General features: G+C 67.7%; 51 protein-coding genes and 1 pseudogene (2 of these 52 running past the window's edge). 32 read left to right on the top strand and 20 right to left on the bottom strand.

The window, feature by feature from the left end:
- Positions 1-1,210, bottom strand: the 5' portion of a protein-coding gene (locus tag QM720_RS04555) for an MFS transporter (RefSeq protein ID WP_415124972.1). It extends 92 nt beyond the left edge of the window; the window shows 1,210 of its 1,302 coding nt (coding positions 1-1,210); it begins with the start codon at positions 1,208-1,210; its stop codon lies off the left edge, out of view.
- 57 nt (positions 1,211-1,267) lie between these two features.
- Between QM720_RS04555 and QM720_RS04550 the strand changes: the two genes are divergently transcribed.
- A complete protein-coding gene (locus tag QM720_RS04550) occupies positions 1,268-1,750 on the top strand; it encodes a helix-turn-helix domain-containing protein (protein WP_415124971.1) in 483 nt (160 codons plus the stop codon).
- A gap of 452 nt (positions 1,751-2,202) precedes the next feature.
- Here the strand turns inward: QM720_RS04550 and QM720_RS04545 are convergent, their stop codons facing one another.
- Entirely contained in the window at positions 2,203-2,607 is a 405-nt protein-coding gene (locus QM720_RS04545) for a PhzA/PhzB family protein (RefSeq protein ID WP_415124970.1), read from the bottom strand.
- Between the two features lie 329 nt (positions 2,608-2,936).
- Between QM720_RS04545 and QM720_RS04540 the strand changes: the two genes are divergently transcribed.
- The 8 genes from QM720_RS04540 to QM720_RS04505 all read left to right on the top strand — a co-directional run bounded on the left by QM720_RS04540 (position 2,937) and on the right by QM720_RS04505 (position 11,173).
- Complete coding sequence (locus QM720_RS04540; RefSeq protein ID WP_415124969.1) at positions 2,937-3,344, top strand: PhzA/PhzB family protein; 408 nt, start codon at positions 2,937-2,939, stop codon at positions 3,342-3,344.
- A 65-nt stretch (positions 3,345-3,409) separates the two neighbouring features.
- Entirely contained in the window at positions 3,410-4,732 is a 1,323-nt protein-coding gene (locus QM720_RS04535; protein WP_415124968.1) for an ABC transporter substrate-binding protein, read from the top strand.
- A gap of 273 nt (positions 4,733-5,005) precedes the next feature.
- Positions 5,006-5,869, top strand: coding sequence for a carbohydrate ABC transporter permease (locus QM720_RS04530; protein ID WP_415124967.1), 864 nt, complete (start codon positions 5,006-5,008; stop codon positions 5,867-5,869).
- Complete coding sequence (locus QM720_RS04525; RefSeq protein ID WP_415124966.1) at positions 5,866-6,708, top strand: carbohydrate ABC transporter permease; 843 nt, start codon at positions 5,866-5,868, stop codon at positions 6,706-6,708. The genes QM720_RS04530 and QM720_RS04525 overlap by 4 nt, the downstream gene beginning before the upstream one ends.
- Positions 6,709-6,739: 31 nt before the next feature.
- Complete coding sequence (locus tag QM720_RS04520; RefSeq protein ID WP_415124965.1) at positions 6,740-7,945, top strand: ABC transporter ATP-binding protein; 1,206 nt, start codon at positions 6,740-6,742, stop codon at positions 7,943-7,945.
- Between the two features lie 5 nt (positions 7,946-7,950).
- Complete coding sequence (locus QM720_RS04515) at positions 7,951-9,162, top strand: M24 family metallopeptidase (RefSeq protein ID WP_415127803.1); 1,212 nt, start codon at positions 7,951-7,953, stop codon at positions 9,160-9,162.
- A 38-nt stretch (positions 9,163-9,200) separates the two neighbouring features.
- Complete coding sequence (locus QM720_RS04510) at positions 9,201-9,806, top strand: nitroreductase family protein (protein WP_415124964.1); 606 nt, start codon at positions 9,201-9,203, stop codon at positions 9,804-9,806.
- A gap of 41 nt (positions 9,807-9,847) precedes the next feature.
- On the top strand, positions 9,848-11,173 hold the full coding sequence (locus tag QM720_RS04505) for an ABC transporter substrate-binding protein (protein WP_415124963.1): 1,326 nt from the start codon (positions 9,848-9,850) through the stop codon (positions 11,171-11,173).
- A gap of 129 nt (positions 11,174-11,302) precedes the next feature.
- Here the strand turns inward: QM720_RS04505 and QM720_RS04500 are convergent, their stop codons facing one another.
- The 3 genes from QM720_RS04500 to QM720_RS04490 are packed head-to-tail and all read right to left on the bottom strand — an operon-like array spanning position 11,303 to position 14,101.
- Positions 11,303-12,442: a helix-turn-helix domain-containing protein gene (locus tag QM720_RS04500; protein ID WP_415124962.1), complete on the bottom strand. Its 1,140-nt coding sequence runs from the start codon at positions 12,440-12,442 to the stop codon at positions 11,303-11,305.
- Position 12,443: 1 nt separating this feature from the next.
- Positions 12,444-12,986, bottom strand: a complete 543-nt coding sequence (locus QM720_RS04495) for a flavin reductase family protein (protein WP_415124961.1) — start codon at positions 12,984-12,986, stop codon at positions 12,444-12,446.
- Positions 12,983-14,101 (bottom strand): acyl-CoA dehydrogenase family protein, encoded by a 1,119-nt coding sequence (locus QM720_RS04490; protein WP_415124960.1) that lies wholly within the window; start codon positions 14,099-14,101, stop codon positions 12,983-12,985. The genes QM720_RS04495 and QM720_RS04490 overlap by 4 nt, the downstream gene beginning before the upstream one ends.
- Before the next feature lie 521 nt (positions 14,102-14,622).
- Between QM720_RS04490 and QM720_RS04485 the strand changes: the two genes are divergently transcribed.
- The 5 genes from QM720_RS04485 (at position 14,623) to QM720_RS04465 (ending at position 20,947) form a co-directional block, all read left to right on the top strand.
- Positions 14,623-16,206: an ABC transporter substrate-binding protein gene (locus tag QM720_RS04485; RefSeq protein WP_415124959.1), complete on the top strand. Its 1,584-nt coding sequence runs from the start codon at positions 14,623-14,625 to the stop codon at positions 16,204-16,206.
- An 89-nt stretch (positions 16,207-16,295) separates the two neighbouring features.
- Positions 16,296-17,237 (top strand): ABC transporter permease, encoded by a 942-nt coding sequence (locus QM720_RS04480; RefSeq protein ID WP_415124958.1) that lies wholly within the window; start codon positions 16,296-16,298, stop codon positions 17,235-17,237.
- A gap of 225 nt (positions 17,238-17,462) precedes the next feature.
- On the top strand, positions 17,463-18,119 hold the full coding sequence (locus QM720_RS04475; RefSeq protein ID WP_415124957.1) for an ABC transporter permease: 657 nt from the start codon (positions 17,463-17,465) through the stop codon (positions 18,117-18,119).
- Between the two features lie 50 nt (positions 18,120-18,169).
- Entirely contained in the window at positions 18,170-19,714 is a 1,545-nt protein-coding gene (locus tag QM720_RS04470) for an ABC transporter ATP-binding protein (protein ID WP_415124956.1), read from the top strand.
- A 36-nt stretch (positions 19,715-19,750) separates the two neighbouring features.
- On the top strand, positions 19,751-20,947 hold the full coding sequence (locus QM720_RS04465; protein WP_415124955.1) for an acyl-CoA dehydrogenase family protein: 1,197 nt from the start codon (positions 19,751-19,753) through the stop codon (positions 20,945-20,947).
- A gap of 24 nt (positions 20,948-20,971) precedes the next feature.
- Here QM720_RS04465 and QM720_RS04460 read toward each other — a convergent pair whose 3' ends face one another.
- Positions 20,972-21,625 (bottom strand): GntR family transcriptional regulator, encoded by a 654-nt coding sequence (locus QM720_RS04460; RefSeq protein ID WP_415124954.1) that lies wholly within the window; start codon positions 21,623-21,625, stop codon positions 20,972-20,974.
- A gap of 60 nt (positions 21,626-21,685) precedes the next feature.
- The gene (locus QM720_RS04455; protein WP_415124953.1) at positions 21,686-22,939 is read right to left on the bottom strand and encodes an MFS transporter; all 1,254 of its coding nucleotides are present in this window, start codon (positions 22,937-22,939) and stop codon (positions 21,686-21,688) included.
- 120 nt (positions 22,940-23,059) lie between these two features.
- Between QM720_RS04455 and QM720_RS04450 the strand changes: the two genes are divergently transcribed.
- The 3 genes from QM720_RS04450 to QM720_RS04440 are packed head-to-tail and all read left to right on the top strand — an operon-like array spanning position 23,060 to position 24,803.
- A complete protein-coding gene (locus QM720_RS04450) occupies positions 23,060-23,560 on the top strand; it encodes a hypothetical protein (protein ID WP_415124952.1) in 501 nt (166 codons plus the stop codon).
- Between the two features lie 9 nt (positions 23,561-23,569).
- Complete coding sequence (locus QM720_RS04445) at positions 23,570-23,842, top strand: NAD(P)-binding domain-containing protein (protein ID WP_415124951.1); 273 nt, start codon at positions 23,570-23,572, stop codon at positions 23,840-23,842.
- 37 nt (positions 23,843-23,879) lie between these two features.
- Positions 23,880-24,803, top strand: a complete 924-nt coding sequence (locus QM720_RS04440; protein WP_415124950.1) for a DMT family transporter — start codon at positions 23,880-23,882, stop codon at positions 24,801-24,803.
- A 10-nt stretch (positions 24,804-24,813) separates the two neighbouring features.
- Here the strand turns inward: QM720_RS04440 and QM720_RS04435 are convergent, their stop codons facing one another.
- Positions 24,814-25,272, bottom strand: a complete 459-nt coding sequence (locus QM720_RS04435) for a VOC family protein (RefSeq protein WP_415124949.1) — start codon at positions 25,270-25,272, stop codon at positions 24,814-24,816.
- 391 nt (positions 25,273-25,663) lie between these two features.
- Between QM720_RS04435 and QM720_RS04430 the strand changes: the two genes are divergently transcribed.
- Genes QM720_RS04430 through QM720_RS04415 form a run of 4 tightly spaced genes read left to right on the top strand, consistent with a single transcriptional unit; the run spans position 25,664 to position 29,490 of the window.
- Positions 25,664-26,644 carry an ABC transporter substrate-binding protein gene (locus QM720_RS04430; RefSeq protein WP_415124948.1) on the top strand — a complete coding sequence of 327 codons (981 nt, stop codon included), beginning with the start codon at positions 25,664-25,666 and terminating at the stop codon, positions 26,642-26,644.
- A gap of 43 nt (positions 26,645-26,687) precedes the next feature.
- Entirely contained in the window at positions 26,688-27,551 is an 864-nt protein-coding gene (locus QM720_RS04425; protein ID WP_415124947.1) for an ABC transporter permease, read from the top strand.
- A 17-nt stretch (positions 27,552-27,568) separates the two neighbouring features.
- Complete coding sequence (locus QM720_RS04420; protein WP_415124946.1) at positions 27,569-28,408, top strand: ABC transporter permease; 840 nt, start codon at positions 27,569-27,571, stop codon at positions 28,406-28,408.
- Positions 28,408-29,490, top strand: a complete 1,083-nt coding sequence (locus QM720_RS04415) for an ABC transporter ATP-binding protein (protein WP_415124945.1) — start codon at positions 28,408-28,410, stop codon at positions 29,488-29,490. The genes QM720_RS04420 and QM720_RS04415 overlap by 1 nt, the downstream gene beginning before the upstream one ends.
- Positions 29,491-29,500: 10 nt before the next feature.
- On the opposite strand, the gene QM720_RS04410 is transcribed toward QM720_RS04415, so the two are convergent.
- Genes QM720_RS04410 through QM720_RS04400 form a run of 3 tightly spaced genes read right to left on the bottom strand, consistent with a single transcriptional unit; the run spans position 29,501 to position 31,974 of the window.
- Positions 29,501-30,412 (bottom strand): LysR substrate-binding domain-containing protein, encoded by a 912-nt coding sequence (locus QM720_RS04410; protein WP_415124944.1) that lies wholly within the window; start codon positions 30,410-30,412, stop codon positions 29,501-29,503.
- A 4-nt stretch (positions 30,413-30,416) separates the two neighbouring features.
- Positions 30,417-31,430, bottom strand: coding sequence for an AMP-binding protein (locus QM720_RS04405; protein WP_415124943.1), 1,014 nt, complete (start codon positions 31,428-31,430; stop codon positions 30,417-30,419).
- The gene (locus QM720_RS04400; protein WP_415124942.1) at positions 31,369-31,974 is read right to left on the bottom strand and encodes an AMP-binding protein; all 606 of its coding nucleotides are present in this window, start codon (positions 31,972-31,974) and stop codon (positions 31,369-31,371) included. Before QM720_RS04400 ends, QM720_RS04405 begins: the two co-directional genes overlap by 62 nt.
- A 315-nt stretch (positions 31,975-32,289) precedes the next feature.
- Here QM720_RS04400 and QM720_RS04395 point away from each other — a divergent pair, with 315 nt between their 5' ends.
- Genes QM720_RS04395 through QM720_RS04370 form a run of 6 tightly spaced genes read left to right on the top strand, consistent with a single transcriptional unit; the run spans position 32,290 to position 37,811 of the window.
- On the top strand, positions 32,290-33,057 hold the full coding sequence (locus tag QM720_RS04395) for an enoyl-CoA hydratase/isomerase family protein (RefSeq protein ID WP_415124941.1): 768 nt from the start codon (positions 32,290-32,292) through the stop codon (positions 33,055-33,057).
- Positions 33,058-33,080: 23 nt separating this feature from the next.
- On the top strand, positions 33,081-33,551 hold the full coding sequence (locus QM720_RS04390) for a gamma-glutamylcyclotransferase family protein (protein ID WP_415124940.1): 471 nt from the start codon (positions 33,081-33,083) through the stop codon (positions 33,549-33,551).
- A 22-nt stretch (positions 33,552-33,573) separates the two neighbouring features.
- On the top strand, positions 33,574-35,106 hold the full coding sequence (locus QM720_RS04385; protein WP_415124939.1) for an aldehyde dehydrogenase family protein: 1,533 nt from the start codon (positions 33,574-33,576) through the stop codon (positions 35,104-35,106).
- Positions 35,099-36,202: a hypothetical protein gene (locus QM720_RS04380; RefSeq protein ID WP_415124938.1), complete on the top strand. Its 1,104-nt coding sequence runs from the start codon at positions 35,099-35,101 to the stop codon at positions 36,200-36,202. The genes QM720_RS04385 and QM720_RS04380 overlap by 8 nt, the downstream gene beginning before the upstream one ends.
- A gap of 17 nt (positions 36,203-36,219) precedes the next feature.
- Complete coding sequence (locus tag QM720_RS04375; RefSeq protein WP_415124937.1) at positions 36,220-37,317, top strand: hypothetical protein; 1,098 nt, start codon at positions 36,220-36,222, stop codon at positions 37,315-37,317.
- Between the two features lie 38 nt (positions 37,318-37,355).
- Positions 37,356-37,811 (top strand): PhzA/PhzB family protein, encoded by a 456-nt coding sequence (locus QM720_RS04370; protein ID WP_415124936.1) that lies wholly within the window; start codon positions 37,356-37,358, stop codon positions 37,809-37,811.
- 115 nt (positions 37,812-37,926) lie between these two features.
- Here the strand turns inward: QM720_RS04370 and QM720_RS04365 are convergent, their stop codons facing one another.
- Both QM720_RS04365 and QM720_RS04360 read right to left on the bottom strand, forming a co-directional pair.
- Entirely contained in the window at positions 37,927-40,245 is a 2,319-nt protein-coding gene (locus QM720_RS04365; RefSeq protein WP_415124935.1) for an excinuclease ABC subunit UvrA, read from the bottom strand.
- A 44-nt stretch (positions 40,246-40,289) separates the two neighbouring features.
- On the bottom strand, positions 40,290-41,201 hold the full coding sequence (locus QM720_RS04360; protein ID WP_415124934.1) for a LysR family transcriptional regulator: 912 nt from the start codon (positions 41,199-41,201) through the stop codon (positions 40,290-40,292).
- A 136-nt stretch (positions 41,202-41,337) separates the two neighbouring features.
- On the opposite strand from QM720_RS04360, the gene QM720_RS04355 reads away from it, so the two are divergent.
- Together QM720_RS04355 and proC are read left to right on the top strand one after the other, a co-directional pair.
- Complete coding sequence (locus QM720_RS04355; RefSeq protein ID WP_415124933.1) at positions 41,338-44,790, top strand: proline dehydrogenase family protein; 3,453 nt, start codon at positions 41,338-41,340, stop codon at positions 44,788-44,790.
- A gap of 1 nt (position 44,791) precedes the next feature.
- Entirely contained in the window at positions 44,792-45,625 is an 834-nt protein-coding gene (proC, locus tag QM720_RS04350) for a pyrroline-5-carboxylate reductase (RefSeq protein WP_415124932.1), read from the top strand.
- A 66-nt stretch (positions 45,626-45,691) separates the two neighbouring features.
- On the opposite strand, the gene QM720_RS04345 is transcribed toward proC, so the two are convergent.
- The 5 genes and pseudogenes from QM720_RS04345 to QM720_RS04325 form a co-directional block, all read right to left on the bottom strand.
- Positions 45,692-46,264 (bottom strand): nitroreductase family protein, encoded by a 573-nt coding sequence (locus QM720_RS04345; RefSeq protein ID WP_415124931.1) that lies wholly within the window; start codon positions 46,262-46,264, stop codon positions 45,692-45,694.
- A gap of 223 nt (positions 46,265-46,487) precedes the next feature.
- Positions 46,488-47,564 (bottom strand): annotated as a pseudogene (locus QM720_RS04340) (ABC transporter permease); the annotation flags it as partial.
- Complete coding sequence (locus QM720_RS04335) at positions 47,561-48,445, bottom strand: ABC transporter ATP-binding protein (RefSeq protein ID WP_415124930.1); 885 nt, start codon at positions 48,443-48,445, stop codon at positions 47,561-47,563. The gene QM720_RS04335 and the pseudogene QM720_RS04340, both read right to left, overlap by 4 nt.
- Positions 48,446-49,071: 626 nt before the next feature.
- Positions 49,072-49,839 carry a response regulator gene (locus tag QM720_RS04330; RefSeq protein WP_415124929.1) on the bottom strand — a complete coding sequence of 256 codons (768 nt, stop codon included), beginning with the start codon at positions 49,837-49,839 and terminating at the stop codon, positions 49,072-49,074.
- Entirely contained in the window at positions 49,836-51,083 is a 1,248-nt protein-coding gene (locus tag QM720_RS04325; protein WP_415124928.1) for a sensor histidine kinase, read from the bottom strand. The genes QM720_RS04330 and QM720_RS04325 overlap by 4 nt, the downstream gene beginning before the upstream one ends.
- A gap of 153 nt (positions 51,084-51,236) precedes the next feature.
- Here QM720_RS04325 and QM720_RS04320 point away from each other — a divergent pair, with 153 nt between their 5' ends.
- Both QM720_RS04320 and QM720_RS04315 read left to right on the top strand, forming a co-directional pair.
- Positions 51,237-52,619, top strand: coding sequence for a hypothetical protein (locus QM720_RS04320; protein WP_415124927.1), 1,383 nt, complete (start codon positions 51,237-51,239; stop codon positions 52,617-52,619).
- Positions 52,620-52,775: 156 nt separating this feature from the next.
- Entirely contained in the window at positions 52,776-54,464 is a 1,689-nt protein-coding gene (locus QM720_RS04315) for a glycoside hydrolase family 3 protein (RefSeq protein ID WP_415124926.1), read from the top strand.
- Positions 54,465-54,501: 37 nt separating this feature from the next.
- On the opposite strand, the gene QM720_RS04310 is transcribed toward QM720_RS04315, so the two are convergent.
- Positions 54,502-55,341, bottom strand: coding sequence for an exodeoxyribonuclease III (locus QM720_RS04310; protein WP_415124925.1), 840 nt, complete (start codon positions 55,339-55,341; stop codon positions 54,502-54,504).
- Positions 55,342-55,374: 33 nt separating this feature from the next.
- Positions 55,375-56,565, bottom strand: coding sequence for a D-alanyl-D-alanine carboxypeptidase family protein (locus tag QM720_RS04305; protein ID WP_415124924.1), 1,191 nt, complete (start codon positions 56,563-56,565; stop codon positions 55,375-55,377).
- Between QM720_RS04305 and pyrE the strand changes: the two genes are divergently transcribed.
- On the top strand, positions 56,564-56,921 hold the 5' portion of the coding sequence (gene pyrE, locus QM720_RS04300; protein ID WP_415124923.1) for an orotate phosphoribosyltransferase. It continues 218 nt past the right edge of the window; the window shows 358 of its 576 coding nt (coding positions 1-358); its start codon is at positions 56,564-56,566; its stop codon lies beyond the right edge, outside the window. The genes QM720_RS04305 and pyrE overlap by 2 nt on opposite strands.

The raw sequence follows: 56,921 nt of genomic DNA, 5'->3' as shown, positions 1-56,921 counted from the left end.
CGGCCGCGCCGATCCACATCGTCGGGACGACGCCGAGCCATTGACCGAGCGCGCCGGCGAGCAGGGCGGCGATGGGCATGACGCCCCACACGACGAAGCGGATGGAGGCGTTCATCCGGCCGAGCAGGCGCGGCGGGGTGATCCGCTGGCGGAAGGTCACCTGCGTGATGTTGTAGACGAGCACCGTGAAGCTGCCGATGAACCCCTGCGCGACCAGCAGCGGGAAGGCGACCTCGGGCACGATGGCGGCGACCGGGATGAACAGCGCCGCCACGCTGAACGAGATGGCGCTCACCGGGATCGCGCGCGCCTCACCAATGCGTGCGACGATGCGCGGCGTCATCACGGCGCCGACCAGGCCGCCGATCGCGCCGAGCGAAAGGACGATGCCCAGAGCCTCGACCGTGAAGCCCAGGTGCCGCAGCAGGAACAGCGGCAGCATCGTGAAGACGACGGTGCTGAAGAAGTTCGAGACCCCGGTCGTCCCGACGATGCGCCGCAGCAGCGGGTTGCCGAACACCCAGCGCAGCCCCTCGCCGATCTCCGTCATGATGGGCTCGTGGTCTTCGGGCGCCCGCCGCACCTCGTGGTCGCGGGTCGTCGACAGCGCCGCGAACGACGCGAGATACGTTGCGACGTTGATGACGATCGCGACCGGTGCCGAGAGCACGCCGATCAGCCAGCCGCCGATGGCAGGGCCGGCCAGGTGCGCGATCTGCGCGGTCGATTCGAGCTTGCCGTTGGCTTCGGCGATCTGGTCGGTCTTCACGAGCGACGGGATGAGGCTCTGGTACGACACGTCGAAGAACACCGCGGCGATGCCGACGACGAACGCCACGAGGATGAGCTGCCAGATCTGCAGCCACCCCAGCCACCACAGCATGGGGACGGTCATGAGAGCGAGCGCTCGCACGAGGTCGGCCCAGATCATCACGTGGCGCTTCCGCATGCGGTCGATCCACGCGCCGGCGGGCAGGCCCACGATGAGGAACGCCGCGACGCCTGCCGCGTTCAGCACGCCGACTTCGAGCTCGGTCGCGTGCAGCAGGACAACGGCGATCACCGGCACGGCGAGGTTCGTGATCTGCTCGCCGAACTGGCTGAGCGCCTGGCCGCTCCACATCGTGAGGAAGTTGCCGTCGCGCCACAGCGATGCGCGCGAGGATGCCGGGGGATCTGCGACGGCATCCGGATCGACTGATTGAGTCATGCAATCAGTATGCGGATACTGATTGAGTTCGTCAACCGGTCGCGTTAGGCTGAAGACATGGATGCGGACGGGGCGCGGGCGGCGAAGGCGCTGAGCTCGCCGCTGCGCCTGCGGGTGCTGCGCCTGTGCCGCTTCGAGGCGCGCACGAACAAGGAGCTGGCGGAGCTGCTCGAGGTCAACCCCGGGACGATGCTCCACCACGTGCGGATGCTCGTGGAGACCGGGTTCCTTCAGGCGCAGCCCGAGCGCTCCGGCGCACAGGGCGCCCGCGAAGTGCCGTACCTCGCGACCGGCCTCTCCTGGAATGCGCCGATGGATGACAGCATCCCGGTCATGCTCGAGACGATCCGGCAGCAGGCGGCGATCGCCGACCCCGAACGGGTGTGGATCTCGTGGCTCGGCCTGCGGCTCAACGACGAGCACCTGCGCGAGCTGCACGAGCGGATGTACGCGCTCATCGCGGAGTACAAGGACCGCGCCCCCGACCCCGACGGCCAGCCCTACTCGCTCGTCGGCATCATTCACCCCGACTTGGGGTAGACCTGTCTGGTTGCGCTCGCACCACAAGACGCGTGCGTCGAGGGCGGCAGTGTCGCTCCGAGCGTCGGTCTCGACCCGCGCGATGCGGGATGCCGGCGCCTGCGGTCGCGCGGTAGGCGGGCGCATCGACGTCAAGTTCGCCATCCCCAGCGCCTAGCGCAGCGCGGCGTCGACCTGGATGTCGGGGCGCGCTTGCTGCATGGGTTCTCCGGAGCGAGACCCAGGACAGGCTCGTGATGACGCTGCCGGCAGGCGGAGTGCTCGACGGCGAAGGAACCGTGTCTCCGGCAGATGGGGGTGCATTCCGCTAGAGGGCAACCGAGTCAAGATGCCCGAACTTGTGACTGGAGAACGCCTGTCGATTGGCCGGAACCGGCCGACTGGGCCGCTCCGGAAGAGCGCTGAGCCCGACAACACCACAGCCAAGCCGAGGGGCGATGCCGCACCATGGGCTATTGCGGCGTCTGATAGATCGTCTTCCACTCGCGCAACCGGACGATCTTGCCGCCATCGAGTTCGATGCGAAACACGTAGTCGCTGTGGGTCAGTTGCGGGTCTGCGCCGCCAAAGCTCCGGTGCCCCTCGCCAGACGCCTCTACCCAGAACACGCGAGGATCGTCGGTCGGCCACACGCGTGCATCCTTGTGGTGCCAGTCGGGACACAGCGCCGCATTGCGCTCGTCCCCCGCACGCAGAGCCTCGGGACTGCTCCACCGCAAACCGAAGTTGACCAGCTCCTTGACGCCGTCGTCGGCGTAGAGGGCGCGTCGCTCGTCGGTGATCCCTAGCTCGAAGAACCGGGCTACGGTCTGTCGGTTGCGTTCGCGTTCATCGTGGCCGTCGGGGGCATCATTCACGGCAGGACTCCAAACTATCTATGTATACCGCGCAGTGTACGACAAGGTTCGCTCTCCGGCAAGCGCGGTCGGAGCGCAGGCGGGAGCAAGGGGCGGCACCCCGCGCCGCGGCGGGGAGTAATAGGGGGGTCCGATACCTACTATCTCCCCCGACGCTTTTGCCTCCAGCACCTGTAATGAATACTTGGCAGAACACAGAGCAGTATGCAGAGTCGCATCGGGTTCCATGACGGCGGAACCAGAGGAGCGTTGTCCGACTTTCTCCGCGTTGCGGATGGGGCCGGCACCGTCTGCGGCTCGCATGGCGAGCGAGAGGGGCGGCATCGGACATGAGCTCCGTAGACAGCGAGGCAGATCGCGAACGGGAACGGAACCGCGCCACTGTCAGGCGCTTCTTCGAGTTGCCGATCTGCGATGAGCGGCGTGCGCTCTACGCGGAAGACGGCGTCAAAGAGATGGCCACCCACGGTATGCGGTGGACAGGGCAGGAGGCTCTGCGCCGAGGTGACGAGTACAACTTGCAGTTCGACTCCGGCTGGCACCACAAGGAACCGACCATTTGGGCGACGGAAGACCCCAAGGTCTTCTGGGTCGAGGTCGATGGGGAGGGTGCGCGTTCGTTCGGAGGGTGCGACCCACTTCCGGTCGGAGGGCCTTACGTGTTCAGGATCACGTTGGACAACGGAAAGATCAAGCTTCTGCGCGAGTGGTCGGTCAAGCCGACGCCTCCGCAGTGAGTGCCGCCGGCATGCACCAGTGGCGGTAACGGCAATCCCGCCGTGCATCAAGAGAAGCAAGCAACATGAAGGAGAACGCGATGAAACGTGGCAACAGACGAATGAGGTCCGGGATCGCCGCCCTTACGATGCTGGTCATCGGTGGCGTGACGCTCGCAGGCTGCTCGGGAGACGACGATCCCAAAGCGAGTGACGGGCAGATCACTCTCAAGGTCGCGGTAGAGATGACTCAGCAGGGTGGCAACCCGCCGTACGATGCAGTGCTCGACGACTTCGAGGCGGCGAATCCTGACATCAAGATCGAGCGGATCTATCCGCCGCAGGACTCGTATGCGCAGACGCTGCTGACGCAGCTGCAGGCTGGAACGGCGCCCGATGTCATCTACATGCCCTCCGGTGGTGGTTCGGCGCTGTCGATCGGCACGGTATCGAAGGCGGGCTTCATCGTCGACCTGTCGGATCGGGACTGGGCGACGAAGGTGCTGCCCGAGTCGCAGCGCGAGCTGTTCAGCCTCCAAGGTGAGGGGATCTACGGCATCCCGCTGGCATATGACGGAATCGCTACGGCCTACCGAGCCGACCTGTTCGACAAGTACGGCATCACGGTCCCGACCACCAAGCAAGAGCTGCTGGATGCATGCAAGGAGAGCCTCGACAAGGCCGGGGTCCCGTTTGCCGCACTTCCGGGAACCGAGCCGGACTCGACGGCGCAGTTCACACTGTCGGTCGCTACGCAGTATGTGTTGAACGATGACCCGGACTGGAACGCGAAGCGCATCGCCGGTGAGGTCACGTTCGCAGACACGCCGGGATGGGTGAAGTCGCTGGAATACATGGCCGACATGCTCAAGGGCGGATGCTTCCCGTCCACGGTGGCATCGGATAGCTATGACACGTCGCCGGCCCAGGTCGCGAACGGCGAGACGCTCTCGTTCCTCGCCTCGACGGTGGGCTCGATTCCGAGCCTGCTGAGCCACAACGACGAGGGCACGTTCAACCTCTTCGTGACGCCGATGGAGGATGCCGACGACACGATCTTCATGATGAATGCCGGCAGCGCGCTGACGATCAACAAGAAGACCGAGCACATGGACGCTGCGCTGAAGCTCCTGGAGTACTTCACGACTGCTGACGAGGCCGAGAGGTTCGCCGCGGTCGGTCACGTCATCCCCCTCGGCGCCATTGGCACCGGAGAGGGACTCGGCGATGACATCACGGGTCTCACCGACTTCGTGAAGAACCCGGAGCGTACGCGCATCCCGATCCACAAGGCATGGCCCACGGCTGATAGCTATGCCGTGCTCCGTGAGAAGATCCAGGGCCTCCTGACGGGGCAGTTCACGCCGCACGACATTCTGGTGGCTATGGACGACGCCTGGGGAGAGTGATCGCTGAGGGGCGGCCTGTAGAGATCCGGGGGTGCTCGAACCTCGTGTTCGAGCACCCCCCGGCGACAGGGGGGCCGCCCCGCTGCGCACGATGAGAGCACCATCCGACATGAAGGAGAGCGCATTGAAGCGTCAGATCCCGAGAGCCGTGGGGCGACCATGGTAGAGCAGACGGTCGTGCCTCCCGCGGACGCAGGCAAAGTCAGTGGCCATCGCCGAAAGGAGCGTCGGGGCTCTCGCGCCGATCGTGCGCAGCCCGCGACCCGCAACTTCATGAAGGCTCCGATCGTGTGGGCGTTGCCCGCAGTGATCGTCGTGCTGGTGTTGCGATACGTCTCGACGTTGACCGGACTCAGCTACTCGTTCACCGACCTCCAGGGGGTGGGTGAAGAGTCCTCCTTCGTCGGACTCGACAACTTCGTCGAGGTCTTCAAGAACCCGAGCCTGCGTCCGGCGCTGATGAACACCCTGACGATAGCGATCAGCTACGTCATCATCGTCAACGTGCTGGCACTCCTGCTTGCGGTCGGTCTCCACCGAGCCGCCCGCACGGGAGGGATTTCGCGATCGCTGGTCTTCTTGCCCGTGGTCATGAGCTCGGTAGTGATCGCCTACGCATGGCAGTTCATCCTCGCTCCCAACGGCGCGATCAACCAGGTCCTCACTGCAGTCGGGCTGGGGGATTTCGCCAAGGCCTGGCTCGCCGATCCGACGTGGGCGCTGTGGTGCATCCTGCTTGTCATGGTCTGGCAGACCGTGGGTCTCCCGATGGTCATCTACATGGCGGGCTTGCAGAGCATCTCCAAGGACATTGACGAGGCCGCAACGATCGACGGCGCGCGGTTCTGGCGTCATCTCCGGACGGTCACTCTGCCGCTGCTCGCGCCGTCAATCACTGTGGCGTCCACCCTCAGCCTGATCAGTGGACTTGAGGTGTTCGACCTCGTCATGGCCCTGACGCGTGGAGGCCCCGCGGGAGCTACCCAGACTCTCGCGACAGTCATGTACGACACGACGTGGGTGCGCGGCCACTACGGTCTCGGCGCGGCGATCGCCGTGACGTTGATGCTGTTGGTGATCGTGGCGTCCGTCATCCAGGTCTCGATTACGCGACGTCTCGAGAGGAAGATGCGATGAAACTGCGGCGTCGCGGTGTGATGGGCAGCTTCTTGCGCGAGGCGAGCCTGTTGATTTTCGCAGCCCTGTGGGCGGCGCCTTTCTATCTCCTGATCTCGGGCTCATTGCGAACCACGGAGGAGATCTACAAGGCTCCCTTCGGGCTTCCGACGAGCCTCAACGTCTCCTCGTTCGGCACTGCGTGGAGCTTCATCCAGATGCCGACGCTGCCTCGTGCGCTGCTCAACACGGCGATCATGACCGTCGGCACGGTGATAGTCCTGATCTTGCTGTCCGCGATCTGTGCATACGTGATCGCACGCCGTTCCGGCTGGTTCGCCATCGGCGTCTATGGCATGTTTCTTTTGGCGATGGCCCTTCCGGGGCAAGTGGGATTCATCTCGGTCTATATGTGGCTGAACCAGCTCGGGCTGCTCGGCACGTATGCGGGCGTGATCGTCGCGAATGTCGCCGGTTACTTGCCGATGGCGGTGTTCTTGTACACCGGGTTCTTCCGGGCACTCTCTCCCGACTACGAAGAGGCGTCGTACATGGACGGAGCAAGTCGGACGCGGACATTCTTCCGCGTCGTCTTCCCTCAGCTCCGTGCGGTCACCGGCACGCTGACGATCCTGGTGGGCATCTTCACCTGGAACGAGTTCTTCACGCCGCTGATCATCCTGTCGGGAACGGAGAACGTACCCGTGACCGTCACCCTCTATCAGTTCATGGGGAACATCTACTCGGACTGGTCGGTGGTCTTCGCCGTGATCCTCATCGCGATGGCGCCGGCAATGGCTCTGTTCGCCATCGGTCAGAAGTACCTGATCAAGGGCTTCACGGGCGGGATCAAGGGATGAGCATGCAGTCCAAGCGCAGAAAGGTAAGGCTATGGCGACCATAGAGTTCAACGACGTCACGAAGAGCTTTGATCGGCGGGCCGCTGCAGTCGACGGCTTCAATCTGTCCGTCAACGACGGTGAGTTCATGGTGCTTGTCGGTCCCTCAGGGTGCGGCAAGACGACCGCGTTGCGGATGGCTGCCGGATTGGAAGAGCCCACTTCTGGGACGATCTCGATGGACGGCACTGTTGTGAACGGGATGCGGCCCACGGAACGTGATGTCGCGATGGTGTTCCAGAGCTACGCGCTCTATCCGCACATGACGGTGTTTGAGAACATGGCGTATCCGCTGCGATGCATGCGGGTTCCTCGCGCCAGCGTGCGCGAACAGGTGGAGCAAGCCGCAAAGATCCTCCAGCTCACCGACTACCTAAAGCGCAAGCCCGCACAACTGTCTGGAGGGCAGCGTCAGCGCGTCGCGATGGGGCGTGCGATCGTGCGTCAGCCGCGGTTGTTCCTGATGGACGAGCCGTTGTCCAACCTCGACGCGAAACTCCGGCTGGAGATGCGCGCGGACCTGGCTCGTATGCAGCGTGAGATCGGCGTCACGACGATCTACGTCACCCATGATCAGTCGGAGGCGATGGGACTGAGCGACCGGATCGCCGTCGTCAACGGTGGCCACGTCGAGCAGTGTGGCACAGCGGATGAGGTGTATGAGCGCCCGTCCACGATGTTCGTCGCGACCTTCCTGGGTGCTCCACCGATGAACCTGCTGCCGGCGAAGCTGGAGGAGCGCGGCGACGGTCGAATCGTCTGCCGCGTCGGAGACCAGGAGCTTTCGTTGTCCCCGGGGCGCGCCCCCGCGGCCCTGCGCGATTACATCGGTCGCACCGTCGCATTTGGCTTCCGACCCGAGGCAGTTCACTTCGGCACTGGCATCGAGGCGGAATCGCTCGCGTTGCGCGCCGTGGCGACTCACACCGAGACACTGCCGCCCGAGCAACTCGTCTATCTCGACGTGGCTGGTGCCAGCGTGTCGTCTGACACGCCGGGCGTGAGTCCGGAGATGGCGAAGCTCCTACGACGCGTGATCGCGCGAGTGCCGATCGACGTTCCCGTGTCCGTGGGTGAGTCGGTAACGGCCTCGATTCCGATGACCTCGGCACATTTCTTCGATCTGCAGACCGGCGACGTGATCAGCAACGGTGCGCGCGTCCCGACGTCTACGATCTTCCTTCCCGCGGGGAGGTGACCGATATGGGCTTCCGAACCTATGATCCGTCACGTTGGCCCAACAACGCGATGGTGGAACACCCCAAGTCCGGTGACGGCGCGATGACCGGTATGAGCAGGTTCTCGCCGGGCGAGTTGGCGAGGCGGCACGAGGCCGTGCGAGAGCTGCTTCGGGACCGCGAATGCGAGTTGTTGATCGCACAGGGAGCCTTCCCGCCGACGACTGCGGGTTCGACCGTATCCCTGTACTGGCTGTCGGGGTACAACGGATTCCGCAATCCGACGACGCTGATCCTCCCCACGGAGGGTGAGCTCCAGATCTACGCCGGGGTGAAGCTGACGTCGCGACCGGGCCATCATTCACCGTTCGTCGACGGTGAGGACATGGCGCCGGTGCTGCGTGCCGCCAAGCGGATTGCGTATTACGGCACAGGGCTGATGACATGGCAATTCCACGAGTACCTGCGGCAGGTCGCGCCGGCGGCGGAGATCATCGATTTCAGCAACGAACTGGATCATCTCATCGCGTGCAAGAGCGATGAGGAGTTGGAGCTCATGGGCGACACGTGCGAGATCCAGGATCGGGTCTGGCGAGCCGCTCCGACCTATCTCCTACCGGGTCGCACGTTCCAGGAGATTCGTGCGGACGTGCTGCGGCTCCTGATCAATCTCGGCATGGACCCGACGCTGATGCCGAAGATTCTGATCGGATTCCTCCCGAATCGTTCCTTCGACGATCGATCCTCCCCACATGGGATGGATCTGCCGCGAGACACCCGCGTGACCGAGTCGGACTTCGTCTCGTTGATCTTGGAGACGCCGGGCAGTGGGGGCTACTACACCGAACGGCAGCGGTACTTCTTCTTCGATGAGCCCGCAGACGAGGTTCGAGAGTACTGGTCGCTGGCAGTGCAGCTGCACGAGTTCCTCTGCGGCGCAGCCCGACCCGGGTCGTCGGTTGTCGAGGTGCAGCGCGAGTTCGACGAGTACAAGGTGTCCCTCGGGCTGGACCACGTGGGGATGGCAGCCTTCCGCGGCATCGGCATGCTCACGGTCGACCGGCCGCAGGCCCGGATGCCGTGGGAAGACATCGTCCTGCGGCCCGGTCACACCCTCGTGACGCAGATCGGCGCCCGTCGAGATGGGCTCGGGATGAATTTGATGGAGACCGTTGTGGTGCGGGACTCGGGTGCGGAGATGCTCGGCCACTACCCCCTCGAACTCGGCGTGCTCTGACCGTTCCCACGCAGTTGTCTCAAGAGAGAGGATCCCCGATGTTTCCCAGCGATGTCGCAACGACGACCCCGGATTACAGTGCGCAGCTCGACGCTCCCATTCTCGATGTGCTGAAGGAGCGATGGAGCCCGAGCATCTTCGATCCGGAGGCGGTGATCGATGAGGCGGATCTCGCGAGCGCTCTGGAGGCAGCCCGCTGGGCGCCTTCGGCGGACAACCATCAGCCGACTCGGTTCATCGTGGCCCGTCGGGGCACGAAGACCCATGAGATCGTCTTCGACGCTCTCATGTCGGGCAACCAGCGTTGGGCACGCGCCGCATCGATGCTGATCGTCATCCTGACCGAGCTGCGCGGAGAGGATGGCAAACCACGCAAATGGGCGTACTACGACGCCGGCCAGGCTGCTGCGCATTTCACCATTCAGGCACATGCGCGTGACCTTGCTGCGCATCAGATGGGTGGGTTCGATCCCGACGCGATCCGTCAGGCCTTCGGGATCGATGAGCGCTTCTGTCCGGTCGCCGTCATCGCCCTCGGGCGTCATGGGGACATCGAGAAAGCTCCCGATGAACTGCGAAGTCGTCCCAAGGCGTGGCCGCGCAAGCGTCGTGCCGCCGCGGATTCCGTGCTCGTCAACGACTGAGTCCATCATCCTTTCGTCCCTCGGTACATTCAGGAGGATCCATGCAGGGCTTTACCCGGCATCACATGTCACAGTGCTCCACGCGGGGTGTCGGCACCGCCGCCGTCGCTATCGCGCTCGTCGCGGTGCTGGCGGGTTGCACGAACCCCGCCAGCGACGCCGAAACCGGTGATGGTGACGTGGTGACTCTCACCATCGCGATGGAAGCCGAGCAGGCTGGGGGCAACCCCGCCTTCGACGCGGTATTGGACAACTTCGACGCGACGCACGACGACATCGTGATCAAGCGGGTGTATCCGCCGCTGGATCAGTACGAGACACTCCTCAACACTCAGGTTCAAGGAGGAAATGCACCGGATCTTTTCGCGGCGGTCGCCGGTAGCGGCAGCAACCTGTCGGTGCTGAGGCTCGGTAAAGCGGGGAAGCTGATGGATCTCAGCGATCAAACGTGGGCAGACCAGGTCCTTCCTGCTGCGTACCGCCCGCTGTACGAGGTCGACGGCGCACTGTACGGTCTTCCGTTGGCGTACAACGCGGCGGTGCCCATCTACCGCACCGACCTGTTCGATCAGGCGGGTATCACCCCGCCGACGACCAAACAGGAGCTGCTCGACGACTGCAGGGACAGTCTGGATCGGCTGGGTAAGCCGTTCATGGCAATGCCTGGTGCCGAGCAGTACGGGATCGGCTACTTCGCGGCCATCGTCGCGACGACGGTAGTGCTCGGCGAGAATCCGCAGTGGAACCAGCAGCACGAGTCGGGTGAGGTGACCTTCTCCGGCTCGTCCGAGTGGCAGGAGGCGCTGCAGTACATCGTCGATATGAACGATGCCGGCTGCTTCCCGGAAACCGCGGTTGCGGACACGTTCGAAACGGCGCCCGCTCAGGCTGCGAACGGTGACACGCTGTCCTTCGGTCCGGGAGAGGCGTCTGCCGTCCCGAACCTCCAGGCGATCAACCCCGATGCGAGTTTCGATGTCTTCGCGCTGCCGGGGCTCACCGAAGCGACCACGGTTATGCCCATGTCACCGATCCGTGCGGTCGTGGCCAGCGCCACCACGAAACACAAGGAGGCGGTGCTCGAAGTGCTCGACTTCTTCGCGACTACGGATCAGCAGGTCGCCTTCGCGTCCGGTGGCAACTACATCCCCGTGAGTGCTGTCGGTACGGGTGAGACCGGCAATGCGACGCTCACGGGAATCAGCGACTTCCTCGCCCATCCGGAACGAACATCGCCGAACATCAACCTGATGTGGCCCAGTGCGGACAGCTACACCGTCATGCAACAGCAGGTACAGGGTCTGCTCTCTGGTCAGAAGAGCGTGAACGACATCCTGCAGGCCATGGATGCGGCGTGGCCCCAGTAGAGAGCACGGTCGCTGCCCGGCCGTGCACCTGGGGCCGATGAGACGGCGCTGGGGCCTTCTGGAGCGGATCCTGCTCCGCCTTCCAGGGGCCCCAGCGCTCTGTACTCCGCAGGCCTTACATCGGAGTCCTCAGGGGACCAGCAGACTCCACTGCAGTGCGAGGTCGTAGTCAGCCAAGTCCTTCACGCGGAAGAAGTTCCGTCCGGTGGCCGTCGACGCCCGCTCAATGCGGCTGCGCACTTCCTCGGGCGTGCAGCCCAGCGCTTGCGCGGTGTCGGCGATGTTCGCGTCATGGTCGATGAACAGCCGGAGAGTCTTGACCAGATCACGAGCCTGGGCATCCGCAACCGAGTCGAGAGGCGCGAGCTGTTCCGCGACGTACGCGCGTGCGACGTCGAGGCGGACGCGGTTGAACAGTTCGGCATTCGGGGCGAGGTCGCGGAAGCGGACGAGAGGGTTCCGATGGCTGACGAGCGAAGCCGCTCGCTTCGCCTGTTGCGCAGCCCGCGCTAGTGAGCCCAGGTCGCTCGTCGGCAGGCTCAGACCGATGCCGTTCATGTTGGGGTATGTGAGCGAGGCGGCCTGCACGGCCGCACCGGTCAACGTGCTGCCTCTGAGCAGAACCAGCAGACAGTCTTGATCGGCGGCCGCGCAGATCTTCGGCCACTCGGGTGATGTAAGTCTTCCGCTGCGCGCGCTCGCACGGTAGGCGGCTTCGGGCGTCGGAAACTGCAGCGCTGCGACTGACAGAATGGAGTCCGGTCCGACATCGTAGAGCGAGCTGATGTCCTTGAGCGCTGGCGGCGTGAAGATGTCATGCGCGAGCGCAAGCAGGGTGAGCGGCTTGGCGATCTCGTCCGGAGCGGCTCCTCCGCTGACCAGTCGGCTGTAGAGCGACAGCGCGTGCACGCAGGACGACACGAAGAGATAGAGGGCTTCCGAGTCCCAGCCGTCTTCGGGCTGATACCAGAGCGCTCCAGCTCCGCCCCCGCCGGAGGGGGCGACAATCCGACGGCTGAGCACGCCGTCGCTCTCGGCGCCTCGAGCGATCGCGGTGCGGACCATTGCCAGCGGTACACGTCGACCGGCATAGGCGAATTCCTCGCCATGCTCGTTCACTAGGATGACGGGGCCGCCGAGTGTGCTCGCAGCGAGGGAGACAACCGCCTGCGCAATGGCCGCGGTGTCCCCAGCCACGATGCGCCACAGCTCCGCTTGGGCTTCGTGAAGGGTTGTCACGCTCGGAGCTGGAAGATCGGCATCGGTCATGTCAGGCCCTTTCTCGGAGGGGGAAGATCCGGTGGCGGTAGTACGTCAGCGGCGCCTCGTCCCACGTATCGGAACCCGCGGCGACGACCGCGCCGATGAAGACTGCATGGGTGCCGAAATCATGACGGTCCAGGGTGACGCAATCCATCCAAGAGCAGACCCCGTCGAATACAGGTGCTCCGGTCTTGCGCGCTGACCAGTGGACGCTGGCGAACTTCTCGTCCTGTGACTCGCCGGGCATGGAGAACGCGCGTGCAACGCGCTCCTGTGACGCGGCGAGGACGTTGACGGCGAATATGCCGGAGCGATCTACGGCATCACAAGTCCTCGAGTCCCGATTCACGCAGATCAGCACACTAGGAGATTCCAGGCTCACCTGCGTGAAGGAGCTCAACGTCGCTCCCGTCAGACTCCGACCCTCATCCACGGTCGTCACGACAGTCACGCCCGTGGGAAGCCGTGCGATCGCTTCCCGCATCTGGTCGGAGACGATCGGAGACCGGGCCGCGGCGAGACCTCGCTGCTGGTTGTCCTCCGGCTTCATCGAGCCCCTTGCGGAAGCTCGCCGGTCAGCGCCCACGCGCCAAGTGCGCGCTGCTTCAGGTCCATCACATCCTGCGAAGCCAATGTACGGGCGTTGCGCCAGAAGCGGTCGAGGTCGTAGCTATTCGAGGTACCTTGTCCGCCGCAGAGGTTGTGCATCGTCGAGGTGACGCGCGTGAGGGCGTCGATGAGCGCGAGCTTCGCGGCGTGGATGGACAGGACGGATTCGGCCTTGCTCGGCGTGCCGGTCCGGTGGTGGGCCACTGAGAGCCGGATCGATTCACGCACAGCCATCTGCGCCGCGCGGAGCCGATATTCGTACTCTCCGAACTGGAACTGGATGATGGGATCCTCCAGCGCGCCGGGATAGCTCGTGCGGTTCTTGACGAACTCCGCTAGCGCGTCGAGAGCGCCAGCGCCGATTCCCGCCATCACCAGCACGAGGTGCGCTGATCCGATCGGGGACGCCGTGGTCTCCTGCGTCGTGCGAGGCCAGTGGTAGCCATCGGGAACGAAGACGCCCTCGTACGTGACGGCGCCGCTGCCCGTGGCGCGCTGACCCATGTTGTCCCAGTCGCCATGGATGTGCACGCCTTCGGAGCGCAGGTCGATCAAGACCTCGTAGGCGCCCCCCTCCAGATAGCTGGGGAAGCCGTCGAGGCAACCGGGCGCGAACGCATAGTCCGCGCCGTCTACGCCCGTCGCAAAGTACTTCGTACCGTTCACCACCACGCCTCCGTCGACGGGGGTGACCTTCATCTCATAGCTGTGGCGCACCTTGTAGCGTTCGGCGCCGGTGCCGCAGAAGCGGATCGGGCGATCCTCCTTCGCGATGCGCGCGAACAGCTCGCCACGAGCCTGCTCCGAAAGCGGAGAGTTCGGGCCGAACGCCACCAGTCCGAGGTGTCGGCTGAACTCCCATACCTGGGCCGTGGAGCTCTCGCCGGCGCCGAGGTTGATGAGGATCTCGATGAGTGCTTCGGCGTCGTCGAGCTCGTCGTCTGCGGCGACTCCGCCCAGCGCGCGCGGAACAGTGATGTCGTAGAAGCCCATCTCCTCGAGCAAGCGCATCGCTTGCTCGGGATACGCCCCGAGGCGATCGATCTCGGCGGACATCGCCTGCAACTGTTTGCGTGCCTCTCAAGACAGCTCCACGTAGTCGTGAACAGTGTTGAACTCAGGGTGTTTGCGCTGGTACATGGTCAGCTCCTTCTCGGTCGGACAGGCCAGATCTTCAGAGTCCGCGGCAGCGCGAACCCCTGTCTCCACTGAAGCAACGCCCGCCCGAGTGGAGAATGCCACGGCTCACCTGATGCGGCATTGCGATGTCGACTCCCACGTCGGTCGAGCGGTGGCTTGGGCGGAGCGCGGGTGGCGATCCCTAACGACGTGTGAGCACGGATGAGACGCCTGCCGCTATGTATACTGTACTGCACACCGACGATCATAGGCGTACCTCGCGGGTGCCGTCCAGGGGCCAGATCTAGGTTCGGGCGATCGTGTGCGAACGCGCAGACCCTTGCTGGACGGCGACAGTTACGGTATACCGATATGCATCTACGCTCGCATACAGCTTGACGTGATGCCGGCGTCGGCGCGGGGCGTCGACGCTACCGAACTTGCAAAGGAGCAATGCCATGGACGGACACCTGGACCCGCAGAAGCTGCCTCACCTGATGGAGCGGCGCAAGTTTCTCAGCCTTTCGATGCTTGCCGCGGGCTCCGCCGCAGGTGCCGCGCTTTTGGCAAGCTGTGCCCCGGGCGCGACCCCGACTCCCACCACCTCGGGAGCGGCGTCCACGCCGCGACGCGGGGGCACGCTCACCGTCGCAGACCTGGGCAGCAGCAACGACACCCTCGATCCGAAGAACTTCGGACTGATCAACAGCCGTGTCACCCAGCTCTATGAGCCCTTGATCGGTTACGGACCTTCAGAGGTCGCGAACCTGGAGATGATTCTGGCCGAGTCCTTCGAGATGGACTCCGCGACCCAGTACACGATCCGCCTCAAGGAGGGGATCACCTTCCACAACGGCAAGACGTTGACAAGTGCTGACATCGCCGCCTCGATCCGCCGATCGGCGGGGACGGGCGCGACCTACGAGGCGATCTTCCCGACGCTGATCGATCTCGATGCCCTGGAGCAACTGGACGATCGGACGCTGCGGGTGACGCTCCTGCGTCCCCACACGATGCTTCGGGATCTCTTCCCGCAGGTCTTTATCGTTCCGGAGGACTTCGATCCCACGAAGGCCGTGGGCACTGGTCCGTACAAGCTCGGAAGCTTCACCCCCGGGGCACGATCCACTCTTGACCGTTATGACGGGTACTGGCGCGAGGGGATGCCGTATTTCGATTCGATCGTGACCCTCAGCCTGTCGGACCCTGCGGCTCAGGCGAATGCGCTTTTGTCGGGCCAGGCGGATGTCAACCTCATCATGGCGTACAACAAGGTGGCTGCGGTCGAGTCCGCACAAGGGCTCAGCGTCGACGTCTTCAAGTACTCCAGTTTCCAGAACATCAACATCAACACGACGATTGCTCCGTTCGATGACCCGCTCGTCAGGCAGGCGATGAAGCATCTCATCAATCGCGAGCAGATTGTTCAGCAGGTGTACGGCGGGTACGGTTGGGTCGGCAACGATGTGCCTGCGCCGCTGGATCCGAACTTCGACACGTCGTTGAAGGCACCCGAGTACGATCCCGACAAGGCCAAGTCGCTCCTCAAGCAGGCGGGGGTCGAGGGATTCAGCAGCACGGTGTTCACCGCTGCCACTGCAGCGGGGATCGTCGAACTCGCAGAGGCTTTCGCGCAACAGGCTCGTGATGCCGGGATCAAGATCGAATCCGAGCAACTCGACGAGCAGACCTACTTCGGACCGGAGTATCGTCACCGCCCCATGTCGACAAGCTTCTGGCCTGGCGCGAACCTGACGAACATGTTCGAGACCTGCTTTACGACGGGCGCCCCGTTCAATTCGACCAACTTCTCCGACTCGGAGTTCGACGGTCTGTGGAGCCAGGCCTGTCAGCAGACTGACGATGCGAAGCGGAAGGAACTTCTGTTCGCGATGCAGGCGATCCTGAACGAACGCGGCACCTTCCTCATCCCCGCCTTCCTCCAGGGTGTCAACGGCTACAAGGACACTGTCAAGGGCATGCAACCGTATCCCAACGCGGTAGCCATGGCGATGGACTACGCGACCATCTGGCGAGCATGACAGCGGACAGTGCCGTGGATATCGGCGCCCCCCGAAGACACGGCGCGCGTGCCCGGGGGCCGGGCTCCTCTCTCGCCGGCATGGTTGGAATGAAGCTGGTCGTCGGTCTCGTCATGTTGTTCGCGGTCACGGTCGTCGTGTTCTTCGCGACGCAGGGTCTGCCTGGAGACACGGCGCGCGCCATCCTCGGCCAGACGGCGACGGATGCGTCGATACAGGCGCTTCGCGAGCAACTCGGGCTGGATCGCCCGCTCATCGTGCAATATGGCACTTGGTTGACCGGGGTCCTCCGGGGTGACTTCGGAGTCTCCCTGGTCAATCAGCTGCCGGTATGGGACGCCACGATCGCGCCTCGGCTGGGCAACTCGTTGGCTCTCATGTTCGTGTCCAGCATCGTCACCTTCCCGCTCGCGATCCTCGTGGGTATCCGCGCTGCGGCAAAGCCCGGTGGGATTCTTGATCGGCTCGTCTCGAGCATGGCGATTGTGTTCGCTGCCGTTCCTGCCGTCGTCCTCGGCCTCACGTTGCTCATCCTCTTCTCGACGACGGTATGGAAGGTGTTTCCGGGTGTGTCTTCGATCGACCCCGGTACGCCGGTTGTGATGCAGCTCGGCCTTTTCGTGCTGCCGGCGTGCTCGCTGGCGGTCACGTTCATCCCGAACATCACCTACAACATTCGCGCCCGCATGCTAGAGGAACTCTCCGCGGCCTACGTCCTGCAGGCGCGCGTCAACGGGGTTCCTGAGGGGAGGGTGTTGTGGAGGCACGCGCTGCGCAATGCGGTGGGTCCGGCTCTGCAGGTGATCGCAGTGGCGCTGGTATCGATGACAGGCGGTGCGGTCGTCGTCGAGACGATCTATGGCTTTCCCGGCCTCGGCTCGGCGCTCAATGTGGCGATCACCTACCGTGACCTCCCCGTGATCCAGGGGATCGTTCTCCTGCTGGTTGCCGGGGCGATCGTGATCTTCACGCTCGTCGACATCCTGGGGCTCATGCTCACCCCGCGGTTGCGTGAGGGGGGATCTCGGTGACTGTCGATGAGATGATCGGTGGAGATCAGGCGCTCCATACCGTGGCGATCGCGATCGCCAGGAGCAGGCGGAGGAGACTGCCTGCTCGATTCTGGACGGGGCTGGCGCTGTGCGCGCCAGTGATCCTGCTGGCCTGCTTTGGCACGCTCCTCGCCCCGTACGGCAGTTCCACGTTCCTCGGCACTCCCTTCAGCTTCGTGCCAGGGCCTCTTTGGCACTGATTACATGGGCCAGGACGTTTGGAGTCGGTTCGTCAGCGGTGGTGGAGAGCTGATGCTGGTGAGCGCGGTCGGCACCGTGATCGGGGTCGCCGCGGGCACGCTACTCGGGATCGTGGCAGGCATCGCTCGGAATCTTGTGTCGCGCACCGTTGGATACCTCATCGACTTCCTGCTCGTGTTCCCCGCGCTGGTGCTCATGCTGCTGCTGCTTGCAAGGGCCGGCGACGCGCCGATCGTCATCATCGGACTCATTGCGCTGTCCTCGCTCGCGGCAGTGGCGCGTGTGATGTGGTCGGCGACGCGCGAGATCGCGTCTCGAGACTTCATTCTGGCAACACGCGCATACAGGTATGGATGGTGGCGGGTCATCGTCGGAGAGGTTCTGCCCAATCTCTCGTCTCTTGTGCTCGTTGCGTTGCCATACCAGTTCGCGATGGCAACGGGAGGGGTGGCGACCCTCAACTTCCTGGGTTACGGCGCATCCTCCAACGCACCCGGTTGGGGCGTCATGATCTTGCAGAACAAGGACGGACTCGGCGTACAGCCGTGGGGGGTCATTCTCCCCGCGCTGACCATTGCGCTGGTCTGCGTGGGCGTAAATCTCATGGCCGACGGCATGCGACGTGTGCTGGCGCGGACGTCTGAGGGAGGCGGGCAATGAGAGGAGACGCGCTGGGAACGTCGACGGATGTGGTGTGCGACGTGCGTGCGGTGACCGTCGCCACGCAGAACGGCGTCGAGATCGTCCGGAAGGTGTCATTCCAGCTGCGCCGCGGCCGCATTGTCGGGCTCGTCGGCGAGTCCGGGTCCGGCAAGACGACACTGGCCGGACTCACTCTCGGCTACACCGCTCCGGGGCTGGAGGCGCACGGTGATTGGGTCCATGTCGCCGACCACGACATGCTGACTGCGGACGCGAAACTGGTGCGAAAGCTCCGGGGGAGAACCATCGCATATGTGCCGCAGGATCCGTCGACTGCGCTCAACCCGACGCGTCGGCTGAACGCTCAGATCTCCGAGATGCTTGCGCTTCACCGCGCTGACATGTCCAAAGCGGAACGTGAATCACACATCGCAAGTCTCATGAGGGAGGTCGATCTCCCTGAGGACTCGGACTTCAGGCGTCGTTACCCGCATCAGCTCTCTGGCGGGCAGCTGCAGCGCTTTGCGATCGCGATGGCGTATTCGTGCGACCCGGAGGTGATCGTTCTCGACGAGCCGACCACAGGGTTGGATGTGATCGTCCAACAGGGGATCATCGAGCTCATCCGGCGAGTGTGCACTGAGCGGAACACCGCTGCACTTTACATCTCGCACGACCTCGAAGTCGTGGCGGTTCTTACCGATGACATCATGGTGATGGTCGGCGGTGAGATCATCGAGGCGGGTCCGACTTCGCAGGTGACCACATCGCCGCGGGACCCGATAGTGCGTCAGCTGTTGGATGCCGTACCGAGCCGTTTGGCACGAACTGCGCCCCGCGCTCGTGAGAATCCGTCGTCGAGCACGAGTGCGCAGTTGGCGACGGATGCCGTGTGTGCCCTCTATGGGCAGCGGATGGTGACGGAGGACGTCTCGTTGGATCTTCAGGGCGGAAGGTGTCTCGCCCTGGTCGGAGAGTCAGGAAGCGGGAAGACGACGACAGGTCGCATCATCGCGGGACTACACCGTGACTACCGCGGTGAAGTTCTGCTGGGAAGCGATGTCATGGCGCGGGATGTGCGAGACCGCAGCCGCATCCAGCGTCAGCAGGTCCAATACATCTTCCAGAACCCATACGGTTCGCTCAACCCCCGTCGTCGTGTCCTCGACATCGTTCGCAAGCCCTCGGAGAGCTTCCATGGGCGTGAGAAGGCTGCCGAGAGCGCTGTGGGTGCGCTGCGAGCGGTGCGAGTGGGCGAGGAATTGTGGCAAAGGTACCCTCACGAGCTCAGCGGTGGGCAAAGGCAGCGCGTCGCGATCGCACGGGCGCTCGCCGTCGACCCGTCATTTCTGGTCTGTGATGAGATAACGGCATCGCTTGACGTCTCTGTGCAAGCATCGATCGTCGCGCTCCTGCGGTCGTTGATGGAAGAGCGCGATCTCGGTGTGCTCTTCATCACCCATCAACTCGCGTTGGCTCGGTTCATCGCTCATGACGTGGCGGTGCTCAAAGATGGCCGAATCGTTGAGCGTCAGGCCGCTGACGATCTTTTTGCGTGTCCGACCTCCGATTATGCGAAAGCGCTGATCGGAGCGATCCCGGCCACGCTCTGAAGCCCATCTGCCCGCCTACGCCAGAGAGAGTCCGCGATGTATCAGCGCAAACACCCTGAGTTCTCCACCGCCGCCGACTACGTCGAACTGTCGTACGAGGCGAGACGACGACTGCAGGAGATGGCGGCCGACATCGATCGCGCTGGAGAGTATCCCGAAGCAGCGATGAGCCTGTTGGAGCAGATGGGCTTCTATGATCTCTCGGTCCCACGTTCCCTGGGCGGGGTCGCAGCGGACGACGCTCACGAAGACGCCGTCGCAATCGCCCGGATCCTCACCAACATTGCGGCCGGCGAGAGTTCGACCGCGCAGATCTGGGAGTTCAGCCGCCTGATGGCGCTCGAGGCGCTCGGGCCGACGTCGCACCTGAGTGAGGCGGCGAAGAACGAGATTCAGGGACGTATGGCTGAGCGACCCATCCGATTCTGTGGAACAGCAGCTGAGCGCTACAAGAAGAGGTTCAGCTATCAGATGGCTATCAAACCGGTCGAAGGCGGAGTGCTCGTCAACGGCACGAAGTATTTCGCCACCGGCGTCGACGGGGCTGACTATGCGATGGCGCCGGGATGCCTGGAGGGCTTCCCGAGCTTCGAAGAGGGTGGCGCTCACGAGGTTCTCATCGACCTCCGTTCCGAAGGCGTCCACATCCATCACGACTGGGACAACATGGGTCAGCGGGCCACGGGCAGCGGCGCCGTGACATACGAGGACGTGTTCGTGCCGGACGGCTTCCACTGGTCGCGCACGGTCGCGCAGTCGACGGCGTCGCCGATCGGCCAGGCGGGTCTCACCTGCGTGTTGCTCGGGATCGGGCTCGGTGCCGTCGATGCGCTTACGCACTTCGTCCAGCATCGTGAGAGCTATCCGGATGCCCCAAGAGATCCAGTGATCCAGTTCCAGCTAGGGGAGTATCTCTATCGGATGAAGGCCGCGGAACTGGCGGTTGAGCGCTCCGTGGAACTTGCTGTGGGACACGATGTGAGCGGTTCGCCGAACCTCATCGAAGCGATCGTCGCCGCGCACTCAGCCAAGCTCTCTTTGGTGGACGCGCTCATGCGCGTCACGAGTACCATGCACAATCTCTGCGGGGGCCAGTCGACGGCTCACCTCTACGACCTCGATCGCTTCTGGCGCAACGCACGTACCTTGGCATCGCAAGACGTTCTGGACCTGAAACAGAAGGGTATCGCTGCGTGGGAGTTGCTCGGGGAGCCTCCGCAGGGGGCGCGCTGAGCCAGGATGAGGCTGTCGCGACGGTCAGCGCCGAGCGAGGCCGAGTGAACGGGAGATGATCGTCATCGTGGCTTCCACGTGCCGCTTGGCGACTGCAGCTGCGGTCACTGGGTCATGGCGTTCGAGGGCGTCCAACAGTTCGCGATGATCGGTGTCGACCTGTCGGTCGTCTGCTTCGGTGAACACGATCGGCGTGCTGAACGACCAATAGTTGATCTCCGTATTGCGAGTAAATGACGCGAGTACCGCGTTGCCGCCGGTGGCCGTGATGATCCGGTGGAAGCGATTGTTGAGATCGTTGATCTCCCAGCGCGGCCGGGACTTGTAGTCCATCTGATCGAGGATCGTGCGCAACTCCGACAGTGTCTGATCGCTGATGCGCTCCGCTGCGAGGCCAGCGGTGACCGATTCGAGCGCGGCGCGTGCCTCAAGGTATTCCAGGACTTCCGCCGGATTGTGGTCGCGCACGTGCCATCCCTTGTTCTGCGCGACCAAGCCTTCCTGACGCAGTCGTAGAAGCGCCTCGCGCACGGGCGTGCGACTCACGCCGAGGTCTGTGGCGAGATCGACCTCGACCAATCGGTCCTTGGGCTGCAGGTCGCCGCTCAGGATCGCATCTCGAAGCCGCGTGTGGACGATATCGGCGGCGTTCTCCGCGCCCGGGACGGTTCTGGCCACGAGAGTCCTTTCACTCTTTCAAGAAGTGTAGCGATACCGGACTTCGCTACCGCGGAATCATCACATCCGACTTCGACGACGGCGGTGGAGGATGCCGAGGACCGCGGCCGCACAGAGCGGCAGTGCGCCGCTGACCAACAAGGTGGTGCGCGGGCCGACCGTCGCGCATGCCCAGCCGAGCAGAGGCCCGCCCAGCGCCTGCCCCCCGACGGAGATCATGAGGTAGATGGACATGATTCGTCCGCGCACGGCGCTGTTGCTCGACCACTGCAGGAGGGAGTTGGCGGCGGTCCACAGGAGGATCAACCAGATGCCGGTGGCCGCGATCCCGAGCAGGAATACCCACTCTCGGGGCGCGACGCCGCAGGCCATACGAAAAGTGCACACCGCGCACACTGCGAAGACAACCGTGCGCAGGCCGCGATGCACTCGCCGCAGGGAGATCAGCGCTCCGACGAAAGAGCCGGCGGCCAGGGCGGTGTTGGCGAGACCGTATCCGTCAGCGCCCGAATGGAATTCCACGGTCGTCATCGCGACCAGGAGGACCGGCCAGTTGAGCCCGACGAGGCAAACGAACACCAAGAGCAGCAGCGTGTCGCGGATCTCGGGCTTGCTGAGCGCATATCGAAGACCGGCCATGATCTGACCTCGAGCGCGTGCAGAACGCTCCTGAGCCTCGAATCGGGCTCGAGCGAACAGCGCCACCAAGGCGGCGAAGGCGACCGCTTGGAGCGACAGCGAGAACACGAATGCCCCGGCCCCGTCTGATGCTGCAAGCAGGGCGCCGCTCACAGCAGGACCGATCATGCCACCGACCTGGAAGGAGATGGAGTTCATGCTGATGGCATTTGCGAGGTCGTTTGGCGAGACGACTCGGCTCACCAGCACTTGGCGCGCGGGTTGGTCGACGACCGCAGCCAACCCCTGGACTCCTGCGCAGACGAAGATCAGCAAAGGCGTCATGGTCGAGCTGAGCGCCGTCGCGGCGAGCACGGCTCCAACTCCCAAGCTCGTCGTCTGGCTGATGAGCAGGAGGGTGCGCAGGGAGTGACGGTCGACGAGAACGCCACCCCAGAGCCCGAACAACAGGACGGGTCCGAACTGTAGCGCGACGAGGGAGCCGACCAGCGCCAAGTCGCCGGTCATCTCGAGCAATATCCAGTCCACGGCGATGCGCTGACTCCACACCGCGATGGTTCCCACGAACTGGCCGATGAGCAGCAGCCGGTAGGGCGCGTGGCGCAACGAGGAGAACATGGCTCTGCCGCGTGGACCGGAGCCGGGAATGGGGATGCCGGAGGTGTCCGTCGTCATGTTGGCGCCTCGGCGGACTAGGAGACAGGCTCTGCAGAACGTGAGATATACATATTGCTGTACGTGATTGTATACTGACTCGTATTCATAGATGCATCGCATCACTGATCAAGGAGAACTATGTACTACTTCGGCTACTGCACCTATCTGCTCGATGAGGAGCGCGTCAAGTACCTGCCCGAGGCGAAGACCATCACCAGGGCCAAGGCGCCGAACCACGAGATCCAGTTCCGCTCGGCGAGCGGCCGTGAGGATCGTGGCTGGTGTCACCTCGCTGACCGTGGCTCTGCGCTGGGCAAGACCGCGCAGGGCATGGTCTACGAGGTCAACGACGATCGCGTCAACGACGACTTCGACGACTTCGACATCGTCTATCTGACGGTCCACGGCGACGACGGCAAGGCGTACGACTGCTTCACCTACGTGCTGACGCAGCCGGGCAAGCGGATGCGGCCGCCGCGGTTCTACTGGGAGCGTGTTCCGAACGGGTTCCGTCAGCAGAAGTTCGACGAGGAGTACGTGCAGTCCATCGAGAAGACGTTCGATGAGGCGGCGGAGTGCCCCGACTTCGAGCGTCCGATGCCGTCGGCCACTCCCGGCCGCTCCGCCGCCAGCCGCTGAGGTGAGGCGATGCCGCTTCCCGCAGTGACGATCCTCGGTGTCGGTGCGATGGGAGGGTCGATCCTCCAAGGGCTCCTCGAGTCCGGCATCGACATCCGCGGGGGCCTCCGCATCTCCGACCAGTGGTCGGAGCGCGTGGCGGAGCTCAGCCGGTATTCGAACGTCGTCGGATTCGACGGCGCGGCGGATGCCGATGCGAACCGCCGAGCGGTGCAGGATGCGGGAGTCGTCATCGTTGCGGCCAGGCCCCACCAGATCCGTGACGTCCTCGCCGAGAGCTGAGCATCGCATCCGGGGGAGCTCTGTCACGACCGGTTACGTGAGTCGGCCGGGGGAGCTCGTCACCCCCGGCCGACTCGTCCTCTACGCTCTGATGATCCTGATCTGGGGATCGAGCTTCTTCTTCACGGCTCTGGCGCTGCGGTCGTTCCCGCCGCTGCTGATCGTGCAACTGCGCATGACCATGGCCACGGTCGTGCTCGGGCTCCTCGTCGCGCTGACGGGACGACGGATGCCGAAGAGCCGAGCGCTGTGGGGTCATTTCGTGGTCCTGGGTCTGCTGAGCATCGCGTTTCCCTACGCGGTGCTCACGTGGGCTCAGGTGTGGGTGCCGTCGTCGACCGCGATCGTGCTGTCGAGCACGACGCCGATCTTCGTGTTCCTGATCGCCACAGTGGTGCTGCGCAGCGAGAGGTTCCGGCTGACGCGGCTCGTCGGCATCGGCGTGGCGTTCGCGGGAGTCGTGGTCCTCACCGGCGGCGGGGAGGGCAGTCGCGTCGGCGGCTGGTTCTGGCCGGCGGTGATCGTGTTCAGCTCCGCCGTGTTCGCCGTCGCGAACATCTACACGCGCACGTTCGTCTCGGCGATCGATCCGATGGTGACCGCGTTCCTGCAGCTCGGGTTCGGAGCGCTCTGGCTCGCGCCGGTCACGACGCTCAGCGGCAGCTGGCGATTCGAGGATGCCAGTGCGCTGTCGTGGATCGCGGTGCTCGAACTGGGGCTGCTCGGCTCCGCGCTCGCCTATGTCCTGTTCTTCTTCTTCATCCGGGTGTGGGGATCGACGGCGACGAGCATGAACACCTACCTGCAGCCCGCGGTCGGGGTGCTGCTGGGCGTGTTGGTGCTGCACGAGCGGCCGACCGCGGCAGGCTGGCTCGCGCTCGCGTTGATCGCCGTGGGCACTGTCGTCTTCGGAGCGGCCGGCCTGCGGGGACCGGAGTCCGGCCCGCGCGCGCCGTCCTGAGAGCGCTCGCTCAGCTCTTGCGGATCTCGAGCGTCGTGCCCGCGCCCGCCGTCGTGTCGAAGTAGCAGAAGCCGGTGCCGTTCTTGCGGACCCCGCGCGAGACGACGCCGAGACCGAGATCCCGACCCTTCTGCACGGCCGCGGGCAGGTCGTCGACGTCGAATCCGAGGTGGAACAGGCCTTCACCGCGTTCGTCGAGGAAGCGGCGCTGCGGGGTGTCGTGCTCGCTCGGCTCGCACAGCTGCAGCTGGAAGTTCTCGAGGTCGCAGCACTTGTATCTCATCGCCTTGGTGCCCTCCGGGCTGGGCACCTCGAGCTCCACGTACGGGCTGGACTTCGGGTAGTCGAACCAGGGGCCGATGCCGATGCTCTCGTAGTACTCGACCGCCTTCTCCAGATCCCGCACGATGACGCACACGTGGTGGAGGCGGCGGAACGGGCTCTCGGCAGGGCTCACGACATTCTGCATGCAAGTCAGTATACGCATCTGCTCACTATTCCGCGGGTGTCCGGGAAGAGATCATGACCTAACTTATTTGCTATTAGACGCCCCTCTGGCCGTATGCCGAGAATGGAGCAATTCGGCGCCCCGATGCTCTGGGCCGGCGTTCTTCAGGCCTGCGGTGTCGATACCCGAACGCGCGATGTAGCACCCGCATGACAACAATGCTCCGGAAGGGACAATCATCATGAGTTCACGCACAGCTAGAGGATGGAAGGTCGGTGGAGTCGCGAGTTCTCTCGTGTTGCTCACCGCAGTACTGGGCGCCTGTTCGCCCGCCACGGAGGACTCCTCCGCCAGTGGGGGACGCACAACCTGCTATCCCGGGACGGAGGACGAGCCGCTCGAAGACACTGTTGTGGTCAACACCACAGGTGGCACGATCGCCGATGCGCTCGAGGAAGCGTTCTGGGACGACTTCGAGGAGGAGTGCGGAGTCAAGGTCGAGCGATTCGACATGACCTCGCGCACCTTCGCGCAGCTCACGCAGTTCGCCGAGGCGGAGAGCGCCCCGTTCGACCTCGGCAACACATACAGCCCCGAGGAGTTCACGCTCGGCGTGCAGGCCGGGATCTTCCACGAGCTCCCGGACGACTTCTGGGACGCGTACGAGGGGCAGATGGTCGAGGGCTCCTACAGCGACTATGGCGCCTGGGGCTACGCGGTCGTGTACCTGATGCTCACCAATACGGACGAGTTCCCGGACGGATTGTCCAGCTGGGCCGACTTCTTCGATGCGGACGACTACCCCGGCCCGCGAGGCATCCAGGACGTCGCGCGCACATCCGTGGTGATGGCGCTGTTGGGATCGGGGTACACGCCGGATACCCTCTACCCGATGAGTTGGGACAAGGTCGACGAGGCATTCGCGACGTTGGAGAAGCTCAAGCCGGCGATCCGCACGTTCACGACGCAGTCCGACCAGCCGGTTCAAGGGGTGGGCAGCGGGGACTTCGTTGCCGCGTGGGCGAGCACGGGCCGCGGGCTTGGCGGCATCAAGGACGGACTGCCGATCGCGATCAACTGGACGGCGGGCGGCGACTCGCTCAGCTACGACTGGTACATCCTCAAGAACGCCGAGCACCCGCGCGCGGCCGAGGCGCTCTTGCACTACATGCAGGATGCGCAGCGCCAAGCGAAGTTCTTCGAGCTGTTCGGCTACAGCGCGGGCAACAAGGACATCGTCAAGTACCTCGACGATGAGCAAGCGGCGCAAATCGAGCAGATCATGACGATGTTCACCGCGACGTCGGAGCAGCGCCAATGGTGGGTAGACAACGCGGATGAGTTGCAGAAGCGCTGGGACGCCTGGAAGGCCACCGGCGGCTTCGGCGGCTGATCGGCCACCCGATGGAGCGTGAGACGAAGCTATGAACAGTCGAATGAGCAGGCTGAGCCTGTCGCTGCCGGCGGTCGTCCTGGTCGGAATGTTCTTCGCCGTCCCTCTCGTGATGGCGGTCGTCCAGTCGCTTCAGGTGGACGGGCGATGGACGATCCAGAACTACCTCGATCTGTTCCAGCTGCCGTTCTCACGCTCCATCGGTACCACCCTCGTCGTGTCGGTCTGGACGACGGTGATCACGATCCTCGTGTCGATTCCGGCGTGCAACTTCGTCGCCAAGCGCGGGGGATGGTTCGCGAACGTGTTCTTCCTGGGCATGGCGCTCGCCTTCACGCTCTCAGTTCTGACACGGACTCTCGCGTGGCAGATCCTGCTGGCACGCAACGGTTTTGTGAACACGTTGCTCATGGATGCCGGCCTCATCGACGAACCGCTCGACCTGCTGTACACGCGGTCCGCGGTGCTGGTCTCGATGGTGCAGGTATTCATCCCGATCGCGGCCATGGTGCTCTACTCCGGTATGAAGAGCATCGACCGGAACCTGGTGATGGCCGCGCGTAGCCTCGGCGCGAGCGCCGTGCAGGCCTTCCGGCACGCGTACTGGCCGCAATTCAAGGGCAGCCTCGTGTTCGCAGTTCTCATCGTGTTCTCCGGATCTATCGGCACGTTCGTCGTCCCCGCCGTCCTGGGCGGACCGGACGACGCGATGTTCGGTCAGTTGATGAACGGCGTGCTGACCAGCGACGCGATGAACGGGGCGTCCCGCGCCTCCGCCGCGGGCGTGCTGATGATCGCCTTCCTCTCGGTCGTGCTGCTGGTGGGCCTGCGGATCATGGGCCGCTCCGGCGCGGCCGCGGCTCCTGCACTCGTCGGCGGGATCGCTCAGCGCGGAGAAGTGCGATGAGGCGCGCGCTGCGCGGAGTGAAGTCCGTCGCCATCTACCTCTACGCCGCGCTGTTCATCGCGTTCCTGCTCTTCCCGCTCGTGGTGGTCATCCCCGCGAGCTTCTCGGAGAGCCGCATCCTGAGCTTCCCGCCGAAGGGGTTCACCTTTGACTGGTATGCGCAGCTGTTCGCCAACTCCGGCTGGAGCGAGGCCTTCGCGCTGTCGCTGCGGGTCGCCACGGTGGCGTCGCTGGTGACGGTCGTCTGCGCCGCGCTGCTGGGCCTCCTGCAGTACCGGTTCGCCGCGGTCGGCTCCCTGCTGTGGTTCACCTCGATGCTGCCGCTGTTCGTGCCGAGCATCATCGTCGCGACCGGTCTGTTCACGATCCTGCTCAAGCTCGACATGCTGGGCGACCCGAACATCCTGGCGCTCGCCGACGCGGCTGCCGCGCTGCCGGTGGCGGTTGCGCTGATGGTGAACGCGTTCGGCCGCCTCGGGCCGAACCTGTGGTTCGCGGCGAGCTCGCTGGGCGCGAAGCCGGCCCGTATCGTGAGCAAGGTACTGCTGCCGGAGATGATCATCCCGATCCTGTCGGCGGTCGTCCTCGCCTTCGCCTCGGCGTTCGACGAGGTCACCTTCGCCGTCTTCGTCGGTGTCGGCGGCTCGCAGGTGCTCCCCGCCCGGATGTACTCCTACCTCCTCTATCAATCAGACCCGATCCTTCCCGCCGTCGGCAGTCTGCTGTTTACCGTCGCGCTCGTGTGCGCCCTGCTGGTTCCGCTCCTGGGGCTGGCGCAGCGCGCAGCGCTGCGAGCCCAGCGGGCGCACACCGCAGCGCTCCTGGCCGACATCGACTCCGTCCGAAAGGCCCGATGATGACCTCGTCTACTCCCGCCATCTCCTTGGAGGACGTGACCGTCCGGTACGGGTCGCAGACGGCCGTCGCCAACGTCTCCCTCGCGGTCGAGCAGGGCGAGTTCGTGACGCTGCTGGGCCCCAGCGGCTCGGGCAAGACGACGCTGCTCAACCTCGTCGCCGGCGCGTTCGCCCCGTACAAGGGGACCGTGCGCATCAACGGGAAGGACGTGTCCCACGCTCCCACCCACACCCGCAATATCGGGATGGTCTTCCAGAGCTACACGCTGTTCCCGAGCAAGACGGTGGCGAAGAACGTCGCCTTCCCCCTGGAGATCCGCCGTGAGCCGAAGGAGAAGAAGGAGCGCCGCGTGCTCGACGCGCTGCGCACCGTGCGGCTACTCGACCACGCCGACAAGCTGCCGGCGCAGATCTCGGGAGGACAGGCGCAGCGAGTCGCCCTCGCGCGAGCCATCGTATTCGACCCCGATATTCTGCTGTTCGACGAGCCGCTCGGCGCCCTCGACCGCGCGCTGCGGAAGGACCTGCAGCGCGAGATCCGCCGCATCCAGCAGTCGATCGACGTTCCGGCCCTCTACGTGACGCACGATCAGGAGGAGGCGATGACGATGTCCGATCGCATCGTGCTGTTCCGCGACGGTGGCATCGTGCAGCAGGGGACGCCCCGAGAGGTGTACGAGCAGCCCGCGTCGGTGTGGGCGGCGACCTTCCTCGGAGCGGCCAACGTGTGGCCGATCACGCGGGCGAACCCCGCGTCCGGCGGAGAGGTGACGATCGAGACCGATGGGTTCACCGTGACGCTCCCGGCATCCGCGGGAGATCCCGTCGTCGGCGCCACCAGCGTCGTCAGCCGTCCTGAGGACTGCGTCCTGACGTCTGCCGAGGTAGACGGTGTCCGCTGTCACCCCGGCAGCGTCACCGCCATCGAGTACCTCGGCACCGGGCAGAACGTGACCGTCCGGCTCGTCGGCGGGCCGCAACTGGTCGCGCTGACCAGCGGCCGCGGGCAGCGGTACGAGGTCGGCGAGCCCGTGTTCTGCCACTGGCGCCCGGGCGCGCACTCGATCGTCCCGGCCGACTGATCGGGACGGATCAGGATGCCGGTTCGGTGTACTCGTAACCGCCGGCGGCGAGCCCTCGGAGCGCAGCGGTCACGAACGCGTCTGTGACGTCGGTGCGCCGCCGCGGCATCCACATCACCGAGGAGTGCCACGCGAGCGGATCCCCGTCCAGCGGCTTGAACACCACGCTGTCGGCCGGTGCCTCGATCGACCCGGAGTTGAAGTGCACGCCGAGGTCGGTCTCCACCAGCCCCCAGGCGAACGAGCGGCTGCGGACGTGGTGGACGGTCGCGGGGAGGAACCCCGCATCGCGGCAGGCGATCAGAATCTGGTCGTAGACGGCGGGCGCCATGCTGCGGTGGAAGATCACCAAAGGGCTGTCCTTCAGCTCGGACAGGTGGATGCTGTTGCGCTCGGCGAGCGGGTTCTTCCGCGAGATCCACACCCCCATCGGGCACACCACGACGTCGCTGGACTCCAGCCCCACCCCGTCGACCGGCCGGCGCACCACGGCGATGTCGATCTCTCCGCTGCGCAGCCGCGAGAGGGAGTCGTTCGTCGTGAGCTCGCTGATGCGCAGCAGCACGTCCGGCATCTCGTCCGTCAAAGTCTCGATGATGGTGCGCAACGTCGGCAGCTCGGTGTCCGGCGGCATCCCGACCCGCAACTCTCCGAGCGGACCGCGGCGGATGCGCTGCATGGCGAGGGTGGCGGAGTCGACCTCGCGCAGCACGTTACGGGCGTGCTCGAGGAGGATCGCACCGGCCTCGGTGAGCCGCACGCCCTGGGTGGTGCGCTCGAGCAGCTGCAACCCGAGCTCGCTCTCCAGGTCTTTCACCCGCTGCGAGACCGGCGGCTGCGTCACGTGCAGACGCTGCGCGGCCCGGCCAAAATGGCGCTCTTCTGCCACCGCGACGAAGTAGCGAAGGTGATGCAGCTCCATGGGTTCAGATTATCCCCGGGGTCGGTTGCCGATCGCGGTCCCAGACGCCCTCGACCGAACGGCTGAGCAGGTGCTTGCGGATGCGCTGGCTGGAGGTGTGCTCGAAGCTCCCGACGACCTCGACGTAGCGCGGGATCTGGTACTTGGCCAGCCGCGGCCGGAGCCAGTCCACGAGCGCGCCGGGATCGATCCCGGCACCGGCGACGGGTGTGACGAAGAGCTTGATCTCCTGCTCGCCGACCTCGGCGTCCACGCCGACCACGGCGGCCTCCTCGACGAGCGGGTGCTCTGCGACGACGTGCTCCACCTCCCAGGCCGAAACGTTCTCGCCCCGGCAGCGGAGGCTCTCGGTGAGCCGGCCATGGAAGCGCAGCACTCCGCGCTCGTCGAGCGACCCGACGTCGCCGGTGCGCATGAGGCCGCCCTGCAGCGCACGGCGCGTGGCATCCTCGTCCCGGTAGTAGCCGCGGAAGATCGCGCCCGGCAGGAGCGAGCCGATCGTGATCTCGCCGCGCTCGCCGGCCGGCACCGGCTCGTCGTCCTCGTTCCTGATCGAGATGTCAAACCAGGGGAGGGCGCGTCCGACGACCCCGCCCTCGGTGCCGTCGGCGACGGAGGCGATGCTGGAGGTCTCGGTCATCCCATAGCACTCGTAGATCTCGACGCCGAAGCGCCGGCGCACGGCCTCGAACGCGCCCGCCGGGCATCCGCCGCCCCAGGCCACGCGCACGCCGTGCGACCGATCGAGGTCGGATGCCGGCTGCGACAGCAGCATCTGCAGGATGCCGCCCAGGTAGTGGACGTGCGTGGCGCCAGCATCGGCCGCCTGACGCCAGAAGCGGCTCGCGCTGAAACGGCTGACCAGTGCGAGCCGCACGTCGAGCAGGATCGGGAGGGCCAGCAGCTGGGCTCCGCCGATGTGATGCAGCGCCTCCCAGACGAACAGGACCGCGCCTTCATCGGCGCGGGAGACGCGGATCGCGGCCTCGGCGGCGATCCTCAGCATCCGGTGGGTCACGATCACCGCCTTGGGCGGGCCCGTCGTGCCCGACGTGTACATGAACGCGAGGGACCTCGTCCTGGTGTGGCGGCGTCTCGTCGAACCCCGCGCCCTCGCCGCGCTCGGCGGGCAGGAACACGTCGGCGTGCAGAGTCGAGGCCGGGACCACCCGCACTCCGGCTGGGAGCACGGTCTCGTCGACGAACCCGCGCAGCTCGTCGTCGACCACCACGACGCGCGGATCGCTGTGCTCCAGCAGATACGCCAGCCCGGCGCCGCGCTGCTGCGGGTTGACCGGCACCCAGACGGCCCCGGCCCTCGCGAGGCCGAAGACCATGGCGACCATCTGCGCGGAGTTGCGCATCATGACCGCGACGCGGTCGCCCCGCGACACGCCCTGCACCCGCAGCCAGTGGGCGAAGGCGTCCGCGCCCGCGCCGATGCGTGCGAACGTGTACGGCACGCCGTCGAGGGACAGGAACACCCGATCTGGCTGGGTGCGGCACAGCTCCACGAAGGGCGCAACGTATCCGGCATCTACGCCCGGAATGGCGTCTGTCATGGGAACAAAACCTTTCTGGAAGATCTCCCGGGCGCGCGACATCGCCGCGCGACGCGGGGGCGAGGAAGCAGCTCGCGGGATCGTCCGAAGGTGCGGCCGGATCCGCCGCGATGTCCGAGATCCCGCAGTCGTGGTGTTGCTCCTGGAGCAGGTTCTCCAGGCCTGTCGCAAGGAATCTAACAGCTTCCCGTTCGCGTCGACCTCCCTGGCCGACATCAAGTTGGTATGACCGTGATCAAGTCTTGATGTTGGACATTCCGACGCTGCGCTTGCTGAGATCTCAAGTACACGCAGTCGTGCGTCGAAAGGGATCCCATGTCCGATATCGAGTTCGAGCGGGACGGCGAGATCGCCATCATCACGCTGAACCGCCCTGAGAAGCTCAACGCCTGGACCGGCTCGATGCGAGAGCTGCTGATCGAGCGCATCGAGGCGCTGCGAGGCGACGAGTCCGTCCGCGCAGTGATCTTCACGGGTGCCGGGCGGGCGTTCTGCGCGGGGCAGGATCTCGGGGAGTCGGCGCTCATCGACCCCGAGGACCACGAGGCCGCCGAGGCGTGGATCGACGGCTTCGAGCGTCTCTACCGGGCCGTGCTCGGGATCGAGCAGATCACCATCGCCGCCGTCAACGGCGTCGCCGCCGGGTCCGGCTTCCAGTTCGCGCTGCTGGCCGATCTCCGCGTGGGGGATGCCGAGGTGCGCATGGGTCAGCCCGAGGTGCGCTCGGGCATCCCGAGCATCACCGGCGCGTGGGTGATGTCCGGCATCCTCGGACGGGCGAAGACGGCGGAGTTCGTCCTCACCGGTGACCTCGTCGACGGCGTCGAGGCGCACCGGCTCAACCTGCTGAGCCGCCTCGTGGCGCCCGGCACCGTGCGGGAGGCGTCGCGTGCGCTCGCGTGCCGGCTCGCGCAGCTCCCACCCGGCGCGGTGCGACTGACCAAGGACCACCTCCGCAGCCTCGACGAGGAGGGGATGGCCGCCGCCTTCGCCGCGGCCAAGGCGATCCACAGGGTCGCCTACGCGTCCGGCGAGCCGCAGCAGCAGATGCGGAAGTTCCTGGCCGAGCGCTCTGCGCGCTGACGATCTGACGGAAGGCACCTCACATGCACTACTTCGCGTACGGAACCCTGCTGCTGGAGGAGGAGCTGCGCCGCAGCCTTCCCGAGGCACGGCGGGTCACCCATGCCAGCGCGGTCAACCACGAGACCCAGTTCCGGTCGGTGCGCGGCCGCGCCGACCGCGGCTGGAGCCACCTCGCCGACGTCGACACGTTCGGCATGGTCGCCCGTGGCGAGGTGCTCGAGGTCGACGACCGGCGCCTGAGCGAGCGGGCCCCCGACTACGACCTGCTCTTCCTGACGGTGCGTGGCGACGACGGTGTCCACTACGACTGCTTCACCTACGCGATGAGTGCCCCCGGCATCCGGCAGCGGCCTCCTCGCTACTACTGGGATCTCGTGATCGACGGCTTCCGGGAGCAGGGGTTCGCGCAGGAGGATCTGGATAGGCTGCAGACGATGTTCGACGAGTCGGCGGAGTGCCCCGACTTCGACCGTCCGCGGACGGACCATTGACCCCGAACGACGGGAGACGACGATGACCCGGCCCGAGTTGTTCCCCGAAGTGCGCAGCGTCCTGGACGCTCCGCCGCGGATCTACGTCGACGGGCGCTGGCAGGAGCGCGGGGCCGCGCAGGCGCTTGCCTCGCTTGACCCCGCCACCGGACGGCAGCATGCGTCGATCGCCCGTGGCACCGCCGCGGATGTCGACGCCGCCGTGTCCGCGGCGACCAAGGCGCTGGGCGGGGAGTGGGGCCGGACGAGCCCCGATGCGCGGGGCCGGATGCTGTGGCGCATCTCCGAGCTGATCGCCGAGCATGGCGACCGGCTCGCACAGCTGGAGTCGATGGACAGCGGCAAGCCGATCACGCCGACCCGGCAGGGTGACGTTCCGGGCACCGCGGAGATCTTCCGGTACTACGCAGGATGGACGACCAAGATCTCCGGCCGGACGCGCGACCTGACGATCCCTCAGGCCTTCGGCATGACGCTGCGCCAGCCGGTCGGCGTCTGCGGGATGATCATCCCCTGGAACTTCCCGCTGCTGATGGTCGCGTACAAGCTCGCGCCGGCGCTGGCCGCCGGCTGCACGATGGTCCTGAAACCGTCCGAGTACACGTCCCTCAGCGCGCTGTACCTGTGCGATCTCCTTCGCGAGGCGGGAGTGCCAGACGGGGTCGTCAACGTCGTCACCGGCCTCGGAGCCGAGGTCGGCGATGCGATCGTGCGGCACCCGGGGATCGACAAGGTCGCCTTCACCGGCAGCACGGCGGTGGGCCGGCAGGTGATGCGCGGGGCGGCCGAGTCCAACCTCAAGAACATCGCGCTGGAGCTTGGCGGCAAGAGCCCGAACATCGTCTTCGAGGACGCCGACCTCGACCGCGCCGCGGAGGTCGTCGCGCGCGGCATCTTCGGCAACATGGGGCAGAACTGCACGGCCGGGTCGCGCATCCTCGTGCAGCGCGGGATTTACGACGACCTCGTCGAGGCGCTCAGTCGCCGCGCCGAGGGACTCGTCGTCGGCGACAGCCTGCAGGACGACACGCAGATCGGCCCGCTGGTCAACGTCGATCAGCTCAACCGGGTGCGCGGCTACGTCGCCCTGGCCGAGGAGGAGGGCGCCCGCATCACCACGGAGCGCGACCTCGGTGCGGCGCTGTCCGCCGGCGGCTACTTCGTCCGCCCCACGATCGTTGCCGACGCGTCCAACGCGATGCGGGTGGCGCGGGAGGAGATCTTCGGTCCCGTCGCGTGCGTCATCCCGTTCGACACGGAGGCGGATGCCGTGGCCATCGGCAACGACGCCGAGTATGCGCTGGCGGCGGGGGTCTGGACGACCGACCTGTCCCGTGCGCACCGGATGGCAAAGCAGCTGCGCGCCGGAGTCGTGTGGGTGAACACGTACAACAGCACCGATCCGTCGATGCCGTTCGGCGGGGTCGGCCAGAGCGGCATCGGACGCGAGCTCGGCCCCGAGGGCATCGAGGCATACCTGGAGACCAAGGCCGTCGTGATCCATGTCGAGGATGCCGAGCCCGCCGCGCGCGGCGAGGACCGGTCCGATGACTGATGCACCGTCCGCCCTCGCGGAGCTGCGTCTGGCCGTCCAGACGTCGGCGGCGAACGACGTCGTCGTCCTCGACGTGCAGGGCGAGCCGTCCGTCATGGTGCGGATCCCGAAGTTCCGGATGTCGGAGGTCGTCGACGGCGGGAGCGACGAGGTCCATCCCGCCTTCGTCGTCGGCGGGCGTGAGGTCGAGGAGATCTGGATCTCGAAATACGAGAACTGCGTGCGAGACGGTCTGGCGTACTCGCTCCCGGCTGTCGTTCCGGCCGGCGGGATCTCCTTCGACGGAGCCGTCGCGGCGTGCGAGGGCAAGGGGCCGGGTTGGCATCTGATGACCAATGCGGAGTGGGCCGCGATCGCGCTGTGGTGCCAGCGGAACGGGACGCTGCCCTACGGCAACGACCACGAGGGCAGGGACCACCGCGAGAGCGTCGCCAGCGCACTCCCCGTCCCCGGAGGCGCCGGGCCGACGCTGACCGGCACCGGGCCCCTCCGCTGGACGCACGACGGCACCTCGGGCGGGATCCGGGGTCTGCGCGGCAACGACTGCGAGCTGGTCGGCGGGGTGCGCACCGTCCGCGGCGAGATCCAGGTCATCCCCGGGAACGACGCGGCCACCGGCGTCGACCAGGCCGCCGCCTCGGACGCGTGGCGTGCCGTTCTCCCCGACGGGAGGCTGGTCGCGCCCGGCACGGCAGGAACACTCCGGTACGTCTTCTCCGAAGGTGGCGCCGGCAGCCTCGGCCACGGCGATCACTCCTTCGCTGGTGGCGTCTGGACGGTGGGTACCGACCCCGCCCCCCAGGCCGACGCATGCAGCTTCTGCGAGTTCGCGCAGATCGCCGCAGCCCCCGGAGTCGAGATCCCGGAGGTGCTCGTCGCGCTCGCGCTGTTTCCCGCCCCCGGCGCGGTCCCCGACGGGAAGGTCTTCATCAACGCCGGTGCTGCCGAGAAGATCTTCAACCGCGCTGAGGCGTACAACACCTCTCCCGGTACCGCCGGGATGTTCTACTTCAGCAGCAACGGCGACCGCGACCGGGAGCACCCGAACATCGGGTTCCGCAGCGCATACCTCCCCGACCCATCCCAGCGACCGTGAAGAACGTGAGGAACACCATGGACAGCAAAGAGGCGCTTCGGCTCGCCGTGCAGACCTTTGCCGGCAACAACGACGTCGTCTACGACGTGAGGGACAAGCCGTCGATCATGGTGCGCATCCCCCGGTTCCGTATCGGCGAGGTCATGGACGGCGGCGGTGATGAGATCCACCCCGCCTTCGTCGTGAACGGTCGGGTCGTCGAGGAGATCTACCTGTCGAAGTACGAGGCGAGCATGGAGGACGGCCTCGCCTACTCGTTGCCGGCCCGCCTCCCCGCCGGCGAGATCACGTTCGACGAGGCCATCGCTGCATGCGAGGGCAAGGGGCCCGGATGGCATCTCATGACGAATGCGGAATGGGCCGCCATCCTGCTGTGGTGCCGCAAGAACGGCACGGTGCCCCAGGGCAACGTGCACTTCGGCAAGGAGCTCGAGCCGGTGCGCAGCGCGATCCCCGCCGACTACGGCGTGGATGACGAGGCGGGGAAGATCGCCCGCGTGCTCACCGGGACGGGACCGCTGAACTGGACGCACGACGGCACACCGGGAGGCATCTGGGGGCTGCGCGGCAACCTCGTGCAGATGATCGGCGGCATCCGCACGTCGTACGGTGAGATCCAGGTCATCCCGGACAACGACGCGGCGGTCGGGGCGGACCAGGCGCCCAACTCTCGCCAGTGGCGGGCGATCCTCCAGGACGGGAGTCTCGTCGTCCCGGGCACGCCCGGTACCCTCAAGGTCCAATACGTGGAGGATGCCGCCGAGAACCAGGAGGTCATCTGGAGGGGCGTCGGTGCCGGCGGCAAGTGGGTGATCACCACCGAGGTGACCAGACGGCATGAGGGCAGCCAGAGTGGGGATTTCCACCGGATGGCCGCGGCGCCGGGAGTCGTGGTCCCCGACATCCTCAAGACGCTCCTGCTCTTTCCCGCCGACGAGGGGAAGTACGGTGGGCGCATCTTCCTCGACAATGCTGCTCCCGACCAGATCTTCAACCGTGCGGACGCTCATCACGCGCTACCCGGTGGCGGGGCGTTCTATTACAGCGGCCGGGGAGACCGGAACCGTCGACTGAAGGCGGTGGGCTTCCGCCTCGCCTATGTCCCCCCGGCGTGAAGCCGGGGCATCCGAACGATGACGAAGGGAAGAAGACCATGACCCACGATGACCTCCTGCGGCAGCGGAACCTTGCCACGGTGCGCGAGTTCATGACGCTGTGGGGGCCCGACCGTGGCCGCCGCCGCATCGAGCTCGCCCATCCCGAAGCCAAGGTGCTCGTGCAGATGAGCCCGGATCCCGCGCCGGGAGTCCATGACTTCGTGTGGTGGGCGCATCGCACCGCCGAGGTGTTTCCGGACTATGGGCCGACCGACTACGAGTTGTACGAGACGGAGGATCCCAACCGGTTCATCGTCCGCACCGTCGGAGCGGGGGCGAGAGTCGAGGACGACGGCACTCACACGCCTGTCGCATATCCGTACCTCTACGGATTCCTCATGGACTCCGGTCGCATCCGGCTTTTCGAGGAGCATGTCGACGAGTTGGGCCGGCTGTGGCCGGCGTCGGGCGTCGAACTCACCTACCCGACGCCGGGAAATCAGCCTCGCTGAGCCTCGAGTCCACCGGGCACCCGGTCCCCCCGGCGCGTCGCTGACGCCCTCGTCAGTGCGTGACGCTCCGTGAGAAACCAGATTCTGCGTGAGAAACCACTTCAGCACTGGTTTCTCACGCGCGATGTGGTTTCTCACGCGATGGATGCCGTGGCTCGGCGGCCGCGTTGAGCGCCGCGCCTGTCAGGGACTGGGCGCATCCGATCACCTCGGCGGGGGAGCCCGCGACCACCAGCCGACCGCCGTCCGACCCCGCGCCGGGGCCGATGTCGACGATGCGGTCGGCGCGCGCCACGACGCGCAGGTTGTGCTCCACGACGACGAGCGTCGCGCCCGCGTCGAGCAGATCGTCGAACAGTCGATTGATCGTGTCGACATCGCCCGGGTGCAGCCCCGTCGTCGGCTCGTCGAGCACGATGCGGTCCGTGGGCTCGCGCTTCGGGTCGCTGAGGTGCCGCGCGAGCAGCAGACGCTGCTTCTCGCCACCGGACAGGGTGTCGAGCGAGCGCCCGACGGACATGTACGACAGTCCCGTCCGCCGCATCCACTCCATCGCGCGCGTGATGTCGGTGTGGGTGGCGAAAAGCTCTTCGATCTCCTCCGGGGTGGCCGCGAGCACATCGGCGATCGACCGGCGCTCGAGTTCGACCGAGAGCGCCGTCGGATTGAACCGCAGCCCGCCGCACGCGTCGCACGGGGTCGACACGTCGTCGAGGAACGCCAGTTCGGTCGTGATGTGGCCCTTGCCCTTGCACTCGGGGCAGGCGCCCTTGCCGTTGAAGCTGAACCACGACGGGTCGAGGCCGGATGCCGCGGCGAACACCCCGCGCACGGCATCGGCCACGCCCAGCACGCTCAGCGACATCGACCGGACCCCGCCGCGCAGCGGATCCTGACCGATGACCGTGAACTCCCGGTGCTGACGCGGCAGTTCGACAGTGGCGAACGAGCTCTTGCCCGATCCGGCGACCCCCGTCACGGCCGTCAGCACCCCGAGCGGGATCTCGGCGTCGAAGCCGGTGAGGTTGTGCGCACGGGCATCCCGCACCCACACCGAACCGGTCGGCGTGCGCGGCGTCGTCGCGATGCGCAACGGCTCGGCCAGCAGCCGACCGGTCAGGGTGCCGCTCTTTTTCAGTTGCGCCGGCGTGCCCTCGAACACGACCCGGCCGCCGGCCGCGCCGGCGCCCGGGCCGATGTCGACGACGTGCTCGGCCGTCGCGATCACCTGAGGGTTGTGCTCCACGACGAGGATCGTGTTGCCGGCGTCGCGCAGCCGACCCAGCAGCGCGACCAGCCGCTGGATGTCGGCCGGGTGCAAACCCGCGCTGGGCTCGTCGAACACATACGTGACGTCGGTGAGGGCGCTGCCGAGGTGGCGCACGATCTTCACGCGCTGCGCCTCGCCGCCCGACAGCGACGATGACTCGCGGTCGAGGCTCAGGTAGCCGAGGCCGACCGAGAGCAGGGCGTCGAGGATGCGACGGATGCCCTGGAGTGCGGGCGCCACGCGGGCGTCGTCGAAGTCTTCCAGCAGCCGGCGCAGCTCGGCCACCGACATCGCGGTCCAGTCGACGATCGAGCGTCCGTCGATCAGGCTCGCCCGCGCCGCCGCGTTCAGGCGCGCGCCGCGGCAGTCGGGGCACGTGTGCTGGGTGACCACGCGGTCGAGCTCGGCCTGCACCTGCGCCGACAGCTTCGTGCGCCCCTGCTTGAAGTACACGTCGCGCATGCGCGTGACCACGCCGTCGAAGCGGGCGCTCTTCGGAAAGCGCGGGTCGGGGTCGGGCAACTTCAGCTTCTCGGCGTAGAGGAAGAGATCCATCTCTTCGGGCGTATAGTCCTTCAGCGGCTTCGAGCGGTCGAACAGACCCGCGTAGGCGAAGCGCTTCCACCGGTACACGCCCGGACGGAACATGCTGAAGCGCACTGGACCCTCGTCGATGTTCTTCTCGGGGTCGATCAGCTCGTCGACGTCGATGTCGTACACCGTGCCGAGGCCGTCGCAGGTCGGACACGCGCCCGCGGGGTCGTTGAACGAGTACGCGGGGGAGTACCCCGCCGAGGGTGAGCCGATGCGCGAGAACACGAGCCGCAGCAGCGGAGCCAGATCGGTCGCCGTCGCGACCGTCGAGCGCGAGTTGCCGGTGAAGCGGCGCTGGTCGATCAACACCGTGAAGGTGAGGCCGTCCATCGCCTGGACTTCGGGGGCCGGCAGCTGCGGAAGGCGGGCGCGGATGAAGGTCGAGTACGAGTCGTTCACGAGCCGCTGCGCCTCGGCGGCGATCGTGTCGAGCACGAGCGACGACTTGCCCGAGCCCGACACCCCGGTGAACACGGTCAGTACCTTCTTCGGCACGGTGAGCGAGACGCCCTGGAGATTGTTCGTGTGGGCACCGGTGACGACGATCGGCATGGTTTCCGAACTGGCCATACGACGACCGTAGCCCTTTGCCCGCGCGCGACGGCGGGCGGCGTCTATCGCCGCTCTGCGGCGAGGGCGGCGGCTGCCGACCGGGCCAGCGCCTCGCGCACGGCGCGCACCGCCGGGGCGGAGGTGAGCCGCGCCGACGAGAACAGTTCACGGCGCGGCGCGCCGGGCAGCAGCGTCAGCTCGACGGGGGGCGTCTGGCCCGACCACAGCAGTTCGGGCAGCAGCCCGACGGCGCTGCCGTGGGCGATGAGGCGGGTGTGCGCGGTGAGGTCGGCGGTCTCGTAGCGCACGTCGGGCTCGAACCCCGCCGAGCGGCAGAGCTGCTCCGCCCACTCGCGCGTTGCGGTGCCGGCGGGTTCCAGCACCCACGCCGCGGTGCGCGTCGACCGCAGCGTGGATCGCGCGTCCGCGAACTCCGGCGATCCCGGTGGCCGGGCGAGGAAGATCGCGTCGGATGCCAGGGGCACATGATCCAGGTCCAGGCGCGGCCTGCGAGCGCGTCCCGGGTACTGCTCGGCGACGGCGAGGTCGACCTCGCGGGCCAGCACCGCCTGCAGCCCGTGCTCGGGCTCGTGCTCGGCCGCCTCGACGCGCAGGTCGGGGTGCTCCTGGGAGAGGAGCGCGAGCGTCTGGGGGAGCAGGGCGTGCATCGCCGACTGCAGCAGGGCCACGCGCACCGTCCCGACCACGGCCCCGCGCGACTGGGCGACCGCGACCTCGGCGGCGTCGAGTGCATCGAGGATGCCGACCGCGTGCGCGACGAGCACCTCCGCCTGCGCCGTCAGCTGCACTCCGCGCCCGGCCGGAACCAGCAGCGGTGCGCCGACCTCGCGCTCCAGCGTGCTCAGCTGCTGCGACACGGCGGCGCGGCTGTACGAGAGCGCGTCGGCGACGGCGGTGAGCGTGCCGCGCCGGCTCAGTTCGACGAGCACGCGCAGGCGCCGGGTGTCGAGCATCCGCCCCTCCGAAGCGTCATGAAATCTGAACAATTCACGATGGAATCGTTTGATAGACCGAGCATACTTCCCTCTGGAAAATGGAGGGGACGGCGACGCCGTGACGCGCCGTGCCCGAATCGCCAGGAGCCCTCCCATGACAGCTGCCACCACCGCCGCCACGCCCGACACCGCCGAGGTCGTCGCGCTCGTCCGCCGCTGGCTCACCGAGAGCGAGCACTACCCCGTCGCGCCCGCGGCCCAGCGCCTGGCCGAGGTGCTGAAGGACCCGAACGGACTCGCGTTCACCGTCGGATTCGTCGACGGCGTCATGCGGCCCGAAGACCTCAGCGTCGCCGGGCGCAAGCTCGCCGAACTCGCGGACACGACCCCGCGCCTGCTGCCGTGGTACCTGCGCCGTGCGATCGGCGTCGGCGGTGTGTTCGCTCCGCGCATCCCCGGCATCGTCGTGCCGATCGCTCGTCGCACCCTGCGCAGCATGGTCGGCCACCTCGTGCTCGACGCGACGCCGGCCAAGCTCGGCCCCGCGATCGCGAAGGCCCGCAAGGGCGGCAACCGCCTCAACCTCAACCTGCTCGGCGAGGCCGTGCTCGGCGAGGCCGAGGCGGGGCGACGACTCAAGGGCACCTACGACTTCTTGGCGCGCGACGACGTCGACTACGTGTCGATCAAGGTCTCCAGCGTCGTGAGCCAGCTGTCCATGTGGTCGTTCGACGAGGCCGTCGCCGACGTCGTCGACAAGCTCACGCCGCTGTACGAGCTGGCCGTCGCCGCCGAGCGCAAGGGCAAGGCCAAGTTCATCAATCTCGACATGGAGGAGTACCGCGACCTCGACCTGACGATCGCGGTGTTCACCACCCTGCTCGACCAGCCCCAGTTGAAGGAGCTGCAGGCCGGCATCGTGCTGCAGACCTACCTGCCCGACGCGCTCGGCGCCATGCAGCGCCTGCAGGAGTGGGCGACCGCCCGTCGGGCCGCCGGCGGCGCGCCGATCAAGGTGCGCGTCGTGAAGGGCGCGAACCTCGCGATGGAAGAGGTGGATGCCGCGATCCACGGCTGGCCCCTCGCGACCTATTCGTCGAAGCAGGACTCCGACACGAACTACAAGCGCGTGCTCGACTGGTCGATGACGCCCGAGCGCCTGAACGCCGTGCGCCTGGGCATCGCCGGTCACAACCTCTTCGACATCGCACACGCGTGGCTCACCGCGAAGCTGCGCGGGGTGACGGCCGACGTGGAGTTCGAGATGCTGCTCGGCATGGCCACCGGGCAGGCCGAGGCCGTGCGCAAGGACGTCGGCCGGCTGCTGCTGTACACGCCGGTCGTCAACCCGGCCGAGTTCGACGTCGCCATCGCGTACCTCGTGCGACGCCTGGAGGAGAACGCCAGCCAGGAGAACTTCATGTCGGCCGTGTTCGAGCTGTCGAGCAACGAAGAGCTGTTCGAGCGGGAGCACCGCCGGTTCGTGCGGTCGCTCGACGCGTTGCGCACTCAGCGCGGCAACCCGCGCCCGAACCGCACGCAGAACCGCGCCGGCGAGGCCGTCGCGCCCGCGCCGGAAAAGGCCGGGTTCGACAACGAGCCCGACACCGACCCCGCCGTCGGGGCGAACCGTGCGTGGGGCCGTGCGATCCTGGAGCGCTCGGTGTCGACCGACCTGGGCGTCGCCGCCATCGTCGCGGCGCGCATCACCGACGAGGCGCAGCTGCAGGCCGTGACCGATCGCGTGCTCGCCGCCGCCGAAGAGTGGGCCGCCCGGCCCGCGGCCGACCGGGCCGCCGTGCTGCACCGTGCCGGCCGCCAGCTCGCGCTGCGTCGCGCCGACCTGCTCGAGGTCATGGCGAACGAGGCGGGCAAGACCATCGCCGAGGGCGACCCCGAGGTCAGCGAGGCCGTCGACTTCGCGCACTACTACGCCGAGCGGGCGAAGGACCTCGAGACCGTCGACGGTGCGACCTTCGTGCCGTCGCGGCTGACGGTCGTGACGCCGCCGTGGAACTTCCCCGTCGCGATCCCCGCCGGCGGTGTGCTCGCCGCGCTCGCCGCCGGTTCGGGCGTCATCATCAAGCCCGCCAAGCTGACGCAGCGCTGCGGCGCCGTCATGGTCGAGGCGCTGTGGGATGCCGGGGTGCCGCGCGACCTGCTGGCGCTGGTCGACCTCGCCGGGCGCGAGCTCGGCACGAGCCTCGTGTCCAACCCCGCGGTCGACCGGGTGATCCTCACCGGTGCCTACGAGACGGCGCAGCTGTTCCGCTCGTTCCGCCCCGACCTGCCGCTGCTCGCGGAGACCAGCGGCAAGAACGCCATCATCATCACGCCCTCGGCCGATCTCGACCTGGCGGCGGCCGATCTCGTCAAGAGCGCGTTCGGCCACGCCGGGCAGAAGTGCTCCGCGGCATCCCTCGCGATCCTCGTGGGATCGGTCGCCGAGTCCCAGCGCTTCGAGCGCCAGGTCGTCGACGCGGTCACGTCGCTGCGCGTCGGCTACCCGTCCGACCCGACGACCCAGATGGGGCCCGTGGTCGAGCCGGCCGGCGGCAAGCTGCTCGACGCGCTCACCACGCTGCAGAAGGGCGAGAAATGGCTCGTGAAGCCGCGCAAGCTCGACGACAGCGGCACGTCGTGGTCGCCGGGCGTGAAGACCGGCGTCAAGGCGGGTTCGTACTTCCACCTGACCGAGTTCTTCGGCCCCGTGCTCGGCATCATGCACGCGAAGAACCTCGACGAGGCCATCGCGCTGCAGAACGCGGTCGACTACGGCCTGACCGCGGGACTTCACTCGCTCGACGCCGACGAGGTCGCGACGTGGCTCGACCGCGTCGAGGCGGGCAACCTGTACGTGAACCGCGGTATCACGGGTGCCATCGTGCAGCGCCAACCGTTCGGCGGCTGGAAGCGCTCCGCGGTGGGCGCGGGGGCCAAGGCCGGCGGCCCCAACTACCTGTTCGGGCTCGGTTCGTGGGCGCCGGCTGAGGTCGCCGCCCCGCACAGCGCTGTCGCCACCGGATCGCGGGTGGATGAGCTCTTGTCGGCGGCCAAGAGCTCGATCGACCCGATCGAGTCGGCGTGGCTCTCCAACGCCGCAGCCCTGGATGCCCGCGCCTGGGCGGAGGAGTTCGGCATCGTCTCCGACAAGTCGCAGCTGGGTGTCGAGCGCAACCTCTTCCGCTACCGGCCGATCCAGGTCGATGTGCGCATCGCCGAGGGCGCCCCGACGGTCGAGGCCGTGCGCGTGCTCGCGGCGGCGATCGCAAGCCGGAGCCCGTTCACCGTCTCGGCCGCGCGACTTCCGCGCGGCGTCGTCGACGTGTTGCGCGCCGCACACGTCGCGGTCGTCGAAGAGAACGATGCGGCCTGGCTCAAGCGGTACGCGAAGCAGCCGGCCGGCTGGCGTCGCGTGCGCCTGGTCGGTGCGTCGGCGGGCGACCTCGCCCGCGCCACCGACGGCTCGCCCGACATCGCGGTGTGGGACCACGCCGTCACGGCCGCGGGCCGCATCGAGATGCTGCCGTTCTTCCGCGAGCAGGCGATCTCGATCACCAACCACCGGTTCGGCAACCCGACGACCCTCTCGACAGGAGTGATCTGACATGACCTCACTGCCCGCAGTCGCCCTGCTCGGCGTCGGTGCGATGGGAGGCTCCATCCTCCAGGGTCTCCTCGAGTCGCAGGTCGACATCCGCGGAGGCATCCGGATCTCCGACCAGTGGTCGCAGCGCGTGACCGGACTGAGCCGGCATCCGAACGTCGTCGGCTACGACGGCTCCATCGACCCCGCGGCGAACCGCCGTGCCGTGGAGGGCGCAGGCATCGTGATCGTCGCCGTCAAGCCCCACCAGCTGAGAGACCTGCTCGTCGAGATCGCCGACAGCCTCGACGAGGGCACGACGCTCGTGAGCATCGCGGCGGGCGTGCCGACCTCGCTGATGGAGGAGCACCTGCCGTCGCATGTCGCGGTCGTGCGCGTCATGCCGAACTCGCCGGCGCGCGTGCGGTCGGGGGTCACCGGCATCGCGGCCGGCAGCCGCGCCGGTGAGCGCGACCTCGACCGCGCCCGCACCCTGTTCGAGGCGGTGGGTGAGGTCCTCGTGGTCGCCGAAGACCGCATCGACGCGCTCACGAGCATCTCCGGCTCCGGCCCCGCCTACGTGTTCCACTTCATCGAGCGGTTCACCGAGGCGGCGCGAGCGCGCGGGTTCTCCGATGACGAGGCGCGCCTGCTCGTCGAGGGGACCGTGCGTGGCGCCGTCGACCTGCTGACCGCAACGGGTGAGACGCCCGCGGCGCTGCGCGTGCAGGTGACGAGCCCGGGCGGAACGACGCAGGCCGCGCTGGAGGTGCTCGACGCCGCCGACCTCGGCGCGACCCTCGACGCGGCGACGCTTTCGGCCGTCGTGCGCGCGGGCGAACTCGCAGCGGGCTGAGGCCGCGGGTTCCGCGAGGCCCGCGCCCGGGTGGGCGTCTTCAGGGTGCGGGCCGGATGCCGCAGCTCACGCGTCGAGGACGACCGACTCCGCGACGGGGCGGCGCGTGCGGGGCGTCAGTTCGCGCTCGCGCAGCGCCTCGGATGCCGTCGCGATGTCGCCGAGCGCGCCGACGGCCATGACGGTGACGGCGGCGAGTTCGTCGCCGAAGCCGAAGGCCGCGGCGATGGCGTCGCGGTGGAATCCGCCCATCTGATGCGTGTACAGGCCGGAGGCGTGCGCCTGCACGGTGAAGTACGCGGCGGCCTGGCCGGTGTCATATGCCGCCCAGCGCATGGGCTTGCCGTCGTGCGTGGCGGTGGCGGCGAACACGACGAAGGCACCGGCGTCGCCGGCCCACGTCCGGTTGAAGTCCATCAGCGCGTCGACGATCGCGGCGTGCGCGGGCGTGCCGCGGCGGGCGACGACGAAGCGCCACGGCTGCGTGTTGCTGGCGGACGGCGCCCAGCGGGCGGCCTCGAGCGCGCTGGCGAGCGCGGCCTCGTCGATCGGCGTGTTCGGGTCGAAGATGCGGGTGCTCCAGCGCTCGGCGAGCACGTCGAGGATGGGGGCGTCGGTGACGGCCGGGGAGGGGGTCATGGATGCTCCTGACAGCGGGGCGGATGCGGGCGGATGCGGGGCGCCATCGGCCCGGTGAGTGCAACGGCGCACGTCCCGCATCTGTTCCCGCCGCTTCCTGCCCCGTCGTCGCGAAAAACGGAGAAACCGCGAAAAACGGACGCCTGGTGCCCGCAGCATCCGTTTTTCGCGACATTTCCGTTTTTCGCGACGCCCGTCGTGCGCGCCCCTGTCCGCTCAGCCGGCGATGGGCCTCGCGCAGCTTCACCCGGGCGCCCATCCGCAGCAGGGCGTTCTCGTAGATCTTCGCGCCCACCCAGATCGCCGCGACGCACGTGGCCGCGAGGATGCCGAGCGACAGCAGCGGCTCCCACCACTGCGCATCGCCGGTGAACAGCCGCATCGGCATGCCGACCGGCGCCGAGAACGGCACGTAGGACATCACGGCGAGCACGACGGGGTTGTCGTTGAAGAAGATGACGAGGAAGTACGGGATCATGATGAGGAAGATGAGCGGCATCGTGGTCGAGCCGATGTCTTCCATGCGCGACACCATCGCGGCCGCGGCGGCGAACAGCGCCGCCAGCAGCACGAAGCCGAAGAGGAAGAACACGGCGAACCACGCGATCGGCGCACCGATCACCTGCAGCACGGCGGTCTGCCCCGTGACCGTGAGGCCCACGGCGGCGATCGCGGCGAGGATGAGGATCTGACCCATCGCGAGGATCGTGTTGCCGATCACCTTTCCGGCCAGCAGCGCGCGCACCGGGACGGCCGAGATGAGCAGCTCGACGACACGGGTCTGCTTCTCCTCCACGACGCTCTGCGCGATCGTCGAGCCGAACGTCTGCGCCGACAGGAGGAACACGAGACCCAGTCCGATCGCGACGAGGTAGCGCAGGACGGCATCGCTCGCGTCGGGGCTCAGCAGCTCGACCGGCGGCAGCTGCGCCAGCGACATCAGCAGCGCCGAGGGCGGCGTGTCCTCGGCGACGAGCACGAACCCGACCGGCGACGAGGGGTCGCCCACGACGGCGGCGTCGACCGTGCCCGATGAGACGAGGTCGGCGGCGGCGGCGCGATCGGCAACCTGCGTGATCTCCAGATCGGGGATGCCCTGCACGTACTGCTGCGCGTCGGCGGTGACGGCGACCGGCGTCGACGTGACCGACTTCGCCTGGAAGCCGCCCCAGACGACCAGCGCGAGCGCTCCGGCGAACAGGATCGCGAACGAGATGATGAACGCCTTGCTGCGCAGCTTCGAGCCGATCTCGCGCTCGGCGACGAGCCACACGCCCTGCGTGAACGACGGGGTGCTCACTGGATGACCTCCTTGTAGATCTCGGCGAGCGAAGGATGCTGCGGGGTGAAGCCGTGGACCTCGCCTTCGGCGACCGCGCGGCGCAGCACGCGCTGGGCGGCGGCGTCGCTGTCGGCCGCGAAGAGGGCGGAGCCGGCGGCGAAGTCGAGCACCTCGATGCCCGGTTCGGTGCGCAGCCAGCCGGCATCCCCCGTGGTGACGAGTTCGAAACGGCGCTGCGTGTGCTGGGCCCACAGCGCGTCGCGCGGGCCGGCGGCGCGGATGGTCCCGGCGGCGATGATCACGAGGTCGTCGCAGAGCCGTTCGACGACGTCGAGCTGGTGCGAGGAGAACAGCACCGCGACGCCGGCGGCGGCGCGCTCCTGCAGGACGCCGGCGACGACATCGACGGCGAGCGGGTCGAGGCCCGAGAACGGCTCGTCGAGGATGAGCACCTGCGGGTCGTGGACGAGCGCGGCGGCGATCTGCGCGCGCTGCTGATTGCCCAGCGACAGCGTCTCGATGTTGTCGCCCACGCGCTCGCCGAGGCCGAGGCGTTCGAGGAGGGCGGCCCCGCGGGCCGTCGCATCGGGCTTGGTGAAACCGTGCAGCCGGGCGAGGTAGACGATGTGCTCGAGCACCTTCATCTTCGGGTACAGCCCGCGCTCTTCGGGCATGTATCCGAAGCGGCGCCGGTCGGCGGCGGTGACCGGCGCGCCGTCGAGCATGACCTCGCCGGCGTCGCGGCCGAGCACCCCCAGGACGATCCGCATCGTCGTGGTTTTGCCGGCGCCGTTGCCGCCGACGAAGCCGGTGAGCCGGCCGGGGGCGACGGTGAATCCGACATCGTCGAGCACGCGGTGCGTGCCGTAGCTCTTGGACACTCCCTGTAGGTGCAGCATGTGTCCACGCTACGGGGCGGTCGCCGGCGCATCCTCCCTCGCGCGGCGGATTTCGTCGGCATCCGTGTCCCCCTCGCGCGGCGGATCGTGGGGGCGTCGTGCCGCCGGCGTTGGCGGACTTGTCACGTTTCGGGCTGAATACCGGGGTTGGGCCCGGATGTTGCCAGGTCGGCGCTCAGGTGAGGCCGCGCCGGCGTCGCATCCCGGCGTCGGCGGACTTGTCACGTTTCGGGCTGAACACCACGGCGTGGGCCCGGATGCTGCCAGGTTCGTGCGGGTGCCGCATCCCGGCGTTGGCGGACTTGTCACGTTTCGGGCTCAACGCCACGGGGTGGGCCCGGATGTTGCCAGGTCGGCGATCAGGTGAGGCCGCGCCGGCGTCGCATTCCGGCGTCGGCGGACTTGTCAGGTTTCGGGCTCAACGCCGGGGTTGGGCCCGGATGCTGCCAGGTTTGTGCGGGTGCGGCATCCCGGCGTCGGCGGACTTGTCGGGTTTCGGGCTCAACGTCACGGTGTGGGCCCGGATGCTGCCAGGTTTGTGCAGGCGTCGCATCCTGGCGTCGGCGGACTTGTCACGTTTCGGGCTCAAGGCCATGGTGTGGGCCCGGATGCTGCCAGGTCGGCGATCAGGTGAGACCGTGGCGGTGGGCGTAGACGACGGCCTGCACGCGGTCGCGGGCGCCGAGCTTCTGCAGCACGTTCGACACGTGCGTCTTGACGGTCGCCTCGCCGATGAACAGCGCGGCGGCGATCTCGGCGTTGCTCAGCGCCTGGGCGAGCAGTCGCAGCACCTCGGCCTCGCGCTCGGTGAGGTCGACCGCGATGGCCGGCGCGCCCATCGGCCCCTGCGCCTGCCGAGGCGTCGCCCCCGCGGCCGCGCCGGCATCCGTCGCCCCGACTGCCGGGGCGGCATCCGTCGCCCCCGCGGCCGGGCCGGCATCCCTCGCTCCGACGGCCGAGGCGGCGGCGAACCGCTCGATCACCCGCCGGGTGACCGCCGGCGCGAGCAGGGCGTCGCCCGCCGCGGCGACCCGCACCGCCGTCACCAGCTCCTCCGGGCCGGCGTTTTTCAGCAGGAATCCGCTGGCGCCCGCCTGCAGCGCCTGGAACAGATAGTCGTCGCGGTCGAAGGTCGTCACGATCACGACGGCGGCGCCCACGCCCGGATCGGCCACGATCCGCCGCGTCGCCTCCAGCCCGTCGATGCCCGGCATCTGCACGTCCATGCAGATCACATCGGGACGGACCGTTGATGCCGCCGCCACCGCGTCCAGTCCCGTCGCGGCCTCGCCGACGACCTCGATGTCGCCCGCCGCCTCGAGGATCATGCGGAATCCGGCACGCATGATCGCATGGTCGTCGGCCAGCAGCACCCGGATCGACGGCCCGCTCACGACGTCGCTCCGACGGGGATGCGCGCCCGCACGAGGAATCCGCCGCGCGGGCGCGGCCCGGCATCCAGCGTTCCGCCCGAGGCCGTCGCCCGCTCGCGCATGCCGACGAGGCCCAGCCCCGGCCGTCCGGTCACGCCGCCGGAGCGGCCCGTGCTGCTGACCTCCAGTTCGATGGCGTCGGCGTCGTAGCGCAGTCGCACGTCGGCCGCGGCATCCGAGCCGCCGTGGCGGCGCGCGTTGGTGAGCGCCTCCTGCGCGATGCGGTACAGGTTCACCTGCACCAGCTCGGTCGCGTCGACGGGGTCGCCGACGACGGTGAAGGTCGTCGGCAGGCCGTTCTCGCGCGCGTGCGCGACGAGCTCGCCGAGGGCGCCGAGGGTCAGCATCGACGCGCCGGGCGTCTCGCCGTCGGCGGTGCGCAGCGTCTCGAGCAGCTGCCGCAGCTCGGTCAGCGCATCGCGGGCCGACGATTCGACCCCGGTCAGGGCGGTGCGCGCGGCATCCGGATCGTGATCGAGCACCGTCCGCGCGGCGCCGGCCTGCACGCCCATCGCCGACACATGGTGCGCGACGACGTCGTGCAGTTCGCGCGCGATGCGCACGCGGTCGAGGGCGACGGCCTGCGCCGCCGACAGCTCGCGCTCGCGCTCCAGCTCGGCGGTGCGCTCCTGCAGCGACGCGCGCGCGAGGGCGTCGGCGTAGGCGCGCTCGCCGAAGAAGTACGCCCCGCCGAAGTAGGCCGCGTTGATGAGGAACTGCAGCAGGATGAACGCCGCGAACGGCGAGAACAGGCCCGCCCGCGACAGTCCGTCGTCATCGTCGGCCGTCGCCGCCTGGAACGTCACGATCAGCAGCCACACGAACATCCCGGCGATGACCAGCAGCCGCACCCCGGCGGCGCGCCGCCGGTCGTCGACCCAGGCGCCGACCGTGTACATCCCGATGAACAGGGCGATGTTGCCGACGTACAGGTCGGGCACCCGGAACGAGACGCCGGCGAAGAAGACGAGCGCGATCGCGACGAGCGCGAGCTCCGGATGCCGGCGCCGCACCGCCAGCGGCGCCGTGAGCGCGACGGCGTAGACCAGGCCCCACGCCGGGTCCGGTCCGTCGCCGTTGTAGACCCCGGCGACCTGCCCGAGCGCGGTGCTCAGCACGGCGGCGACGAGCAGGGCGCCGGCCAGCCAGAGATCGTGGCGCAGCTCGGTGGCGGTCGCGCGGCGGTGCGGCGGCGTGCGGCTCATGCCTCCAACGTACGGCGGTGGCAGGATGCCGGCATCCCTCGCATGGCGGAGATCGGGGCGGGGGGAGATCGCGCCACGGCGCACAGTGAACTGATAGCAGATGGACACCCCACGCACACCCGCCCGCAACGTCCGATCCCTACACTCGCACGAGTGACGAGCATCTCGGGCTCTCGCGCCGTGGGCGCGCGTCTCAGGTTCACCGCCCTCTGGCGGCGCCGGCAGGCGATCCGCCGGCGCATCCTCCGTTGGGGTCTGACGCGGCGCGGCCTGCTCGCCGGCTTCGCCGCGATGCACTTCGTGTACCTGCTCGGGCTCATGCACGTCATCGTGTCGGGCGGCACCGAGGGCGACCTGCCGCTGTACCGGCTCTGGGCCGAGGAGGCGATGCACGGGCGCTGGCCCGTGATCGACATGCCGTGGGTGTACCCGGCGGGCGCGCTCGCGCCGATCATGGCGGCGATCTCCGCCGGGCCGTGGAACTACCAGCTCGTCTGGTTCGCTCTGATGGTCGGCGTCAATCTGTTCGCCGTGTTCGTGCTGACGTCGGGCCTGCGCCGCCGCACGGGCTACCGCGCGGCCTGGTACTGGCTCGCCGTGCAGCTGCTGCTGGCCCCGGTCGCGATGCTGCGCCTCGAGGGATTCGCCGCCCCGCTGGCCATCGCGGCGCTCGTGTGGATCGTGCGGCGCCCGTTCGTGTCGGGGGCGCTGATCGCCGCGGCCGCCTGGATCAAGGTGTGGCCGGTGGCGTTGGCTGCCGCCGCCGTGACGGCGTCGTCGCTGCGCGCCCGGATCGTCGCCGGCGGCCTCGCCGTCAGCGCCGTCGTGGCGGGGCTGGTGGCGGCATTCGGCGGCGCCGAGAACCTGTTCAGCTTCGCGACGATCCAGGGCGACCGCGCCCTGCAGCTCGAGGCGCCGGTCGCGACGCCGTGGGTGTGGGCGACCGTGCTCGGGATGCCGGGAGCCGAGATCCGGCAGAACTACGTGCTCGCGACGCGGGAGGTCGCGGGGCCCGGCGCGCAGGCGGCGGGGGTGCTGGTCGGCTGGGCGATGCCCGTCGCCTTCGCCGTGGCCGTCGTCCTGCTGTGGCGTGCCCGTCGCCGCCTGATCGCCGCTGCGGAGGTCGGCCTCGGCGCCGTCGCGCGGGCCGAGCTCGAGCAGCGCCTCATCGTTCGCGGCGCCTTCGCGATGGCGGCGGCGCTGATCGTCTTCAACAAGGTCGGCTCGCCCCAGTACATGCTGTGGCTCGCCCCCATCGTCACGGTCGGGCTCCTCGTCGAACGCCGCGCCTGGACGCGCGCGGCCGGCTGGATGGCGGCGGTGTGCCTGACCACGACCCTCGTCTTCCCGGTGTTCTACCTGCAGCTGATCGAGGCGCAGCCGTTCGCGGCGGCGGTGCTGCTCGCCCGCAACGCCATGGTCGTGGGCCTGTTCGGCTGGAGCCTCGTCGCGCTGTGGCGTCTCGTGCCGGCGCCGGCGTCGCCGGCGCTCGATGCCCTCGCCGCCCGCCCCGACCCCGTCGTCGTCGCCCCGTAGCGTCGCCGCGCGGTCGCGGCATCCCCCGCGTGAGAAACCACATTGCGCTCGAGAAACCAATGCTGAAGTGGTTTCTCACGCAGAATATGGTTTCTCGCCGGAGGAGAGGGGCGCCGGAGGAGGGGGAGGGATGCCGATTTGTGTCAATGTGGTGCCATGACCGCGATCGACCTGCATGCCGCCCCCTTCGGCCTCGACGACGAGGCCGTCGCGTGGGTGGAGGACACCCTGGCATCCCTGACGCTCGAGCAGAAGGTCGGCCAGACCCTCTGCCTGTACCTGCTGGCGCAGGACGTGCCGGCGTGGATCGACTGGCTGAACGAGCGCGGCATCGAGCCCGGCGGCGCCATGATCACGATGCGCACCCCCGAGGCCTCCGCCCGCGACGCGGCGCTGCTGCAGACGGCGTGGGGCGTGCCGCTGCTGATCCCGGGCAACCTCGAATCGGGCACCGTCAACTTCCTCGCCGGCACCGAGGCGTTCGCGCATCCGATGCAGGTCGGCGCGACCGGCGACCCCGAGAACGCGCGGCGTCTCGCGATCCACTGCGCGCGCGCCGGCGACGCCGCCGGCGTCAACTGGGCGTTCGCGCCGGTGATCGACCTGTCGATCGAGACCGCGAACCCCATCACCAACACGCGCTCGTTCGGGCGCGACCCGGAGCTGGTGGGCGCGCTCGGCGCGGCCTACATCCGCGAGCTCGAGGGGCGCGGCATCGCGACGAGCGCGAAGCACTTCCCCGGCGACGGCGTCGACAGCCGCGACCAGCACCTCGTCACGAGCTGCAACGACCTCGACGAGGCCGAATGGGATGCCCAGTACGGCCACGTCTACCGCGAGGCCATCGCCGCCGGCACCCGCACGATCATGGTCGGCCACATCCGTCAGCGCGCACTGTCGCGTGCGCTCGTGCCGGGCATCGCCGACAGGGACATCCTGCCCGCCTCGCTCGCGCCCGAGCTGCTGCAGGGGGTGCTGCGCGAGCGGCTCGGATTCAACGGCCTGATCGTCACCGACAACACCGGCATGGCCGGCTTCACGACCGTCATGCCGCGCGCCCAGGCGCTGCCCCGCGCGCTGTGGGCCGGCAACGACATGGTCCTCGCGAACCTCGACCAGGAGGGCGACTACCGTGCCATCCTCGCGGCGGCCGGCACCGACGCGCTGCCCCTGGACCGCCTCGACGACGCCGTGCGGCGCGTGCTCGCGACCAAGGCGTCGATCGGACTGCACCGCACGACCGATCGATCGGATGCCGACAAGCCCGACCCCGTCGAAGAGGGGCGCTGGCGCGACGAGCTGGCGGCGGCATCCATCACCGTCACGAAGAACACGACCGGCATCCTGCCGCTGGCCGCGGCCCCCGGTCTGCGGGCGCTCGTGTACGTCATCGGCGACAGGCCGACCTTCTACGACCCGAGCCCGGCGTTCGCGCCGCGGTTCGTCGACGGGCTGCGTGCGCGCGGGCTCGAGGTCGACGTGGTGCAGATCCCGAACGCCGAGGCCACGGTGCCGGGCGCGGAGAAGCTGCACGAGCGCTACGACGTGTGCCTCTACTTCGCCGACCAGCGCTTCGCGGGCAACACGAACGGCCTGCGCGTGCAGTGGTCGCCGCCGCAGGGTCCCGACGGCCCGCGGCACGTCGCGACGCTGCCGACCGTGCTCGTGTCGATCGCCGACCCGTACCTGCTGCAGGACCTGCCGATGGTGCGCTCCGCGATCAACGGCTACACGCCGACGACCTCGACGGTGGATGCCGCGCTCGCGGTGCTCTTCGGCGAGGCCGAGGCGCGCGGCGTCGCGCCGTCGGACCCGTTCAGCGGGCACTGGGACGCGGCGCTGTAGACGGTCGGCGCCAGATCCCTCGCTACCAGATCCCTCGTCACCAAATCATCGGGCGGTCGTCGTCGTCCGGGCCGCTGAGGTCGAGATCGACGACGACGGGCACGTGATCGCTGGGGATCTCGCCCTTGCGCTCGTCGCGATGGATGCCGGCATCCACGACCGCGTCGGCGAACGCGTGCGAGCCGAGGATGAAGTCGATGCGCAGGCCCTCGTTGCGCGGGAAGCGCAGCTGCTTGTAGTCCCAGTAGGTGTAGCCGGTGGGGATGAGGGGGCGCACGGTGTCGTGCAGCCCGGCATCCAGCAGCGCCTGGAAGGCGGCGCGCTCGGGCGGCGAGACGTGGGTCGTGACGCCCTCGATGACGGTGGGATCGCCGTTGTCGGCGTCGGTCGGGGCGATGTTGAAGTCGCCGGTGAGGGCGAGCGCGAGGTCCGGGTTCGCGCGCAGCGCGTCGGCGGTGTACCCGCGCAGCGCCTCGAGCCAGTCGAGCTTGTACCGGTAGTGCGGGTCGTCGAGCGCGCGGCCGTTGGGGACGTACAGGCTCCACACCTCGACGCCGCCGATCGTGGCGCCCATGGCGCGCGCCTCCTGCGGGGCATCCGGGCCGTCGTAGCCCTTGGCGAAGCCGGGCATGCCGGGGAACGCGACCCTCAGGTCGTCGATCGGCTCACGGGTGGCGATCGCGACGCCGTTCCACTGGTTCAGCCCGTGCGCCTCGACCGTGTAGCCCGCGGCCTCGAACTCGGCGTAGGGAAACTGCTCGGGCTTGCACTTGATCTCCTGCATCGCCAGCACGTCGATGTTCTCGCGCACGGCGAACTCGACGGTGCGGACGACGCGGGCGCGGATCGAGTTGACGTTCCAGGTGGCCACACGCATGCCTCCAGCGTATTCGCCGCCACCGACGTTGCGTCAGCCGCCGAGCTCGAACGGGTGGGTGAGGCGCCACCACGCGTCGGGCGGCGCGATGTCGCCGTCGAGCACGAGCTCGGCCGTCGCGGTGCGCGACCCGGCGGTCGACGTGACCGTGCCGACCTCCTCGCCCGCGCTGCCGACCGGCACGGGATGGAATCCGCTGCGCAGACTCGTGAGAAGAGCCTCGACGCTGCGGTTGACCTGATCGCGGCCGGCGCCGCCGATGACGACCCCGGTCACGTGCAGCGGCTCACCGATGCCGACGTCCAGCAGCGATGAATACAGCAGGTTCGAGCCCTCGGGGGTGCCCGTCTTGATGCCGCGCACCCCCTCCGACCCCAACAGCGAGTTGGTGTTCGCGCCGGAGAAGCCGGGGACGGAGAGCGCCGGCATCGCGACGATCTCGGCGACGACGGGGTTCGCCATCGCGAGGTCGCCGAGGGCGATCAGCTCGCCCGCCGTGCTGACGTTGCGCGGCGAGATGCCGGTCGGCTCGACGAGCACGGTCTGGGTCAGGCCGTTGCGGTCGAGCCAGTCGCGCGCCGCACCCAGGAACGCCGCGCGCGAGCCGTACGCCCACGTCGACACGGCATCCGCGTAGTTGCTCGCCGAGGTGACGAGCATGAGCTCGAGCGCGTCGTGCAGGCTCATGCTGCTGCCCGTCGGCATCTCGGCGATCGTCGCGCCCTGCACGTAGTACTGGTTGTAGAGGTCGTGGTCGGCCGTGCCGAAGGTGATCGTCGGCCCCACTTCGCCCGCTCCGATCGGGTGCGCCTCGAGGATCACGAGCGCCGTGATCACCTTGCTGATGCTCGCCATCGGCAGCGGATCGGTGCTGCCGGATGCCTGGGTGAGCCCGGCCTCCCCCAGAAACTCGGCGCCGCCGGTGACCGTGACGGCCGACGCCGCACCGGCCGGGTCGGGGAGCTCCACGGCGGGTCCGGCGGTCGGCAGCGGGGTGCGTGTGACCGCGGCGGGCAGGGCGAGCGGTGCGTTCAGCGCCCAGGTCGCGTAACCGATCGTCGCGGCGGCGAGGGCACCCGACGACCGGGTGCCCTCGCCGGATGCGTGCCAAACGCAGGGTAGATCGGCCCCGGAGGCGTCGCTCCGGGTTGCAATGGCCGTTTCGCCCTGCGTTTGGCACGTGGGCGAGCTGCGCAGGCGCGGCATCCGTAGACTTTGGAGCATGACCGTCGCCTCCACGCCCGAGCTCGAAGAAGACCGCCAGCGCTTGATCGGGCTGATCAACGACGAGGCCGTGTTCCACGGCGACTTCACGCTCTCCAGCGGCAAGAAGGCGACGTACTACGTCGACATGCGCAAGCTGACGCTCGACCACCGCGCGGCGCCGGCGATCGGGCGGCTCGTGCTCGACGTCGTGCGCGACCTCGACGTCGACGCCGTCGGCGGGCTCACGCTCGGTGCCGACCCGATCGCGAACGCCGTCATGCACGAGTCGGTGCGCACGGGCACGCCGGTGGACGCCTTCGTCGTGCGCAAGGAGCCGAAGGACCACGGCCGCGGTCGCCAGATCGAGGGCGCCG

The sequence above is a fragment of the Microbacterium sp. genome, from assembly GCF_047602155.1.
Classification (GTDB): Bacteria; Actinomycetota; Actinomycetes; order Actinomycetales; family Microbacteriaceae; genus Microbacterium.
Note: the sequence above shows the minus strand (reverse complement) of the source record. Positions and strands in the feature narration are given on the sequence as shown.

What these genes read in the sequence shown, in the direction of transcription:
- QM720_RS04550 (WP_415124971.1), top strand. Translation starts at nt 1,268, where the DNA reads ATGGATGCGGACGGGGCGCGGGCGGCGAAGGCGCTGAGCTCGCCGCTG.
- QM720_RS04540 (WP_415124969.1), top strand. Translation starts at nt 2,937, where the DNA reads ATGAGCTCCGTAGACAGCGAGGCAGATCGCGAACGGGAACGGAACCGC.
- QM720_RS04535 (WP_415124968.1), top strand. Translation starts at nt 3,410, where the DNA reads ATGAAGGAGAACGCGATGAAACGTGGCAACAGACGAATGAGGTCCGGG.
- QM720_RS04530 (WP_415124967.1), top strand. Translation starts at nt 5,006, where the DNA reads ATGAAGGCTCCGATCGTGTGGGCGTTGCCCGCAGTGATCGTCGTGCTG.
- QM720_RS04525 (WP_415124966.1), top strand. Translation starts at nt 5,866, where the DNA reads ATGAAACTGCGGCGTCGCGGTGTGATGGGCAGCTTCTTGCGCGAGGCG.
- QM720_RS04520 (WP_415124965.1), top strand. Translation starts at nt 6,740, where the DNA reads ATGGCGACCATAGAGTTCAACGACGTCACGAAGAGCTTTGATCGGCGG.
- QM720_RS04515 (WP_415127803.1), top strand. Translation starts at nt 7,951, where the DNA reads ATGGGCTTCCGAACCTATGATCCGTCACGTTGGCCCAACAACGCGATG.
- QM720_RS04510 (WP_415124964.1), top strand. Translation starts at nt 9,201, where the DNA reads ATGTTTCCCAGCGATGTCGCAACGACGACCCCGGATTACAGTGCGCAG.
- QM720_RS04505 (WP_415124963.1), top strand. Translation starts at nt 9,848, where the DNA reads ATGCAGGGCTTTACCCGGCATCACATGTCACAGTGCTCCACGCGGGGT.
- QM720_RS04500 (WP_415124962.1), bottom strand. Translation starts at nt 12,442, where the DNA reads ATGACCGATGCCGATCTTCCAGCTCCGAGCGTGACAACCCTTCACGAA.
- QM720_RS04495 (WP_415124961.1), bottom strand. Translation starts at nt 12,986, where the DNA reads ATGAAGCCGGAGGACAACCAGCAGCGAGGTCTCGCCGCGGCCCGGTCT.
- QM720_RS04490 (WP_415124960.1), bottom strand. Translation starts at nt 14,101, where the DNA reads ATGTCCGCCGAGATCGATCGCCTCGGGGCGTATCCCGAGCAAGCGATG.
- QM720_RS04485 (WP_415124959.1), top strand. Translation starts at nt 14,623, where the DNA reads ATGGACGGACACCTGGACCCGCAGAAGCTGCCTCACCTGATGGAGCGG.
- QM720_RS04480 (WP_415124958.1), top strand. Translation starts at nt 16,296, where the DNA reads ATGAAGCTGGTCGTCGGTCTCGTCATGTTGTTCGCGGTCACGGTCGTC.
- QM720_RS04475 (WP_415124957.1), top strand. Translation starts at nt 17,463, where the DNA reads ATGGGCCAGGACGTTTGGAGTCGGTTCGTCAGCGGTGGTGGAGAGCTG.
- QM720_RS04465 (WP_415124955.1), top strand. Translation starts at nt 19,751, where the DNA reads ATGTATCAGCGCAAACACCCTGAGTTCTCCACCGCCGCCGACTACGTC.
- QM720_RS04455 (WP_415124953.1), bottom strand. Translation starts at nt 22,939, where the DNA reads ATGACGACGGACACCTCCGGCATCCCCATTCCCGGCTCCGGTCCACGC.
- QM720_RS04450 (WP_415124952.1), top strand. Translation starts at nt 23,060, where the DNA reads ATGTACTACTTCGGCTACTGCACCTATCTGCTCGATGAGGAGCGCGTC.
- QM720_RS04445 (WP_415124951.1), top strand. Translation starts at nt 23,570, where the DNA reads ATGCCGCTTCCCGCAGTGACGATCCTCGGTGTCGGTGCGATGGGAGGG.
- QM720_RS04435 (WP_415124949.1), bottom strand. Translation starts at nt 25,272, where the DNA reads ATGCAGAATGTCGTGAGCCCTGCCGAGAGCCCGTTCCGCCGCCTCCAC.
- QM720_RS04425 (WP_415124947.1), top strand. Translation starts at nt 26,688, where the DNA reads ATGAGCAGGCTGAGCCTGTCGCTGCCGGCGGTCGTCCTGGTCGGAATG.
- QM720_RS04415 (WP_415124945.1), top strand. Translation starts at nt 28,408, where the DNA reads ATGACCTCGTCTACTCCCGCCATCTCCTTGGAGGACGTGACCGTCCGG.
- QM720_RS04410 (WP_415124944.1), bottom strand. Translation starts at nt 30,412, where the DNA reads ATGGAGCTGCATCACCTTCGCTACTTCGTCGCGGTGGCAGAAGAGCGC.
- QM720_RS04400 (WP_415124942.1), bottom strand. Translation starts at nt 31,974, where the DNA reads ATGACAGACGCCATTCCGGGCGTAGATGCCGGATACGTTGCGCCCTTC.
- QM720_RS04395 (WP_415124941.1), top strand. Translation starts at nt 32,290, where the DNA reads ATGTCCGATATCGAGTTCGAGCGGGACGGCGAGATCGCCATCATCACG.
- QM720_RS04390 (WP_415124940.1), top strand. Translation starts at nt 33,081, where the DNA reads ATGCACTACTTCGCGTACGGAACCCTGCTGCTGGAGGAGGAGCTGCGC.
- QM720_RS04385 (WP_415124939.1), top strand. Translation starts at nt 33,574, where the DNA reads ATGACCCGGCCCGAGTTGTTCCCCGAAGTGCGCAGCGTCCTGGACGCT.
- QM720_RS04380 (WP_415124938.1), top strand. Translation starts at nt 35,099, where the DNA reads ATGACTGATGCACCGTCCGCCCTCGCGGAGCTGCGTCTGGCCGTCCAG.
- QM720_RS04375 (WP_415124937.1), top strand. Translation starts at nt 36,220, where the DNA reads ATGGACAGCAAAGAGGCGCTTCGGCTCGCCGTGCAGACCTTTGCCGGC.
- QM720_RS04370 (WP_415124936.1), top strand. Translation starts at nt 37,356, where the DNA reads ATGACCCACGATGACCTCCTGCGGCAGCGGAACCTTGCCACGGTGCGC.
- QM720_RS04365 (WP_415124935.1), bottom strand. Translation starts at nt 40,245, where the DNA reads ATGGCCAGTTCGGAAACCATGCCGATCGTCGTCACCGGTGCCCACACG.
- QM720_RS04360 (WP_415124934.1), bottom strand. Translation starts at nt 41,201, where the DNA reads ATGCTCGACACCCGGCGCCTGCGCGTGCTCGTCGAACTGAGCCGGCGC.
- QM720_RS04355 (WP_415124933.1), top strand. Translation starts at nt 41,338, where the DNA reads ATGACAGCTGCCACCACCGCCGCCACGCCCGACACCGCCGAGGTCGTC.
- proC (WP_415124932.1), top strand. Translation starts at nt 44,792, where the DNA reads ATGACCTCACTGCCCGCAGTCGCCCTGCTCGGCGTCGGTGCGATGGGA.
- QM720_RS04345 (WP_415124931.1), bottom strand. Translation starts at nt 46,264, where the DNA reads ATGACCCCCTCCCCGGCCGTCACCGACGCCCCCATCCTCGACGTGCTC.
- QM720_RS04335 (WP_415124930.1), bottom strand. Translation starts at nt 48,445, where the DNA reads ATGCTGCACCTACAGGGAGTGTCCAAGAGCTACGGCACGCACCGCGTG.
- QM720_RS04325 (WP_415124928.1), bottom strand. Translation starts at nt 51,083, where the DNA reads ATGAGCCGCACGCCGCCGCACCGCCGCGCGACCGCCACCGAGCTGCGC.
- QM720_RS04315 (WP_415124926.1), top strand. Translation starts at nt 52,776, where the DNA reads ATGACCGCGATCGACCTGCATGCCGCCCCCTTCGGCCTCGACGACGAG.
- QM720_RS04310 (WP_415124925.1), bottom strand. Translation starts at nt 55,341, where the DNA reads ATGCGTGTGGCCACCTGGAACGTCAACTCGATCCGCGCCCGCGTCGTC.
- QM720_RS04305 (WP_415124924.1), bottom strand. Translation starts at nt 56,565, where the DNA reads ATGCTCCAAAGTCTACGGATGCCGCGCCTGCGCAGCTCGCCCACGTGC.